Here is a 57,671-nt window from a genome sequence, read left to right as displayed (position 1 = left end):
ATTCTGCGCACGTTAGGGGCTCGAGCCGCATTATTAACGCGTTCAATTACGTATGAGTTTGTAGTGTTAGGTGCGCTTGCGGGGGTGATTGCCACCATTGCTATGGAGCTATCGATTTTCATGCTGCAAACCCAAGTGTTCAACATGGAGGCTAGCTTTCATTGGCGCTTCTGGATACTTGGGCCACTGGTTGGTGCTGGAGTTGTAGCGCTACTGGGTTGGTCGGTTTGCTGGCGGTTATTGCGGCAACAAACCGGTAATTTAATTCGCCAACTTACTTAATTAACGTTTACAGAGCGCGCTTATTTGTAAGCTAAGCGCATAAAAACCGCGGTGCTGAAAAATCAGCTACCGCGGTTTTTTTCTGAGCCCTAATTAGTGGCTGCAGTTAGTGGCTGTAGATTTTAGCTAATGCAGGTTCAAGTTCTGGGTATTCGAATTTGAATCCTTCTGCCAGCAGGCGTTCCGGAATAACCGCTTGGCCGGTAAGCAAAAGATCGGACATTTCGCCAAAGGCCATGCGCATCACAAATGCGGGAACTCGGAAGATAGCTGGACGATGCAAAACCTTAGCTAAGGTTTTCGAGAAGGTTTCATTATTTACTGGGTTTGGTGCGGTAAGGTTGTAGGCACCGGCACAATTTTGTTTATGCAGTAAAAAATCAATGGCCGCTACCATATCGTGAATATGAATCCACGACATCATTTGCTGGCCATCGCCAATTGGGCCACCTAGGCCAAATTTAAAGGGCGGTGCCATACGTTTTAGAGCACCACCAGAACTAGCTACCACAATGCCCGTTCGTAATAAACACACCCGAGTTTCTGGCGAGGCAGCTTCGTTCGCGAGTTGCTCCCATTGTTTACACAGCTGATGGCTGAATTCATCATGTGGTGTACCTTCAGTTTCTGATACTTTCTTAGTGCTTTGGCGGCCATAAAAGCCCACAGCTGAGCCTGAGATAAATACTTCGGGAGGCCGTTCAGAGTTTTGAATTAATGCCGCAAGTTGCTCGGTAATCCGAAACCTACTCTTTTGAATGCGTTCTTTTTGTTTCTCACTCCAGCGTTTATCTGCAATCGGCTCGCCAGCAAGGTTTAGCACAGCATCAAAATTATTTAGGTTATCAAGCTCAGATAAGCTAGCTATAACGCGTACACTTTTACCGAGTTTCTTACTGGCTTTTTCCGGGCTTCGTGAAAGGGCGGTAATTTCGTGTTGTTCGCCATATTTACGAATAAAGGCAGAGCCTACTAAGCCAGTAGCGCCGGTGATTAGAATTTTCATACGGTTTCTCCTCCTACGTTAAGCGTAGGTTATGTTTTGTTACTACCCTTCATTCTGGCTAGATTGTTATTTTCAATTTTAAAAGCATACAGTGGCTTATTGCCGCATGAATGGGTTTAACGTATCGTATTCAGTATAGGTTAATAATATTGTTATAAGTGCATAATTTATGCCTAAAAAACTATTTAAGGTAATGATCTGATTACCACTACGGAGAACGTACAATGACAGACCACAACCAAGGCCTTTTAACCAGCAGCCGCTTTTTTTTAGTAGCCGCCGCAATAATGGTTATTTTAGCTAGCATAAAGGCGGCTAGCGTGATTGTGGTTCCGTTCTTATTAGCATTATTTATCGCAATTATTTTTCAACCGGTAATTTTTTGGTTTCGTAAAAAAGGCTTGCCGCCAATTCTAGCGATAAGCGCCATATTCGTTATTATTTTAGTGCTAGGCTCGGGGTTTGCCGGTTTAGTGTTGAATTCGGTAAATGAATTTACCACTAACATGCCGCAATATCGGGGTAAATTAACCGAACAGTTTCAAAGTTTGGTAGAAATAGCAGCACGTTTTAATCTTCATTTAGATGCGCAAGTGTTGCAGAGTCACCTCGATCCATCTCGTTTATTATCGATGTCGGTGAATTTACTCTCTGGGCTTGGCAACATGATGACGAATATTTTTATTATTCTTTTGATTGTAGTGTTTATGCTAAGTGAAGCGGCGTTAATGCCGAAAAAAATCGCGCTGGCATTTCCTAGCCCAGAGAAAAAACTGCTGCAAATGAGCCATTTATTATTGGCGATAAACAAATATCTCGCGTTAAAAACCCTAATTAGTTTTATTACCGGTGCCTTGGTGGGGGTTGGTTTATGGCTAATGGGCGTAGATCATTTTATTCTGTGGGCGGTTATCGCGTTTCTATTTAACTATATCCCCAACATCGGCTCAATTATTGCAGCGATACCCGCTATATTGATGGCGCTGATTCAATTTAATCCAGCTATGGCAGGCTTTGTAGCGCTATTGTTCTTGGCTGTGAATGTGGTGATGGGTAACTTCGTGGAACCCAGAATGATGGGGCGCGGCCTTGGTTTATCTACTTTGGTGGTGTTTCTATCGTTGATCTTCTGGGGTTGGTTATTGGGCCCTGTAGGAATGCTGCTCTCGGTACCACTCACCATGGGCGTAAAAATTGGTTTTAATGAAAGCCCAAGTACCCGCTGGTTGGCTATCTTGCTTTCTGGCGATGAAGTGCGGCACCTTGATGAAGAAGATGTTGAGCCTCGAGTTGAAACGCAAAAATCAGATACAAAAAAAGCGCCAAAGAGAGCATCTAAAGGCGCTTGATAGAAGTGAAGAAACGGCTACTTCCCAGTAGCCGTTTTCATTTCTCGCACAAACCCGCCTAATTTCTCGAGCATGCTGGGTGTGTGGTCGAGGTTATCCGCAATAATCCGTACAATTGCCGAGCCACTAATGGCACCTGCGGCACCGGCTGCAATAGCGGCTTGCACGTGCTCTGGCTTGGCGATACCGAACCCGAGCAGCGGTGGCGCACCACCGGCATCACGCAATGCTTGAATAAGCTCAGCAGCAGGTGCTGCAGAAGCTTGATTATCACCGGTTACACCCGAACGGCTTAACAAATAGATATAACCTTCACTAGCCGCTGCAACTTTCGCAAGGGTAGTTGGGGAAGCATCGGGTGGCGCAATAAATATGGGCTGAATACCAGCACCATGTGCTGCTGCAATAAAACTTGCGCCTTCTTTAACAGGCACATCAGCAACTAACACTGAATCAACGCCCGCGGCTGCCGCTTGCGCGTAGAATGCATCGGCGCCGTTCGCGACTACTAAGTTGCAATACACCAATAAACCAATTGGGATTTCTGGGTAATCGGCGCGAACGCGGGCAATTAAATCAAAACATTGTTGTTTAGTTACATGGTGCTTTAATGCGCGAATATTCGCTGCTTGAATAACCGGGCCATCGGCAACCGGATCAGAAAAGGGTAAGCCTAATTCAAGCGCATCGGCACCGTTTTCAATAAGTGTACGAATAATTTGTTCGCTGGTGGCTAAATCAGGATCTGCGAGCGTTACGAAAGGCACAAACGCACCTTGATTGCGTTCGGCTAATGCTTCGAACATCTTGCTATAGCGTTGTTGTTCTTGGCTCACGTTCTTTGAATTCATAGTTCACCTCCTTGTGCCTGCATTGCGAGTATTTTCCGCACGTGATCGATATCTTTATCGCCACGGCCAGATAAGTTCACTAACAAGATTTCTGGTTTGGTGCTGGTTTGTGCACGTTTAATCGCATAGGCCAAGGCATGTGCTGGCTCCAAGGCTGGAATAATACCTTCAGCACTGGACAGAATTTTAAACGCATCAAGGGCTTCTTGGTCGGTTACGCTGGTGTATTGCGCGCGGCCGATAGAATGCAAATGTGCGTGCTGAGGGCCCACGCCCGGGTAATCTAGGCCGGCGGAAACAGAGTAGCTCTCTTCAATTTGACCATCACTATCTTGCATCAAAAATGAGCGGCACCCGTGCAATACGCCTGGCTTACCCGCACTTAAGGTAGCACCGTGTTCACCACTATCAATACCGTGGCCAGCAGGCTCCACGCCAGTTAAACGAACACTTGGTTCATCAATAAATTCAGCAAACATACCAATGGCGTTCGAGCCACCACCTACACAGGCAATTACTTCATCCGGCAAACGGCCTTCCTGAGCAAGAATTTGTTCCTTCGCTTCAGCGCCAATCATACGGTGGAATTCACGCACAATGGTTGGGAATGGGTGTGGTCCAGCGGCGGTGCCCAAAAGATAATGAGTGTTCGGGTAGCTCGCTGTCCAATCGCGCATAGCTTCGTTTACGGCATCTTTTAAGGTACCGCTACCGGCATCTACCGGGATAACTTTTGCACCCATCAATTCCATACGAAACACGTTGGGTTGCTGGCGCTCGGCATCTTTACGGCCCATGTAAATAATACATTCGAGCCCAAGTAAGGCGCAGGCTAGTGCGGTTGCGGTGCCGTGTTGGCCGGCACCCGTTTCAGCGATAATCCGAGTTTTACCCATGCGCTTTGCCAACAATGCTTGGCCTAATACTTGGTTGGTTTTATGGGCGCCACCGTGGAGTAAATCTTCCCGTTTTAGATAGATTTTTACCGGTGAACCTTTGGTTAAATTCTGGCACAAGGTTAACGGCGTAGGGCGGCCTAAATAGGTGCTTAGCAGGTTTTTAAACTCAGCCTGAAATTCAGGGTCATTTTGCGCATCAATAAAAGCGCGTTCCAACTGATCTAGTGCCGGAAGCAAAATCTCTGGCACGAATTGGCCACCGAAATCCCCAAAATAGGGGCTTAAAACTTGTTCTGAACTCATCGTCATAACCTCGTTAATATAACCGAATCGTGCGAAATGCTTGTTGCAACCATGCCGGATCTTTGTGGCCCGGTTGGCGCTCTAATCCTGAATTGATATCTAAACCACGGCAGCTTTGTGCTGCCGCCATTGCTATATTTTCTCTGTTTAAACCGCCGGCGAGTTGAATTTTCTGCCGTTGCTCTTGAGCGGCCGGTAACAGTTGCCAATCGAAGGTTTGGCCGCTACCACCGCGGCCATGATCGAACACTATGCGGGCAACCTCCGGCAAAAATGCGCTAGTGTTCAATGCAGGTTGCTGCTCTTGCACACTATGGGCTTGCCAAATTTCAATCAATTTGTTGTGGGTGTTGGCGTGTTCTTTAAACAATTTAGCCAGCTCAGTAATTAATTGATCGTTAACAACATCATGCAACTGTACCGCGCTTAGATTCAAATGAATGGCGATTTGAGCTATGGCTCCTGCGGCCTCGATGGTTCCGATACTGGCATAATCATCAACGCTAAACACACCCACAAAGTTTAAGCCGGTTACTTGGGTGATGGGCTCAGCCTGTAATTGATTAACTACGCGAGGCGAACGTTTTGCAAAAATTAATCCTGCGTAAACGGCACCGGCACTGCGCGCAGCAATTGCCTGCGCTTCGCTAGTGATACCGCACACTTTATGCTCACCATAAATCAACGTTCGGCAGGCCATATCAATATCATCTTGAGCGGTTAACGCACCGCCTACTAAGAAGCCATCAACATACGGGCTAATGCTACGTATTTGCGAATTCTGCTCAATACCTGATTCGGCAATGAGTAGGGCATTTTTCGGAGCTATAGCCGCTAGTTCTTGGCTACGGTTTAAATCTACAGAAAGATCGCGCAAATTGCGGTGGTTAATACCAATTACACGCGCTTGAAGCGCTGCCGCTCGGTGCATTTCTTCTGCATCGCTTACTTCCGTAAGAATATGTAAACCGAGCTGGTTCGCGCGGGCGGCTAAAATGCGATATTCATCATCGGATAAAACCGAAAGCATAAGCAATATAGCATCGGCACCAAAATAGCGGGCTAAATCCACTTGGTAAGTGCTAAATATAAAATCTTTGCACAATACCGGTGTGTTTACCTGTGCGCTCACCGCTTGTAAATAAGCGAAATCACCTTGAAAGTAATCGGGTTCAGTAAGCACAGATATAGCCGCCGCATAACTGGCGTAAACGCGTGCAATGGCTACGGGGTCGAAATGCTGCCGAATTAGCCCTTTCGAGGGCGAAGCTTTCTTGCACTCTAAAATAAATTGCGCGCCGGGCTCGGCTAAAGCAGCGGTGAAATCACGCACAGGCCTTAAGCTGGCAAGGGCGCTTGCAGCAATTTCGGCTTCAGGGTAATACTCGCGCATTGCCTCTAACCGTTGTTGCCGCTTGGCCACAATTTCTTGTAGCACAGTAGGCGTATCGGAATGAACAACAAAACTCATACTTTAAATTCCTCCTGCATGCGCTGCAAATGCTCACCCGCCTTGCCGCTAGCTAGATGATCTAACACATCATTAGTAGCACTTTTTAGGCTATCTGCTTTGCCGGTAAGGTAACGCACTGCGGCTGCATTCATGGCAATTGCATTGGCATGTTCAGCTTTACCTTGGCCATTAAATACATCTTTTAGCATGCGTGCATTCTGGTTAGCATCGCCGCCTTTGAGGCTGGCTAAGCCAGCTTCAGTAACGCCAAAATCCGCTGGGTTAAGTTCATATTCACGCAACTCATCGCCATTAATCTCAACCACTTTAGTAGGGCCATGCAGGGCTATTTCATCGAGCCCGCTACCATTCACTACCATTGCTCGCTGGCAGCCTAAAAGTTGCAGGGTTTCTGCCATTGGTAAGCACAAATCTGGCGTATAAACACCTAAAAGCTGAGCTTGTGGGCGAGCTGGGTTTAAAAGTGGCCCGAGCAAGTTAAACAAGGTTCGTGTTTTCAGTTCCTGGCGCACCGGCATGGCGTAGCGAATTCCGGGGTGATAATGCGGGGCAAACAAAAAGCAAAAACCAAACTCATCGAGCAGCACTTTGTTTTCATCGGGCGATAGATCCAGCGGCACACCAAGCGATTCTAAAACATCAGCAGAACCTGAGCGGGAAGAAACACTACGATTGCCGTGTTTCGCAACTTTTAGCCCCATACTTGCGGAAACTAAAGCGGCAGCTGTGGAAATGTTAATTGTGTTGCTGCCATCACCACCAGTACCGCAGGTATCGGCCACCGCATAAGAAAGTGCTGGGAATTTTTTGCTACCGTTTAATAAAGCTCTTGCTGCACCCGCTATCTCGGCTGGTGTTTCGCCACGTATTTTCAAAGCAATAAGCATAGCCGCAATTTGATTCTGCGTAAGCTGGCCAGCAATCAAATGCTGAAATAGTTTGGTAGTTTCATCCATCGACAACACTTCGCCGTTAATCACTTTAACTAGTTCAAGCATTTGCTTTCTCCTGCATTAAAAATTCAATACTTTGCTGCAATAACTGCACGCCATCGGTTGTCATGATTGATTCTGGGTGAAACTGGAACCCAATACTACGTTGTTTAGGGTGATAAAAGGCCATTGGAATATTATTTACCGTGGCAATTACTTGTGCTTCCTTTGGTACTTCAGTGGCCATTAATGAGTGATATCTGGCCACCGGCAGCGGATTTGATAAGCCAGCGAAGATAAGGTGCTCACTACAATCAATATGGCTAGTTTTGCCATGCACGGTTTCGAAACAACGATCAACAACACCACCTGCTTGCTGAATAAGTGCTTGGAAGCCCAAACAAATACCGAGCATGGGGTAAACCCCGTTGGCGTGCTGAATAATAGGAATAAGATTGCCAGCATCGCTTGGGTGGCCGGGGCCAGGTGATAAACATAATAGCACGGGGCCGGCGGCGGCCTGCTCTGCTAAGCGGGCGGCAATGAAATCAGTGCTTACGGTATTGCGGTAAACATCCAAACCAAAGCCCATCTGTGCTAACTCATCAACTAAGTTATACGTGAAGCTATCGAGGTTATCGATGAAGATAATATGGCCTTTAGATGCCTTAGCTTCTACTACTGGGGTTGCTAGTTCGGCGCTCATGGGTTTACCTCGGCAGCAGTTGAAAGTGCATGATTGGCATTAAGAATGGCTTGTAGCACCGCGCCTGCTTTTTGTTCTGTTTCCGCAACTTCGGCATCGGCATCGGAATCAAACACAACACCGGCACCGGCTTGCACAATAGCTTTGCCATTTTTTACATAGGCAGAGCGAATTACAATACAGGTATCCATATCACCAGCGCCGTTTAGATACCCCACGGCACCACCATAACTGCCTCGGCGACAACCTTCGGCGCCACGAATCAGGCTGGCAGCACTAATTTTTGGTGCGCCAACCAAAGTCCCCATGTTCATGCATGCGCGATACGCATCGAGGGCATCGAGATCATCGCGCAAAGTAGCTACAACACGCGATACGAGGTGCATTACGTGGGAATAACGATCTACTTTGAGTAAATCAGCAACATAGCGGCTACCGGTGCGTGCTATACGTGCCAAATCGTTTCGAGCTAAATCAACCAACATCATGTGTTCGGCAAGCTCTTTTTGATCTTGACGCAGCGCGAGTTCGATACGTGAATCTTGGTCTGGCTTGATGTTGCCAGCAGCATCACGAGCTCGGCTGCGGGTGCCAGCGATAGGGTAAAGCTCTACCTGCCGATTACTAGCGGTAAACTTTAACGCCGATTCTGGCGATGCACCAAATAGTTCAAACTCAGCGGTGCGCATATAAAACATATAGGGGCTTGGGTTATTTTTTTTCAGTTCCGCGTAGCTATTCAAAGCATTTGTACACGGGAGAGTGAAATTGCGCGATGGCACCACTTGGAAAATATCGCCGGCGGCGATGTGCTTTTTCATATCAAGCACGATGGCTTTGAATTCTTCTCGTTTCGGCTGGCTCGTTACATTGGCAAAATCGAGTTTTACGCTATTTCTATTTTTCTCTGCAGTTCGCGTTGTTGCTGGTGAAAACAAATCAGAACCACTACTAAATGGAGCCTGCATGCGGCTCATTAACTCGCCCAAGCGTTGGCAAAGCTGTTGGTGCCGAGCTTCTGCGTTATCTCCGCTTGCAAGTATGCCGAGTAGCTCCGTTTGCTGGGCTGCGTGGTCCATGATGAGCAGTGTTTCGGCTAAGTAAAATTGATAATCTGGGCAATCGTTTATGCCTTCGGTTACTTCTGGGAGTTGTTCAAAAGTGGCTAATAAATCATAGGCAAATACACCAGCTAAAAATATAGCGAAAGGGTGCGGCTGCAACGATGTTAATTTTTGTTGCAAGGTGCGCAGTGGCAATGTGTTTGCGGGTGCGGCTAAACGCTCTTTCTCAGTTAAGTTGCTCGCCGGTAACGCAAATTCGAATACACAATATTTATTGCTAGCTTCTGATGCATTTAAGAACTCTTTAAGCTCGCCCCGTAACCAACTTAGAATGCATTCTCCGTTCTCACTTAAGGCGGTTACCGTTACCTGTTGGCCTTGGCAAACAAGTTTCAGCGAGGCATCGATCATAAACAAGCTTTTAAGATTTTGGCGAGAATCGATTTCTGCCGATTCCAAAAGAATGTGTTCACCGCCGCTGTGTGCAAGGCGCTTCAATACATCAACAGGATCGGCTTGATACTGAGTAGCCACAGAAATAGGAAATAGGTTTCCCGGTTTCTGTAATTCTTGTATTGGCGTGCTGGTTGTTACGTTCCCAAGCATGATGGTTTGGCATCCCTTTTTATGTTTAATAATTGCGTGTGTGGTTAACGCGTTTACGTGTTCGTGTTAGTGCTTCTATAACCCATTCAGCGGGATGCTAAAACAGCAAAACCCGCTTCATAAGCGGGTTTTGAATGAATTTCTGTTTTCTAATTTGCTTTATAACAAGCGCACAGACGCATCCACTACCCGCGAAGGAAGTGCCACCACCAATGATGTTGTACAGATGCGAATTGTTTCATGATGTGCGTTTCTCTAAAAAAGCTTTACAACTTAACTAAAGTTGTACGTGAAAATTAATACACGAACGATAACGGCAGAGCTAAAATCTGTCAATAAGTTTTTCAAAAAGCATCATGATTCGTTACGGAATAGGGCTCTTCAATCATGGTTTTGTGCTGTTAAAGGGCGTATGATGGAGCTATTAAACTAGCGTAATTATCGTACAGTGCAGGTGCACAAAACAGGTGCACAAAACAGGTGCACAAAACAGGTTCAAAAGTAAGTGCACGAAAATCCGCAGTTGTGTTTGATGCGCATGCGTGTTGACGATTAGGTAAACGCTTGATGAATTTTAACCTGAGGGGTGAACATGCAAATTGATTTACATTGCCATACCACTGCCTCTGATGGTGCATTAAGTCCGGCAGAGCTTGTAATGCGTGCAGGCGTAATGCAAATAGATATATTAGCGATCACTGACCATGATTCAATTAGTGGTTTTCATGCCGCTAAAATAGCGCGTGAAGAACAAAAGCTGAAACGGCTTGAATTGATTCCTGGTGTTGAATTCAGCACTACATGGGAAGGGTTCGAGATTCATATTTTGGCGTGGCAGTTTTCTCTTGAACACCCTGCTTTAATGCGGTTGCTTAAGGAGCAGCGAGAGCGGCGACACCTGCGTTCAGAGGCTATTCATGCCAAGCTGATAAAACAGGGTATTGCCGCTGATAAATTACCAGCACCTAGGCCAGAATCATTCGCAGAGAGCGCAAATGGCAACGTAGTAACGCGGTTGCATTATGCACAAGCACTATTCAATCATGGTTACTGCAATTCCGTGCAAGATGCATTTGAAAAGTATTTAGGTAAGGGCCAATGTGCTTATGAAAAACCGCAATGGTGTTCGATGAGCGAGGCTGTAGCGGTAATCAACGCGGCAGGTGGTGTTGCCAGTATTGCGCACCCGCTAGCCTATGATTTAAGCAATAAATGGTTGCGCCGTTTAATTACCGAATTTAAAGATGCCGGTGGGCAATCCATGGAAGTGGTGAGTGGCCAGCAAAGCCCAGAACAGCGCCGATGGCTAACTGAGTTGGCGGTTGAATATGAGCTGCTGGCATCGGCAGGCTCCGATTTTCACTATCCGGGGCGTTATCGCGAACTCGGGCGTAATTTAAAAATACCAGATGAATTAACACCGGTATGGCATGATTGGCCTGAAATGCAGGGGCTGTAATGAATGCAGCCGCCTCTGATTTGAGTTGAATATTTAGTGTTAAATAAAAAGATAAAAGGAATGCAAGGATGAGCCAGTTTTTTCAAATCCATCCGGAAAACCCACAGAACCGGCTAATCGTGCAGGCGGCAGATATTATTCGCAAAGGTGGAGTAGTGGTGTATCCCACTGATTCGGGCTACGGCATTGGCTGCCAACTGCAAAATAAAGAAGCGGTTGAACGAATCTTAAATATTCGTCGGCTCGGCAGCGAACACAACTTTACGTTGATGTGCCGTGATTTATCCGAGCTATCAGTGTATGCCCGAGTAGGAAATCAAGCATTTCGGTTGATAAAAAACAATACGCCAGGCCCTTACACTTTTGTATTGATGGCAACCAAAGAAGTGCCAAAGCGATTGATGAATCCGAAGCGAAAAACTATCGGTTTGCGTGTTCCTGATAATGATATTGCGCAAGCACTGCTTACTGAGTTGAACGAACCGATAATGTCTACCACTATGATATTCCCCGATGAAGAATTTGCGGAACCCGACCCGTATGAAATTCGCCAGCGCTTGGAAAAATTGGTGGATCTAATTATCGATGGTGGCCATTTAATGGAGAAACCAACCACGGTGGTTGATTTGGTTGATGATGAAGTAGAAATCATTCGAATAGGCGAAGGTGACCCGGGCCGTTTTAGTTAAAAATAAGCGGCCAGGTTTTCGTGGATAGGATTGTGCAGATTTTTTGTTAAGCCAATACAATGGATAGATGATTATTTAGGAAGCTACATTTGGTTACTGAGCAACAATCGTTACCCCTAGGTTTTGTGCGTGGTGAACCGGTTTTTGAACAACCGGAGGATTTATACATCCCGCCAGAAGCGCTTGAACTGATGCTTGATTTGTTTTCGGGGCCGATGGATTTGTTGCTCTATCTTATCCGTAAACAAAAAATGGATATTCTCGATTTACCCATTCTGCGAATTACCGAGCAATATATGGTGTACGTAGATATGATGCGCGAATTGAAGCTTGAGTTAGCCGCCGATTATCTATTAATGGCGGCAATGCTGGCGGAAATTAAGAGCCGTATGTTGTTGCCGAAGATAGTTGCCGACGAAGACGAGGAAGATGATCCACGTGCAGAACTTGTTCGGCGGCTAAAAGAATATGAAATTGTACGCAGTGGTGCCCATGAATTGGATACTCAACCGCAGCAAGAGCGTGATTATTTTATTGCCCATGCCAACACTGATGCGCGCGATTTAGCAGGCCAAGCCCCCCCAGAAGTAGCTTTAGAAGAGTTAAGCCTAGCGCTATTTAAAGTGATGCAACTGGTTGATGTACAGGCTCACCACCAGGTGAAGCGGGAAGCCTTATCTACTCGCGAGCGCATGAGCAGTATTTTAGAAAAACTGCAGCATAAAGAAAGAATAGAGTTTTCTGAGCTATTTGTAATAAATGAAGGGCGTTCAGGGGTTGTTGTCAGTTTTTTGGCAATTTTAGAGCTGAATAAAGAGGGTTTGATCGCGCTTACTCAGGCAGAGCCTTATTCGATTATTTATGTAGTTGGTAAAGTTTCAAATTATCGGGATATTGATATTGAAACTGCGGTAGCTGAGGAATAATTGGCATGATTTCAGATAAACAACTTAAACAACTTGTAGAAGCGGCGGTATTTGCTGCTGAAGCGCCAGTTACTCTCGATCAGCTGTTGGGGGGCGTGCTCGCCGATTATCGATTAAACCGCCCTCGTATTCGGCAAGTGTTGGATGAATTAAAAGAAGATTACCGTGAACGCGGCATTGAATTAGTAGAAGTGGCCTCTGGTTATCGATTTCAAACCCGAGCTGATCTTGGGCCAGCATTGGTAAATATGTGGCCTGATCGAGCACCACGTTATTCAGCAGCGTTGTTGGAAACTTTGGCGTTAATTGCTTGGCGACAACCGGTTACGCGGGGCGAGATTGAAGCCGTACGTGGGGTTTCGGTGAGCACACAAATTATGAAAACGTTACAAGAGCGTGGTTGGGTAAAAGTAGTAGGCCATAAGGAAGTTCCTGGCAGGCCTGCACTGTATGCCACCACAAAAGCATTTTTAGATTATTTTTCGTTACAATCTGTAGCTGATTTGCCAGCTTTAGCGCAACCTCGTCCGGAGCTTGAGTTAGATTTGGAAGGCATTACAGATACCAATGACACGCGGGAGCGTGGCACAAAAGAGGAAGAAAACCAGTGAAAGACACCGAAAAGTTGCAAAAAATATTAGCGCGTTCAGGCCATGGTTCGCGGCGTGAATTGGAATCTATGATCAGTGAAGGCCGGATTCGAGTTGATGATCATGTGGCTACACTGGGTGAGCGGGTAACTGCTTCGGCAGACATTCGTATTGATGGCCACCAAGTTAAAGTGCGAAATGCCGAGGAGCAACCATGCCGAGTATTGGTGTACCACAAGCCTGAGGGTGAATTGGTAACGCGTAAAGATCCAGAAGGGCGGGCAACAGTGTATGAGCGTATGCCTTATGTAAGCACCGCGCGTTGGATAGCTGTGGGCCGCTTAGATATCAACACTTCGGGCTTGTTGTTGATGACAACCGACGGTGAATTAGCGAATCGCTTAATGCACCCGAGCTATGAAGTAGAGCGTGAGTATGCGGTACGTGTTTTCGGTGAAGTTGGTGAAGCGCAAATTCAAAAGCTTTTGAAAGGTGTAAAATTAGAAGACGGTGTGGCGAAGTTTAAAAAGATTAAGCGGCGCGGCGGCGAAGGTATGAACCAGTGGTTCCATGTGATTCTTACGGAAGGTAAAAATCGTGAAGTACGGCGCTTGTGGGAATCGCAAGGCTTTACAGTGAGCCGTTTAATGCGGGTGCGGATGGGCGATTTGGTGTTGCCGAAGGGCCTTGTTCAAGGCGGTTGGATGGAACTACAAACCGATCAGGTGAATTATTTACGCCGCTTGGTAGAGCTACCATTGATTGAATCTGCACCGGTAATTACTGATGAAGAACAACGCCGGCAATTAAAGCAGGCACGCCGCGGCAGCATTCGCCATCGGAAGGAAAATCCAGTGGGCCGCGGAGGTCGTAGATTAGCCGCGAACCCGGAAACTGCTGAAAAAGAAGCGGCTGCTAAGAGTAATACACGTTCTGATTCAATCAGCGCCCGTGGGCACTCAAGAAACGTAAAACGTGATGAAGAGCGCAACGATAGCCGCCGTGATAATCGAAAAGATAAGCACCCTGGCCAGCGCAGCGAGCCCAAAGGCAAGCAGCCAGCGCAAGGTAGCTACCGCAATAGCGATAATGAAGAAGCCGGCAAGCCGCGTAACCCTAATGGTAAATCTTCGCCACGCAGCCGTAATAGCGGCAAGGGTCAAGGTAAAGGTAAGCCACAGCGGCAGCACCAAGGCGAAGCGAAGGGAAATACAAAAGGCAGTGAGCAGGGCAAATCAGGTAGTGGGAAAAAATAGTTAGTATGAATAGCGCATTATCAGTGAATGAAACAGGTGCGATTCAGCTTCGCACCGAGTGGAGCGAAAGCCACAGTGTTTGGTTGCGGTGGCCCTATCGTGAAGAAATTTGGCCGCAGCAGCCGGGTGAGCTAGCGCCGGTGCAGCAGGAGTTTTTACTTCTGTTGCAGGAACTTGCGGATGCTCAAATTCCAGTGAATTTACAAGTGGCGGTTGGCCATACTGATGCTGTGCAAGCGCTATTAGCCAAACAAGCATTTAGCGCGGCACTTGCTATTCAGTTACACGAAGTTGCTTATGGTGATATTTGGCTGCGTGATTGCGCTCCTTTCGCCGCTAAGCAAACCAGTAAGAATGAACAAGCTTCTGCGTGGCATTTTCAGTTCGATGGTTGGGGCGGTATCGATGATCAGTTCAACGATGATATTCAAGCTCGAAATTGGTTGAGTGAGAAACTTGGCTTGCTGAAATTAGGCGCCGGTATTGCAGAAGATAAAATGGTTTTGGAAGGGGGGGCTTTGCATCATGATGGTGAAGGCACCGCTATTGCTTGTGCTGGAAGTATATTATTTCGGCCAGGTAACGATGGCTTAACTGCTGCCGAGTTTCGGCTGAAACTACAGGGTTGCTTCGGTATCGAAAAAGTTTTGATGGTGCCGGGGCGTTTAGCTGCTGATGAAACCGGCGGGCATGTTGATAACCTTGCTGCTTTTATTGCGCCCGGTGAGGTAGTTATTGCTTATACTGATGATGCTAGCCATCCAGACTATGCGACCTGCAGGCGTGTGTTTGATTTTTTCGATGATGCGGTAGATGCGCACGGTCGGGCATTTGTGATTCACAAGCTGCCGTTACCGCGCGCACCGCGTTTAAGTGCTGCAGAAGCGGTTGATATCAAACAGCGGCATGGTGTTCGGCGGCGCATAGCGGGTATGCCGCTTATGGCGAGCTACGTGAATTTTTTGCGAGTTAACGCTAACGGAGATTCAGCTAGCGGTGGTTTTGCAAGTAAATTAATTGTAATGCCGGGCTTTGGCCTACCTACCGATGATATTGCGCGGAACCTGATGGCAAAGTGGTTGCCTGAGTATCGGGTAGTAACGGTGCCAGCTCGTGCATTGTTAGTAGGCGGTGGCGGTTGGCATTGTGCAAGCTTCGTTTATTGAAGGTTATTACTATTACTTACCTAGTGAATTAGTTCGCCGGTTAAATCGTAAATACAGCTTCAAGGGGCATAAAATGAATACGTTGAAGATTAAAAATTTCGCATGGGTGAAGGCTTCCACAGTTCTAGTTTCATTCATTGCTTTGGTTACATTAATGGGTTGCGGGCAACAGCACACCGGCGCTTATGGGCCGATGAACAATGTTGATAGCATTCACGTGCAGGCCTCTGGTTCAGCGCAAGGAATTCCCGATCAAGCTTTATTGCGGTTTGTAATTGTTGAAGATGGCGATGAGCTTGGAGTGCTAAAGCAAGAAGTTGATAATACAACCAGCACGTTTTTAGATGTGCTCTCCGAACTTAACGTACCGCGTGAGAATATTAGTTCTTGGCAGGTGGAGGTTACGCCACGTTATAACTACCGTGATGGTCAGCAAGAGTTTCTCGGTTATCGGGTAAGCCGCTCAGTGAATGTGAAGCTGGATGATATTGCATCGTTCGACGTGGTGATTGATCAAGCGTTAGCCGCTGATATTGGCCGAGTTGAGCAAGTTCGTTTTCAAGTAGCCGACCCGGCTCCTCTGTATGCCTTGGCGCGAGCTGATGCTATGGCGCAGGCTTGGCAGAAAGCGGAAGAGCTTGCTGCAGCGAGTAACCGCAGTATTGCGCGGGTACAAGAGGTTATTGAGCATGGTTCAGCGCCTGCGGTTACTGAAGGCATGATGGTGATGCGAAGCTCGGCAGATTCAGTAACAGAAGTAGGGCAGCAGAGCTTATCGGTGTCTGTGAGTGTTAAGTTCATTTTAGAATAATGGCAACCACATCGGTATTCTGGGTGGCGGAAAGCCCCCAGAATGTAAATGATTAGTACTGATTATAAATAAAGAATGAATCGATACCCAAAAGCCCCCAAAGATCCGAGCGATGAGCGCGCTATTGAACATCGTGCGGTAGATTTACTCAGCCGAAGAGAGCACAGCGAATATGAGCTGCGGCGCAAGCTTGAGCACAAAGGGTTTGATGTTGATGCTATTAAGCGTGTGCTTGAACGCTTGCAAAACAGGCAATGGCAATCAAATGAACGCTTTGCCGCAAGCTTTTTTCGCCAGCGAGTAGAGCAGGGGTATGGGCCTTTACGAATTCGTATGGAAATGAGCCAAAAAGGCCTTTCTGATTTAGAAATCGAAGCTGTTTTTAATGAAAGCGCCCCCGATTGGCGTGAATTGGCAAAAGATCGTTATCAACGGCGCTTTGCTAAATCTATTGAGTTTAAATTATTAGAACCAAAAGAAAGAGCTAAGCGACAACGCTTTTTGGCGCAACGCGGATTCACCGCTGAGCAAGTATATGCGGCGATTTCAGCTGCGGAAGATGATGACGAAGTGGCTGTTTTCTGAGCCCTCTCTATGCTAATCTAACCCCCTTTATCTTCTCCTGTTCGATGCATCTAAATTACTCTAGCTGGTGCGTTTATAAGTAGCGAGATGCTTGCAAAACCATATGATAAACCCAAATAACTAACTCAAGATACGAACTCAAGGCAGGATAGTACTTATGAGCATGACAAGCGCCGAAATCCGTACGGCTTTTTTGAATTTCTTCGCTGAGCGTGGCCATCAGGTTGTGCAAAGTTCCTCGTTGATTCCGGGTAATGATGCAACCTTGTTATTTACCAATGCCGGAATGGTGCCATTCAAAGATGTATTTTTGGGTACAGATAAGCGCAGCTATACACGAGCAACCAGCTCACAACGCTGTGTTCGCGCTGGTGGTAAACACAACGATTTAGAGAACGTAGGTTATACAGCGCGCCACCATACGTTTTTTGAAATGCTCGGTAATTTTAGTTTTGGCGATTATTTTAAACGCGAGGCGATTCAATATGCGTGGTCGTTTTTAACTGAAGAGCTAAAGCTGCCAAAAGAAAAGCTTTGGGTTACGGTATTTGAAGAAGATGATGAAGCCTACGATATCTGGGCCGATGAAATGGGTGTGCCTCACGAGCGTATTAGCCGTATTGGTGCCAAAGATAACTTCTGGCAAATGGGTGATACTGGGCCATGTGGGCCGTGTTCAGAAATTTTCTATGATCATGGTGAGGAAGTATGGGGTGGGCCTCCAGGAACGCCAGAAGAAGATGGCGATCGTTATATTGAGATTTGGAACTTGGTTTTCATGCAGTTTAACCGCCAAGCCGATGGCTCTATGGAACCATTACCACAACCTTCGGTAGATACTGGAATGGGCCTTGAGCGCATTGCCGCAGTGTTACAGCATGTTCATTCGAACTATGAAACCGATACCTTTGTGGCCTTGATTAAGGCGGCTGCGGAAGCGGTTGGTACGGAAGAACTCTCGGCACAATCGCTGCGGGTTATCGCTGATCATATTCGCTCTTGTTCATTCTTAATTGCCGATGGTGTGTTGCCATCAAATGAAGGCCGGGGTTATGTGCTACGCCGTATTATTCGCCGGGCAGTGCGCCACGGTTCAAAGTTAGGTGCTAGCGGAGCCTTTTTCCATAAACTAGTAGCTGAACTTGTGAACTTAATGGGTGAAGCTTTCCCTGAGCTTACTGGTGCGCAAGAACGCATTGAAAAAGCACTTTTGCAAGAAGAGCAGCAGTTTGCTCGCACCTTACAGCGCGGTATGAGCTTGCTTGAAGAAGAAGTAGCTACCTTACCAGAAGGCGGCACATTAGCAGGTGATGTTGCGTTTAAACTCTACGATACCTATGGCTTCCCTTACGATTTAACGGCCGATATTTTGCGTGAACGCGGGTTTGCATTAGATCAAGCAGGTTTTGATAAAGCCATGGCGGAACAACGCGCTCGAGCACAACAAGCTTCGCAATTCGGCGCTGATTATAACGAACGGTTAAAATCCGAAGTAGTTTCCGAGTTTCAAGGCTATAGTGCCTATGAAAGCAACGCTACTATTGCCGAAATTTTTGTTGGCGGTGAATCAGTTGCGCAGTTGGCAACAGGTGAAGAGGGCATTGTAGTGTTAAATAGCACCCCTTTCTACGCCGAAAGTGGCGGGCAAGTGGGTGATATTGGTGTGTTAGAGGTGGCTGGTGAACCGGTGTATACGGTTACCGATACGCAATACATTGGCAAGGCGATCGGGCATCACGGTACTGCCGATATCGATTTGAAAGTAGGTGATAGTGTATTGGCGGTGGTTGATGATGAGCGCCGTTGGGCGATTCGCCGTAACCATTCGGCGACCCATTTGATACACGCGGCATTACGCAATGTTTTAGGCGAGCATGTGGCGCAGAAGGGCTCGTTAGTGAATGAGCAACGGTTGCGTTTTGATTTTGCTCACCCGCAAGCGGTTACTGCTGCTGAACTACAAGCTATTGAAGCGCAAGTAAACGAACAAATTCGATTAAACGTTGCGTTAACTACTGATATTTTACCGATTGAAGAAGCCAAAGCTCGTGGGGCTATGGCATTGTTTGGTGAGAAATATGCCGATGATGTGCGGGTAGTGCAAATGAGCGATTACTCGCTTGAGCTCTGTGGTGGAACTCATGTGGAACGCACTGGTGATATCGGTGGTTTCCGGGTGGTTGCAGAAGCTGGAATTGCGTCCGGCGTGCGCCGGATAGATGCGGTTACCGGTGCTGGCGCAGTTGCTTATAATTTGGCGCAGCAACAAAAGCTCATGGAAGCGGCAAGCTTGTTAAAGAGTGATCCTGCCGCACTCGCTGATCGTATAGAACAAATGTTAGGAAAACAGAAGTTGCTTGAGAAGGAACTAGCTGATCTGCAAAAGCAGGCATCTGCGCAAGCAGGCGCATCTTTGCTAGATGAAGCAAAAGATGTGCATGGTGCAAAAGTGATTGTAGCTGAAGTACATAACACAGAAGCAAAAGCTTTGCGTGAAATGGTAGATGATTTAAAAAACCGGCTTGGTGAAGGTATTGTTGTTTTAGGTTTACGCCAAGATGGGAAAGTAAGTTTGATTGCGGGAGTTACCAAGGGTTTAACTGCTAAAGTTAAAGCGGGCGATTTGGTTAATTTTACAGCATCGATGGTAGGTGGTAAAGGTGGCGGGCGGCCCGATATGGCGCAAGCCGGTGGTACTGAGCCAGATAACTTAGATAAAGCATTAGCAGAAACCACAACTTGGTTGCATGAAAAGTTGATTTAACGCTTTCATGGCAAGCAGGTAGTAGCAAATTAGGCAGTGATTTTTTCCGTACGTTATGAAAGTGTAAAGATTATTGATTTTCGTACGGAATCTTTGTGATTCACTACTTATTCTAATGTGCTGTGCTAAGATTTAATCAGAAGCTGTCATATGTTCTATCGATCCTTCTCTATACCGCGAAACTCCCATGTAAAAGGAATCGCGGAAAGAACAGAAGAGATCAGAAAATAGCGGCTAAATATGAAGATTGTCATATCGCGAAATGTAGGGAAGTTGATACTATGCCCAAGCTTCTGTTTTAGTGCGTCACAGTGGGTCGCACGAGAAGCTAACTTGAAAGGAGCAGATGGATGCTAATTCTAACGCGACGTGTCGGAGAGACATTAATGATCGGTGATGATGTAACGGTCACTGTCTTGGGCGTAAAGGGAAACCAAGTACGCATCGGTGTTAATGCTCCGAAAGATGTTTCAGTTCATCGTGAAGAAATATATATGCGAATTCAAGCTGAAAAAGAAGAAAATGCCGAGAACGAATAAGCATTTATTCTGGTGATTTTTCGCAGAAATTGAAAGAACAGACAAAGAATAAAGAAGCCGGCTATGCCGGCTTTTCTTTTGCAAATCTCGATAAAAGTGGCAAAATTTAGACATAATGCTTAAATATGCCGCAGTTAGTAGCGCAAAGATAAAAAAGCGTTTGACATGCTCGCTCAAATCGCTATCATTCGTGCCCACAAGTTGCGGTGAGGTGGCCGAGCGGCTGAAGGCGCTCCCCTGCTAAGGGAGTATAGGGTTTATAGCCCTATCGAGGGTTCGAATCCCTCCCTCACCGCCAGTTTTGATAAGATGATGCATAATAGAAAATTAGAAGTATGTTTTCGGACACTCCTTTAGTTTTTTGCTAGAATTCATTTCGTGACGCGCTCGTAGCTCAGCTGGATAGAGTACCTGGCTACGAACCAGGCGGTCGGAGGTTCGAATCCTCCCGAGCGCGCCAATTCAAAACTTTGCAAACAACTTGTGTACAAAGCACCATGTTCAATAGGGTCAATACGCGCTCGTAGCTCAGCTGGATAGAGTACCTGGCTACGAACCAGGCGGTCGGAGGTTCGAATCCTCCCGAGCGCGCCATTGATTCCCCTCATTACAATCCTTTATTGTTTGTCGCTATACCCCTTATCATTCTGCTGCATAGGGTTAGGCCTTTCCTTTCCCGCGTGTCCACTTTACAATTGAATAACAAACTTAAACGCAAGTCGATTAAGCATTCATTGCTGGGGCGTATTATGTCTGAATTGTTTGCCGATACATTTGAAATAATGCTTGCCGGAATGGGCGGCGTATTTGTATTTCTGATTGTATTAACCTTTGCCGTTGGGTTGCTTACTAAGCTATTTCCCGAGATTGCAGTTGCTAAAACTGATGAAACCCAATCTGCAAGCAAAAACCTACCCGAATCTGAAACGCCAAGTAAGGCATCTTCTGCAGCCAAGCTTGCTGCGGTTACCGTTGCAGTTCAAAAATATCGGCAGGCGCGAGGAAGTGCTGCAGACCCACAGGAGTAATTCATGTCTAAACCTCTTTTACTAACCGAGCTTGTTCTTCGAGATGCCCATCAATCACTTTTGGCCACTCGTTTGCGAATCGACGATATGTTACCGATCGCAGAGAAACTCGATAAAATTGGCTACTGGTCTTTAGAAACATGGGGTGGAGCAACGTTTGATTCGTGTATTCGTTACTTAGGTGAAGATCCTTGGGAACGTTTGCGAGAATTGAAAAAGGCGATGCCAAATACGCGCCAACAAATGTTACTACGCGGGCAAAACCTGCTTGGTTATCGCCATTATGCAGATGATGTGGTTAAACGATTTGTAGAGCGTGCTCGCGTTAATGGCGTGGATGTTTTCCGTATTTTTGATGCGATGAACGATGTTCGTAATTTGAAAACAGCGATAGAAGCCACGATAGCCAACGATGGCCATGCACAAGGTACTTTATCGTATACTGTAAGCCCAGTGCACACTCGTGAACGTTGGGTATCTATGGCGCTAGAAATGGAAGCGTTAGGGTGCCATTCGATTTGTATTAAAGATATGGCAGGCCTTTTACGCCCATATGAAGCGGAAGCGTTAATTACCGATTTAAAAGCTAACCTCAAGATTCCAGTTGCAATGCAATGCCATGCAACAACAGGATTAAGCACCGCAACATATCAAAAAGCGATTGATGCCGGCATAGATATGCTAGATACGGCTATTTCTTCCATGAGCATGACGTACGGGCACAGTGCAACAGAAACTCTTGTAGCTATGGTAGAAGGCACTGAACGCGATACCGGCCTCGATTTAGTAGCTTTGGAAGAGATCGCTGGGTACTTCCGCCATGTGCGAAAAAAATATGCACGCTTTGAAGGTTCTTTAAAAGGTGTTGATGCGCGTATTCTTTTGGCGCAGGTGCCAGGCGGTATGTTAACCAATATGGAAAACCAGTTACGCGAGCAAAAAGCATTGGATAAATTTGATGCCGTGTTGGAGGAAATTCCGCGGGTTCGCGAAGATCTTGGTTTTATTCCATTAGTTACGCCAACCTCACAAATTGTTGGAACACAGGCTGTTTTGAACGTACTTACTGGTGAACGGTATAAATCAGTAACCAAAGAAACGGCAGGTGTTTTAAAAGGCGAATACGGTGCTACAGCGGCTCCGGTAAATGCTGAATTACAAAAAACAGTATTGGGCGACGCTGAGCCTATTACTTGCCGGCCAGCTGATTTGCTTGAAAATGAACTAGATGATTTAACCAAAGAACTGCAAGCAAAAGCTAAGGCTGAAAAGATTCGGCTGGCGGAAGCGGAAGTGGATGATGTTCTCACTTATGCGCTTTTCCCACAAATCGGCTTGAAATTCCTAAAAAATAGAGACGACCCTAGCGCTTTTGAACCTGCTCCAGGCACTGAGAAAGAAAAACCGGTGCAGAAATCAGAAACCGGTGATAACAGTATTGAACGGTATGATGTTTGTATTTCTGGAGAATGTTTCTCTGTAGAAGTAGGGCCGGATGGAAGCTTGAAAGCTTCTGAACAAGCTCAGGCACTAAGTAAAAGCAATGAACAGCAAAGTGTATCGAAAACATCTGATAAACCAGTAAGCGGCGATACACGCCCGGTAAACGCGCCTTTATCTGGCAACCTTTGGAAATACCAAGTGAAGCCAGGCGATAAAGTGGCGGCAGGTGATGTAGTGGTTATTCTGGAAGCGATGAAGATGGAAACTGAAGTGCGTACCGAAATCGCTGGCACAGTGGCAGAAATAACAGCGCGCGAGGGTGATAGCGTAATTTCTGGTGATGTGTTGTTAACGTTGCAAGGAGCTTAAGCTTTGGAAACCTTAAATACCCTGTGGGCAACAACGGGTGTTGCATCGCTTACTATTGGTGCATTAGTGATGATCGTGGTGGGGCTAGTGCTCATCTACCTAGCCATAGTGCATAAATTCGAACCGCTGCTACTACTGCCCATAGGCTTTGGCGCAGTGCTCACGAATATTCCGTTAGCGGGTATGAATGAAGCGGGTGGTGTGTTGCACACACTCTATACTTCTGGTGTTGCCACTGGGCTTTTCCCGTTGTTGATATTTCTCGGCGTTGGCGCCATGACCGATTTTAGCGCGCTGTTGGCAAACCCAAGAATGTTGCTGCTTGGGGCGGCCGCTCAGTTTGGTATATTTGCCACTCTCATCGGTGCGGTTGCACTGAACTTAGTGCCGGGTGTTGAATTCACTATTCAGCAAGCGGCAGCTATCGCTATTATTGGCGGTGCCGATGGCCCCACTGCGATTTACTTATCCTCGCAGCTAGCTCCTGAGTTACTTGGTGCGATTGCCGTTGCTGCCTATTCGTATATGGCCTTGGTGCCCGTATTACAGCCACCAATTATGCGTTTGTTAACCACTAAAAAAGAACGCGAAATTAAAATGGTGCAGCTGAAACCGGTATCGAAGCGGGCGAAGATACTATTCCCTATTATGGTACTGATACTCACCTTTTTATTGTTGCCTACAGCTGCACCACTTATCGGAATGTTCTGTTTTGGTAACCTCATGCGTGAATCGGGTGTGGTAGATCGCTTAAGTAAAGCGGCCCAAAATGAGCTTATTAACCTAGTAACTATTTTCTTAGGGTTGGCTGTAGGTGCGCAGCTTACGGCTACTTCATTCTTAACTGTGCAAACCTTAGGTATCTTGTTGCTGGGAGCTTTTGCTTTTTGTTTAGGAACTGCTTCTGGTGTGCTGATGGCGAAATTAATGAACGTAGTGAGCAAGCAGGATATCAACCCACTCATTGGTGCTGCTGGCGTTTCTGCAGTGCCCATGGCGGCTCGGGTAGTGAATCAAGAAGGCTTGCGTGCAAACCAACATAATTTCTTGCTGATGCACGCTATGGGGCCAAATGTTGCGGGTGTGCTTGGTTCCGCCGTGGCGGCAGGGATTTTGTTAGCGTTAGCTGGCTAACTTACTTGTGAATAACGCGCTGCTTAAACGATTACAGCGCGATGATCATGCTCTGGTTCATAGGTTGGTGAGCCAGAGCATTACTGTATAAAAAGCCGCAATAACTGCGCTAATTACAATTATGTAGATATATCCCTGTTTGCCATCACGAATTCTATGCCCGCGCATTTGTAAGTACAGTGTCCAAATTACGCAAAGCAAAAGGGGGATAAGGAAAAGAAATCGAATCATAACATTACTCCGGTGGTGCTAATGAATCGGTTGCATCAGCTTCTAAATTATCGGTTTCTAAATTATCGGTTTCCAAATTATCAGCTTCCAAGCTACGCAGATCTTGTGCCGCCTGTTCAGCATGATCGAGTAGAGCTTCTAAACCACTAATCTGATCAGCAATTAAACCCACATCTCTTTCGGTTACCGCGTTCTCTAAATTTGCCGCTTTATCCGCTAACGCATTTAGGCCTAAGTTTGCCGCCGCGCCTTTTAACGAATGGAAATATCGGCGCGCATTATCATGCTGGCCGCGGCTAATAAATTCGGATACTTTTATAGCACTGCCGCGATAGCTACTAACCAAATGATCAAGCAACTTTGTATAAAGTTCAACGTTGTGGTTAATTCGGCTTAAGGCCTGTTCTAGTTGAATACCCCGCATTTGTGGATATCGATGCGGAGCCTCCGATAGCTTCGCTTCTACCGCGGGTTTTTCGCTTTGTGTGTAAGGGCCGGGAACCGCCCATTTACTAATTTGCATGAGTAACAGCGCTTCATCTATCGGCTTTGGAATGTGCCCTTGCATGCCTGCCGCCAACGATTTTTCGGCATCGCCACTCATAGCGTTTGCAGTCATTGCTAGTATCGGCAGCTGTTGATAGCTGTAGAACTGACGAATTCGTTCAGCTGCTTGATAACCATCCATGATTGGCATTTGAATATCCATTAACACAATTGCATATTGGTTATCCTGTACCATAGCAACGGCTATTTCGCCATTTTCTGCTATATCCACTACAAAACCATGGCCTGTTAGCATCTCTCGGGCAACATGCTGGTTAATTTCATTATCTTCAACCACCAACAAAGGCGCACCTTGCAATGTATCGGGAATACTCTGTGCGTGCTTCTCTGCACTCTGTTGTTTGCGGCTGCCAAACATTGCACCAGTCATTACTCTTGCGAGCGTAGCGGTGGTATAGGGCTTGGTAATAAAATCATCGGTTCCTACTTGGCGAGCTTTCTCTGCAAGCTCTTCAGCATAATAGCCGGTGGCAAGAATCATTTTCGGTTGCTGTTCAACAGGAATTTTTTGTTTAATCCGCTCAACTAAGCTCAACCCGTCCATACCCGGTAAGCGCCAATCGATCAACATAAGCTGATAAGGCTTGCCCTCAGCTACTGCCGCAATAACTTGTTTCATCGCTTGTTCGCCGCTGTGGCAGGTGTAAGCATCCATTTGATATGAGCGTAGGGTTTCTTTGAGCATTTCTCGCGTGCTGGTATTGTCGTCTACTGCGAGCACGCGAACACCGCGCAGTTGCGACATCAGCAGTTGATGATGCGAGCTATCTTGGCTTTCTTGCAATGGCAATACGAGCTCGATAAAAAAGTTAGAACCTTGGTTAGCGCTGCTGCTAACACCTATATCGCCTTGCATTAACGTAACCAAGCGGCGAGAAATGGTGAGGCCTAAACCTGTTCCACCAAACTTACGGGTAGTAGATGTATCGGCTTGGGTAAACGCTTGAAAAAGCTTTGCTGTTTGTTCTGCGGTCATTCCAAGGCCAGTATCTTTTACTTCTATCCGTAACCATACCTTATCTTCGCTACGATCGAGTAAGGTACAAGAAACGTTAATTTCACCATCATCGGTGAACTTTATGGCATTACTCACCAGATTAATTAAAACCTGTTGCAAGCGCAGTGGGTCGCCCATTAGCATAGTGGGGATATTGGCGGGTAAGTTAATAATGAACTCTAAACCTTTATCGTAAGCTTTATAAGCAAACATATCCGCGAGCGTGCCTAAAACCTCATCGAGATCAAATGGGATGCGCTCAATGGTTAATTTATTAGCTTCAATTTTTGAAAAATCGAGGATATCGTTAATAACACCAAGCAGTGCCTGTGATGATGAATCGATTACTTTTACATAGCGCTGTTGCTTATCGGTAAGTTCTGTTTTTAGAGCTAAGTTAGCCATACCCACAATAGCATTAATTGGCGTGCGAATTTCATGGCTCATATTGGCTAGAAAATCACTTTTCGCAAGGTTCGCCGTTTCTGCGGTAGCTCTCGCTTCTTCTGCTGTTTCACGAGCACGAGACATCTCTTCGGCTGCTCGTTTGCTACTAGAAATATCGTAATAACTGCCAAGAATACCAATTACTTCACCGTATTCATCGTATAGCGGTACACTTGAATGTTCTGCCCAGCGCACGTGCTGCAACGATTCATCATCGATATTCAGTTGAATGCGAACTTCTTGGTTACACGATGGAACTTGCTGCGTTAACGTTTGTTCATCACGAGCACGAAGTTCCGGATTTTGTGCCAGCAAGGGGAGATCGTTATCCGTTAAACCATGCAATTCTTGTACCGAGGAAAGGCCGAAATCGCGCAAAAAGCCAGGATTGGCACCAACGAACCGCAAATCTTTATCACGCCAATAAACGCGATTTGGCAAATCGTTAAAAACTTGCTGAAGTAACTGAGTGCTAGAGGTTGAAAAAAATTCAGGTTTTGCTGTTCCGGTATTTAAGGTGCTCTCGCGATAACCGCGCCATGTTTGCCAGCCATAAACTAACGCCATTGCTAGTAGAACAACAGCAACAATAGCGGGGATTGGAGCAGGCATCGCCAAAATAGCAACACAGCCGAGAATATTCCAAAGCCAATAGCTGTGATGCAATAAAACCCAAATTCGGGCGCGTGGTTTCGCTTTCAAACTGTATTCCTTTCGCTGCATTTTGCCAATGAATGTGGCACACTAAGGCTTATCATATCAGACAATTTCCGGGATGTTGCCTTGTCAATGAAGCAAACCATTCGTTTAGAGCAATTCGAGCAAGCAGATATACGCACTGCATTGGCAAAAATGAATCGTGGTATTGAGCGGGAAACGCTACGCATCACAAGTGAAGGGCAGCTAGCTACCACCATGCATCCGGCTGCTCTAGGTGCTACGTTAACGCACCCTTTAATTACTACCGATTATGCCGAAGCTCTGATGGAGTTCATAACGCCGGTAAGCACCTCAATTTCCACTACTTTAGCGCAATTGCGCGATGTTCACCGTTTCAGTTATCAACATATCGGCGAAGAATATTTGTGGCCGCTAAGCATGCCTTGTTACCTCAATGACACCAGCGATATTCGCCTTGCTCAATTTGGCAAATCACATGTGGGTAGAATGAAAACCGTTTATCGCCAAGGCCTAACACATCGTTATGGCGCGGTTATGCAAACGATTTCCGGGGTGCATTTTAATTGGTCGGTAAGCGATGAACTTTGGCCGTTGCTGGCTGCCGCCGATAGTAGAGAGAATAATGCTGATTATCGCTCGGAGCGATACTTTGGATTAATTCGAAACTTTAAACGCTGGGCTTGGGTAATTCCTTACCTATTCGGAGCCTCGCCGGTATTGTGTAAATCTTTTTTAAAACACAGTTCAGCGAACCTAGATTTCCATGAGTTAAGTTCAGGAATGGTGTATGTTCCGCATGCAACATCACTGCGCATGAGTGATTTAGGCTATACCAACAAAGAACAAGCTGCGTTGAATATCACCTATAACTCACTTGATGATTATGTGGCTGGCTTACGCAGAGCTGTTTTCACACGCTCGGATCAATTTGCCAATATAGGTGTGCGTAACGGCGATAATTGGCAACAGTTGAATGCCAATATTCTGCAGATTGAAAATGAATTTTATTCACCGATTCGGCCAAAACGGGTAACTGAATCGGGAGAAACGCCAACGCAAGCGCTCGAACGAGCCGGAATTCAATATATTGAAGTACGAGCTTTAGATGTGAATCCATTTTCAGATGTGGGTATAACTGCCGAGCAAATGCGATTTCTAGATTTGTTCTTATTGTTTTGTTTATTTACCGATAGCCCTGAACTGAACATTGAGTGCCAGCAAGCCACTGAGAAAAACGTTAATAAAATAGTGTTGCGTGGCCGTGAGCCTGGTTTAACCTTAACCGATGAAGTTGGTGAACTATCAGTGCAAGAACGCTTACAGCATCTTTTTGCGGAGTTGGAGAAACTGGCAACGCTTTTAGGTGAAGAATCCGCCGTGTATCAGCAGGCATTACAAGCATTCGCTCCGGCTATTGATAACCCTGAAGCTACTTTTTCTGCGCGGTTATTGCGGATGTATGAAGAAGCTAGCAAGCTATATCAACATGTTGGCATGCGCTTAGCAGTTGAGTATAGAGATGAGTTGATGAATTCTGAATTTGAGCATTATTCGGAATCTGATTTCCAGAAAATGGCGGCAGAATCGCTCGCCGCACAAGCTGAGATAGAAGCCAAGGATACGGGTAGTTTTGGTGATTTTTTAACGGCTTACTTTGAACGCGCATTGGATAAAAAAAAGCGCGCCTAAAAGGCGCGCTAACCAAACTTACCAAGGGATCTTACACATGAAAACTCTACACAATAATTCAGAACATGTGGTTAGGAAAAAGTTCCAACTCATAACAAAAAAAACTGCAATGCGAGCTTTAGTGATGTTTTCGGTGGTGGCAATCACGGCAGGTTGTGCCACTTCACCACCTCGAGATCCAGAAAATATTTGTAATATTTTTGACGAACGCCGAGATTGGTGGCGGGCTGCAAAATCAATGAATAAAGAGTGGGGTGTACCGATTCACGTGCCTATGTCGATTATGTATCAAGAAAGCTCTTTTAAGCATAACGCGGCACCGCCTCGTAAATATATTCTTGGTTTTATTCCTTGGGGCCGCATTAGTGATGCTTATGGCTATGCGCAAGCCAAAACCATGACATGGGATGATTATATTCGTGAAACCGGCAATCGCCGCGCTCGGCGCGATAATTTTGCTGATGCTATGGATTTCATTGGGTGGTTTATGGATAAATCACAACGAATTAACGGTGTTTCGAAGTGGGATGCTTACGCGCAGTATTTAAATTATCATGAGGGTTGGGGTGGCTATCAGCGCCGCACATATCTACAAAAAGAATGGTTAGTGCAAGTTTCACGGCGGGTAGATGCGCGCGCTATTACTTACGCGCAGCAGTTGAATCAATGTGAAGATAAGCTTAACCGCGGTTGGTTCCGGCGCTTGTTCTTTGGCTGATGGCTTAAGTTATGGTAAGAATTAAATAAGAAAGGCGTTCAGAGGTGAACGCCTTTCTTATTTCTGTTGAATGCTTTTAGTGCAGAAATATAAGTATTACTTGCCCAATAGTTTACGTTTCTTTTTCGGGAGCGGCTGAATGCGTACTTTTTCAATGCGATTATCAGTTACCGATACTATTTCAATAGGGTAACCGGAAATACGGATACACATTGGAAATTCAGGTATATCGCCGAACTCTTCAATAATCAGGCCGTTCAAAGTTTTTGGGCCATCAATGGGAAGCTCAATTTTAAGCTCCCGATTCAAATCACGTAAGTTCACGGTGCCTTCAACAATGAAGCTACCATCGGCTTGCTTATCCATGTGTTCGTGGCTTTGGCCACCAATGGTAGTGGTAAATTCGCCAACAATCTCTTCGAGAATATCCTCTAGTGTAACTAGCCCTTGAATATCACCGTATTCATCAACAACGAGGCCAATACGCTCTCTATTACGTTGGAATTTTACTAACTGCACGTTCAGTGGGGTGCCTTCGGGTATAAAGTAGATATCACGGGCTGTGCGCACTAACGAGGCTTTATCTGGGTCAACTTGAGTGCGGGTGAGCAAGCGCAAAACATCACGGGCGTGCAAGAAGCCAATGGCATCATCGATTTCGCCACGGTAGAGCAAAATAAGGGTGTGTTGCATATGATTCAATTGGCGAATAATGGCTGGAAGTTCATCGTTGATATCGATAGCAGCAATTTCACTACGCGGAATCATTATATCGTCAACGGTAACTTTTTCGAGATCGAGGATACTGATTAACATTTCTTGGTGGCGCGAGGGAATCAGTGAGCCAGCTTCGTGCACTACCGTTCGCAGTTCCTCTGCACTCAGCGTATCGCGGCCAGCCGATTTAGGATTAATACCTATGATGCGCATAATATTATTAGTAATGAAGTTAACCGTGGCTACTAGCGGGTAAAATATCTTCATTAGTGGTGAAAGCAACAATGAGCTTGGGTAGGCTACTTTCTCGGGGTGCAGTGCAGCAATTGTTTTCGGGGTTACTTCAGCAAATATGAGAATAACTAATGTAAGTACAACAGTTGCAATAGCAATACCATAATCACCGTACAAACGCATACCAATAATAGTGGCGATAGCTGATGCGGCGATGTTAACTAAATTGTTGCCGATTAGGATCAGGCCGATTAAGCGATCGGGACGGTCAAGCATTGCCGATACACGCTTTGCTCCTTTATCTCCACCTTGCGCTAAATGCCGCAGTTTATAGCGGTTTACCGACATCATTCCCGTTTCAGACCCAGAGAAATAACCGGAAACAATGATGAGAATAAAGAGAATTAAAAATAATGTACTGGTAGCAATGTCGTTCAAGAGAGAACCCTGTGGTTTATTATAAGACTCTTAATGTATGGATAGCCGCGATGAAGTCAAGGCTAACGCTTCATTATCATCAGTTAGCTGATAATAATATCACGGACAAACCGGCTACCAAAGTAACCAAGGATAAGTAATACGCTAGCGATAATTGTGCAATATACCGCAATACGGCCGCGTAGCCCACGCCAGTAATGAACTACAACGATGGCACCAAAACTTAAGCAGGCAGCTAATGATAAAATAGTTTTATGTAATTGGCCGCGGGCAAAAATATCATCGAGATAAAAGAACCCAACAATAATTGCAAGGGCGAGCAACACACTACCGGCAGTGAGCAAACGGAAGAAGTACTGTTCCACCGACATCAATGAAGGCATGCGTTCAGATACTGCTTTTACACTGTGGGTTTTTAGCAAACGGTTCACATATAGCAGCTGTATGCCATAGAGAGTGGCAAGGGTAAGAATACTTGAGGCTAATAATGCTAAACTGATATGTAAGGCAAAAATAGGTGTCATTTCCAGCGGCCGGCCAACATCAGCAGGAACCACGTAAAGCGCGAACAAACTCATGGCCGCAAGAACAAAAATAGAAGGGCGTAGCAGCAAACTTGCTGGGTGTTCACCACGGGCACTGTTAAAAACGCATATAAGCCAAGTGATGAGAGCCAATGTAGTAAATAGATTTATTTTTACTAACGAGGTTTCTGTTAGCACGGTGGCCAAAACGGTAAAGTGGCCAATAAGGGCTAATACCGAAATAATAAGGGTGCGACGCTGCATCTTTTGTGGCGAACTGATACGCTTGCTCAACAGAAGGCCAGCAACTAAATAGGCAACAATGCTGAATGTGGTTAATGCTGTGAGCATTGGTAATCGAATCCTTATTTCCGGTTTAAAGCGCTCTGAACGCTTTTGTTGGCATTTTCATGCTAGCAAAATAGTAAAATAAAGTAAGAGTATAGGCTTGTAAATCGGCAAACCCAACCTCATTCCGTTATAATACCCGAAACTCGGCTTACAGGAAGATAGTATGTTTGAAAACCTGAGCGATCGTTTATCGCAAAGTTTACGCAATATCAGCGGACGCGGGCGATTAACCGAAGATAATATTAAAGATACATTACGCGAAGTACGTATGGCGCTGCTTGAAGCAGATGTTGCGCTGCCAGTAGTGAAAGAATTTATTGCGAAGGTAAAAGAGCGAGCACTTGGCGTTGAGGTAAATAAAAACCTTAATCCAGGGCAGGTTTTCGTGAAAATCGTTCAGGCTGAACTAGAAGCCGCGATGGGCGAAGCCAATACGCCATTAAACTTAGCTACGCAGCCGCCAGCGGTAATGATGATGGCGGGCTTACAAGGTGCAGGTAAAACCACCAGTGTGGGTAAACTTGCGCGCTTCTTGAAAGAAAAGCAGAAGAAAAAAGTATTAGTAGTAAGCGCCGATGTTTATCGCCCAGCGGCTATTGCTCAGTTAGAACGTTTAGCAGCCGATGTTGATGTTGAGTTCTTTCCATCTAATGTTGATCAAAAGCCGGTTGATATCGCGAACGCTGCTATTGATTACGCCCGCAAAAAATTCATTGATGTAGTGCTGGTGGATACCGCCGGCCGGTTAGCCATTGATGAAGCTATGATGGCTGAAATCAAAGCCTTACATGCGGCGATAAACCCAATTGAAACCCTGTTTGTTGTTGATGCAATGACCGGGCAAGATGCGGCAAATACCGCCAAGGCCTTTGGTGAAGCGCTGCCTTTAACGGGCGTGATTCTAACTAAGGTTGATGGTGATGCCCGTGGTGGTGCAGCACTTTCAATTCGCCATATTACCGGGCAGCCAATTAAGTTCCTCGGCGTGGGTGAAAAAAATGATGCGCTAGAACCATTTCACCCCGATCGGGTAGCCTCACGTATTCTCGGTATGGGCGATATGCTCTCGCTTATTGAAGAAGTTGAATCGAGAGTTGATCGGGAAAAAGCCGAGAAAGTTGCCAAAAAGGTAATGAAAAGCGGTAAATTCAGCCTTGAAGATTTTCGTGAGCAGCTGCAGCAAATGCGCAGTATGGGCGGAATGATGGGCTTAATGGATAAACTTCCTGGCATGGGCCAAATGGCAGGGAAAATGCAAGGGCAAATGGACGATAAAGTAACCATTCGTATGGAAGCTATTATTAGTTCGATGACACCGAAAGAGCGCGAACATCCGGATTTGATCAAAGGCTCGAGAAAACGCCGAATCGCCGCTGGCTCTGGTGTGCAGGTGCAAGAAGTAAATAAATTGCTGAAACAATTCTTACAAATGCAAAAAATGATGAAAAAAATGAAAGGCGGCGGGATGGCGAAAATGATGCGGCAAATGGGTGGCAAGATGCCACCAGGAATGTTCCCTGGCCGCTAAGAATCTTCCCAAACCCTCAGTTTTACTTGCGTTTACGCGAAAAATACGTAGAATAATGCAGCCCCCCAACCTAGTGTTGGGTGGGTTTCTTTAACCTTTGAAAACATTGAAAAAGATAGGATAACGGTAATGGTAACCATTCGATTACAACGGGGTGGCGCTAAAAAGCGTCCATTCTACCAAATGGTAGTTACCGACAGCCGAAACGCCCGTGATGGACGTTTCATTGAGAATGTCGGTTTCTTTAACCCGGTAGCTCGTGGCCAGGAAGAAAAAGTACGTGTAGATCTAAACCGTGTTGAACACTGGGTAGGTCAAGGCGCACAACTTTCTGAGCGCGTAGCCAAGTTGATCAAAGACGCGCGTAAAGCTGCGTAATCAACAAACCGGTACACAACTGAATATGAGTGAATCTCAAGCAATGGCAGAACAGCAAACTCAAGATAATGAGAACGTAGTAGTAGGCACCATTGGTGCAGTTTACGGAATCAAAGGATGGGTGCGCATCAATGCTTACACTGAGAATCAAGAAGGCATATTCGATTACAGCCCGTGGCTAATTGGCCACAATGGGCAGTGGTGCGAGATCGAAGTGAGCCAATGGCGTTGGCATAACAAAGATCTGGTAGCACGTTTGGCGGATATTCAAGATCGGAACACTGCGCAGCAGTTTACCGGGTTGGAGATCGCCGTTCCGGTAGCAAAATTACCGGAGCTTGCAGAAGATGAATTTTATTGGCGTGATCTTGTAGGGCTACGTGTTGTAAATACTGAAAATTACGATATGGGTACTGTGAGTCATCTGTTATCTACCGTTGCGAATGATGTATTGGTAGTAACAGCCAACAATAACGATGCGTTTGGTAAACGTGAACGCCTAATTCCGTTTCTGCAATCACAATACATTGTGAAGGTTGATGCAGAAGAAGGCCGGATAACGGTAGATTGGCCAGCTGATTTCTAATGGCTGCGAGTTTGCATGTGGGAGTTGTATCTCTCTTTCCGGAAATGTTTAGTGCGATTACTGAATACGGCGTAACTCGGCGGGCGGTACAAGAAGGTTTACTTTCAGTAACCCCTTGGAATCCTCGAGATTATGCAACAGATCGCCATCGCACCGTGGATGATCGCCCTTATGGCGGTGGGCCCGGAATGCTGATGATGGTTGCTCCGCTTCGTGCCGCAATACGCGATGCAAAAGCAGGAGTTCAGCAACAAGCTGGCGTGGAACCAAAAGTGATTTACTTATCGCCGCAAGGCCGCAAGTTAGATCAGCAAGGTGTTCGCGAACTCTCTCAACATAAAGCGTTAGTGTTAGTTGCGGGTCGTTATGAAGGTATAGATGAACGTGTAATTGAAGCCGATATTGATGAAGAGTGGTCGATTGGGGATTTTGTTCTCAGTGGTGGCGAACTCCCAGCAATGGTGATGATTGATACGTTAGCGCGCGAAGTGCCAGGTGTTTTGGGGCATCAAAATTCAGCAACGGAAGATTCTTTCGCTGATGGATTATTAGATTGCCCACATTATACGCGGCCTGAAGTTTTGAACGGCAAGCAGGTTCCGTCGGTGTTACTTAGCGGTAACCACGAAGAAATAAGGCGGTGGCGGTTGCAACAAGCCCTAGGGCGAACGTGGCAGCGGCGACCAGAACTCTTAAATAACCTAGCTCTGACTGACGAGCAGCAGAAACTGCTAAATGCATTTATCGAAAGTATCGATTCGCAGCAGCAGGATTAGCTCGGGTAGTATAATCTAGGCGGAGAAAATCATGGCTAAAGTAAGCAAGACTATTATTAAGTTGCTTGAAGATGAGCAGCTGAAGCAAGATCTCCCGGCATTCGCTCCGGGTGACACTGTTGTCGTCAATGTAAAGGTTAAAGAAGGTGAGCGTGAGCGTGTACAGGCCTTTGAAGGCGTTGTAATCCGTATCCGTAACCGTGGTTTACACAGTGCATTTACAGTTCGTAAAATTTCGAACGGTGAAGGCGTTGAGCGTACTTTCCAAACGCATAGCCCACTTATCGCGGGTATCACCGTGAAACGTCGTGGTGCTGTTCGCCGTGCGAAACTGTACTATCTACGTGAGCGTAGCGGTAAATCTGCTCGTATCAAAGAAAAGCTTGGTTAAGCTTCTCTTCGAGCATAAAAAAGGCCCTCCGGGGCCTTTTTTTGTGCCTATTTTCGGGACTTAACGTGAGGGGCTTCCGTGGTGTGAGGGCTTACCACCTCGAACCGCTCGAGCACATCCATGTGACGCTATGATCCGCGCCATCCTTGGCGCGGACATTTCGAAGTGGCAAGCCCTCACACCACTCGCGCCCTTCACGTTCAGTCCCTGAAGCTCCACACGGAATGCCTTCCGTGCTGTAGGGGCTTACACCACCGAACCGCTCGAGAACATTCATGTGGCGCTATGATCCACGCCATCCTTGGCGCGGACATTTCGAAGTGGCAAGCCCTCACACCACTCGGGCCCCTCACGTTCAGTCCCTGAAGCTCCACACGGAATGCCTTCCGTGCTGTAGGGGCTTACACCACCGAACCGCTCGAGCACATCCATGCGGCGCTACGATCCGGGTTTTAGTTCCAATTGGTAACGGTTACTGGAATCTCGCCACCGGTCATTGTTAGCTCGATGGAAACTACGCCGCCGCTGTTGGCCATATCAGCCAAGGTGTCACAATCAACGTCGTCAGCACATAGAAAGTTATGAGGTGGAAGTGAATAAACACCCTCCTCAATAAAGACAAAAGCATCATGGATTAAGGTTACGGATTCATAATTATAGATGGTACCAATGGCATCTTGCTCTTCTCGCAATACTTCCAAAATCCGATACTCAGCACTAAAACCATCGGCCGGCGGATCGGCTAATTCAACGATTTCCACCAATAGTTCATACTCAGTACCAAATTCGTACTCAAAGTCTACTAGCAATGCAATTGTGCCCTGAATTCCACCGGATTCATTTATTAAATATGGAGAGCAAATAGTTCTGAATTCATTTGTGGGCGGACAAAGTGGCGGGTTGCTGCCAATCGTAACGGTGAGTCTTTCATTGTCGTTATCGCTTGAATTGCAACCTACAAGCGCGAGTATCAATAAGAGGCAGAGAAGGTATCTATTATCCATAATAGTTTCACTTTAGTTTCCAAATAGTAACGTCACTCTACGTGTATCTAACTGATAAGTGAATTATTAAATAAATGCCCGGCTATTATTTGAAGCTATGAGCTGAACGTCGTACGTGGACAATATTCAAAAGCGAAGGTGGAGGGCGCGAGTGTGGTAAGGGTTTGCCATCTCGAAATGTCCGCGCCAAGGATGGCGCGGATCATAGCGTCACATGGATGTGCTCGAGCGTTTCGAGATGGCAAACCCTTACTGCACGGAAGCCCTTCACCGAAGCATTTGAATATTGCGTGCCGCACTCTGCGTATTGCGTGCCGCATGGGCGCGCGGTAGTATCGTGGGATACTGAGGAGAAGTGGTGTGGATAGTAGGTTACAGCGGTTACGTGAAGAGATAGATGCGGCGGATTCGGAGTTGGTGGCATTGTTGGCGCGCCGGATGGATATTTCGCGGCAGATCGGAGAAGTTAAGCATGATCTTGGGCAGCCTTTGTATGTTCCGGAGCGTGAGGCTGCGTTAATTGCGGCGCGGCGCGAAGAGGCCGAAGTGCAAGGTATGAGCGGTGATGTGATTGAGGATGTGTTGCGCCGGGTAATGCGTGAATCGTATCAACGCCAGAAACATCAGGGCTTTCGGCGCACCGGCGATGGCCAGCGCAACATTGTTGTTGTGGGTGGTAAAGGGCAGCTCGGGTCGCTCTTTGCGCGGTGGTTTGCGCTTTCCGATTATCCCGTAGTGGTGATTGATAAAGATAATTTAGATGAACTTGCAGATGCGGTTGAGTATGCAGCGCTGGTGCTTATTTCGGTGCCGGTATCACTCACTACTAACGTGATAGAAGCCTTACCGGAGCTACCGAGTGATTGTGTGCTCGCTGATTTAACTTCGGTGAAGCGTGAGCCTTTAGCTGCAATGCTAGTGAAGCATTCAGGGCCCGTGCTTGGGTTGCATCCAATGTTTGGCCCTTCAGTACCGACACTGGCAAAACAAACGATTTTGGTGGCGCCTGGCCGCGATGCCACAGCGGCACAGTGGCTCCTGCGCCAGTTTGAAATTTGGGGCACCACCATTCATGAACTCTCAGCCGAGCAACACGATAAAGCGATGTCTGTTATTCAGGTAATGCGGCATTTATCTACATTTGTATATGGCTATCATTTGGCTCATGAAGATATTGATTTAGATGAGTTATTGAATCTAAGCTCGCCGATATACCGTTTAGAGTTGTTAATGGTGGGCCGTTTGTTTGCCCAGAGCCCAGAGCTGTATGCCGATATTATTTTAAATGATCAAGATCAGCACCGAATGATTCGCCGCTACTTGCAGCGTTTTACTAAGCTTTTAGATGTTATTGAAACAGAAGGGCGCGAAGGCTTTATTCGTGAGTTTCGCGGTGTTGCCCGCTGGTTTGGCCCGCATGCTGGGCAATTCCTGAAAGAATCGGTAAGTTTGTTGCAGCACGCCGATGATGCAAAACGATAGCTACATCGTGGTAACTAAATCAGCTTATGCGTTTCTAAAAGCTGCGCTAAAGCATCGGGTGCTACGGGTTTATGTAAGGTTTCATTCATTCCCGCATCACGGCAATTATCTAAATGAGTGGAACTTTGGTGGCCAGTAAGGGCGATGATGGGTGTGTTGCTGAAGGCAGAATCTTTGCGCAGCTCAATGCATACTTCAGCGCCGGTAAGATCATCCATTTCGTAATCGAGAATGATTAATTGCGGTTGTTTATCTTTGGCGAGTGCTATGGCATCGGTGCCGTTACTCGCGCAAATAATTTCTAGTGAGTAACTGGCGAGCATTGCTTTTAATACTTCTAAACTGATGAAATCATCATCGGCAATTAATATGGTATTCATAATACATCTTTTGTTGAAAGCTTAAGGCGCAGGTTGCCATGCTGAAGCCGCTAGTGTCAATGTTAGCCGAGCCACCAGAAAATCCAGAACAAATTAAGCGATAATAGAATAAAGCCATAGCCGCCATGCAGTTGCTTCGGTGGGGTAATGTTTGAGTTTGTAATGGTTTTCTTGCCGGTAATCATCGGGCCAATAAAGTTCTTGCGCATCACCAGATATACGAAAATAGCGACGATGTGCAAGGCAATCAAAATCAGAATAAAATCAAACGCCTGCTTATGATATGAGGTGAGAGCGCGAACTACGTCGTTATTTACGGTATTGGCTAACGGGCCGCGAAAGAATATGGCATCATCGGTAAATAGGCCGCTAATCGCTTGCGCGAGTAATAGCACGAGCATCAGCACTACAATAAGGCCACCACCTGGGTTGTGGGTTAAGTGCTCTTTGCTGAAGGGGCTTTTTAGGTAGCCCCACACCGCTTTTGGGCCACGCAAAAATTGGCTAAAACGGGCTGGAGAACTGCCAAAAATACCCCATAAAATGCGGGTAATAATGAGTGCGAGCATAATTAAACCGAGCTTATGATGAACATCGATAAACTCTATAATATTGCCATTAAACTCCAGGTAATCGAGATTTCCGCCGGTGTACCACAGGCCAGCGAGAACAACTACGAGCAGCCAATGAAAGCCACGCACAAAACCATCCCAAAGCTTAATAACCATATTGCCTAAGCCTTTTATTAATCAGCGCGATAACCTTCATGGCATTGTTGGCAAGTACGAGCCGTGGCCATGAATTTAGGGCGAATACTGCGTAAATCACCGCTTTGTGAAGCTGTGGCTAGTTCGTGCGCGGCTTTATTGAATGCTTCCGATTTTTCGCTGAAATCACCCCAGTTTTCCCAAATACTAGGCAGCGCATCACTGTTCTCAGTAACTCCGTGGCCAGCGCCAGAAAAACCATCGAATGGAATGTAGCTCAGGTGTTTCAGAGCTTCAGCACGTTTTTGGAAAGATTCTGCATCAAACTCAATTTCGCCGCGAACCATTCCGGCCATATGGCCAAAGTTTTCGCGAATAAGTGAAAACGCACTCTGCCGATATTTAACCGCATCTTCGGCATCAGCAAATGCATCTGCGGTGGCTGGGGCGCTGTATTGTAATGCTGTTACGGTGATAACCGCTGTGGCGGCAACTGCTAATATCGAGGTAAAGCGCATAATAACTACTCCTTGGTAAAAACATTTGATTAATACCCGCATTTAGCATCGTATTTTGCACAAACGTATATTATTTATTAGGCCATGCTATGGCGAGCCACTCACAAACCTAACAATTAAAATAACATTTCTGCCGAATATATCTAGCTTAACTATCTAATATGGCAATTAAATGGCGTTTTCATCTCCTTAACATAGCAGTTCATCTAGCGGTGCATTGTGCCGGTGGTGGATAAAGGTTTTAATGGTAGTAATAAATAGAAAAATTTCGCCAAAGTGTTTTGGCGTTGGCAAAATAAAAACAAACAGGGGATACCCATGAAGCAACTTCCAATCAAGCGAACGGCCATTTTAGTTGGCTCGGGTTTGCTTGCAGCTGGATTAACCTGGACAAGTGTGGCCGACCAAACCACACCCGTTCAAGGGTTATATCAGCACAACCCGAATCTGATTGCGTTCACCAATGCAACACTTGTTACCGAGCCTGGCGAGCGTTTGGAAAACGCCACTCTAGTAATGGAAAACGGAATTATTCGTTCCATTGAGCGCAATAACCGCGCCCCAAATGGAGCTCGAGTGATTGATGCTTCTGGGTACACGTTATACCCAGGCTTTGTTGATGCATACTCTAATTATGGTGTTGAACAACCAGGCCAGCCCGCACCTCGTGGCCGCAGTGGCACACCGATTTACAGTAATGAGCGGCAAGGCGGTAATGCATCGAATTCAGCTATTCACGCTGAAAAAAGTTGGGTAGATACATTCAAACCGAACGCTGACCAAGCTAAAAGCTACGTAGCGCAGGGTTTTACCACAGTTCAGAGTGCGCGTTTAGATGGTATCTTCCGCGGCCGCGCAACTACCGTATCGCTTGCAGATACGATTGCTAATAACGCAATTTATCAAGCTAATGGCCAACATTTTGCTTCGTTCGATAAAGGCAGCTCAACGCAACAATACCCAGCCTCGCTAATGGGGAGTATTGCGTTAATTCGACAAACTCTATCGGATAGCCGTTGGTATACAGAAGCCGCTGGCTTGCGTGCGAGTAACGGCCAAGTAGAATTTAATGCGGCCTTAGCTGCGTTGGCAGGGCTGAAAGAACAAGGCTTGTTATTTCATGCCAACGATGAACAAAGTTTGTTGCGGGCTCATCGCGTATTAAACACCTTTGAGGTGCCGGTTACTTACATTGGTTCTGGCTTTGAATATGCCCGCCTAAACGATGTTAAAGAAACCAATGCTCGATTAATTTTGCCGTTAAATTTCCCAGCAGCTCCGCAACTTGGTGAGCAATATGCTGAGTTAGATGTTTCACTCGCCGATTTGCGGCATTGGGAACGGGCGCCAAGTAACCCAGCAGTGCTGGCTGAAGCGGGTGTTGAGTTTGCCTTTACTTTGCACGGTATAGATAAAACAGCTGATTTTTGGCCAAATATTCGTAAAGCAGTGGCGCATGGCTTGAGTAGTGATAACGCCTTGGCCGCGTTAACTACTGTTCCTGCTCAGATCGCAGGTGTTGCTAACCAAAGTGGTAAGTTAGCCGCCGGCTATCGCGGTGATATCGTAGTAAGCCGCGGCGATCTATTTGCCGATGGTGAAATTGTTTCAGTATGGCTGCAAGGTGAAGAGACTAAGCTGCAATCAATGCATCCAGTTGATTTCGCAGGCGAGTGGCAGTTACAAGCCTTTGGTACCGAGTTTACTTTGAAGGTATCCGGAAATGGCGGTTCGAACGCTGATTTAAGTTTGGGCGATGCTAGTGTTCGCGTTGCCAACCTAAGTTCAGCTGATGAACAGTTGCGTTTCAGCGCAAACCTAAATGATTTAGGCATGCCTGGGGTTTATCGTTTCGCGTTATCACAAGCTTCTTTGAATAGCTTACAAGGCTCAGTTCAGGACGCTGCAGGGCAAACTCATCCCCTTAGCGCACAAGCTGTAGCGGCTGAAACCGAAACAGAAACTCAAACAGCAGCTACAGATACGCAACCTGCTGAAGTTATTGGCCAGCTTACTTATCCTAACGTTGCTTTTGGCCGCACAAGCCAACCAGAACAGCAAAATTTGCACATTCGTAACGCTACGGTGTGGACGGCTGATGATCAAGGTGTACTAGAAAACACTGATATTATCGTTCGTAACGGTTTAATTCATCGGGTTGGCAAAGATTTATCAACTCCGCGTGGTTACACTGTAATTGATGCCACAGGCATGCACATTACACCGGGTATTATTGATGAGCATTCGCACATTGCGATATCTCAGGGTGTAAACGAAGGCACTGAAGCAATTACTGCTGAAGTTCGTATTGGTGATGTAGTTAACCCTGATGACATTCACATTTATCGTTCATTAGCGGGTGGCGCTACCATTGCTCATTTGCTGCATGGTTCGGCTAACCCAATTGGCGGGCAGGGGCAGACAATTAAACTTCGTTGGGGTGAAAATGCTGAAGGCCTGAAGTTCCGCGAAACGCCCCCTACGATTAAATTCGCTTTAGGCGAAAACGTGAAGCAGAGCAACTGGGGTGGCGCGAACACTATTCGTTATCCACAAACGCGCATGGGTGTTGCACAAATCATGCAAGATGCTTTTCAGCAGGCACGCGAATATGAACAAGCGAAGGCAGATTACAATAGCTTGAGCCGAGCTGAAAAACGCCGCACTGCACCACCACGAATTGATTATCGTTTGGAATCAGTTCTGCAAGTAATTAACAGTGAACGCCACACTCATGTGCATTCTTATGTTGCTTCAGAAGTGTTGGCACTCATGGACGTAGTTGAGCAGCAAGGTTTCAAAATTCACACCTTCACGCATATTTTAGAAGGTTATAAAGTGGCCAAAGAAATCGCGGCACATGGTGCTGGTGCTTCCGGTTTCGCCGATTGGTGGGCATTCAAAATCGAAGCATTCGATGCGATTCCACACAATATGTGCTTAATGATGGAGCAAGGTGTTCTTACTAGCATCAATTCTGATAGTAACGATTTGCAGCGTAGGTTGAACACCGAAGCTGCAAAATCAGTTCGTTACTGCGGCATGAGCGAAAATGATGCTCTGAAAATGATTACCTTATATCCAGCGATGCAGTTAGAAATCGATGAATATGTAGGTAGCATTACCGCAGGCAAACATGCTGATTTGGTGTTTTGGAATGCTCACCCATTATCGGCTTATGCGCAAGTTCAAGAAACTTGGATCGAAGGCCGTAAGTACTTTGATAGAGCCGATGATTTAGCCGCTCGTGAAGCTGTTGAATTGGAGCGTCAGGCGTTGATTCAGAAAGTATTAGGAGCGGGCCCTGAAGCATACGAGGGAACTCGCAATGGCTATCGTCAGCAACAGCCTACGTGGCATTGCGAAGATAATCATGATGTTTGGTTAGATTGGTTTGGTGATCATCATCATGGCCACAGCCACGAGCTTGGAGGCGCACAATAATGAAAAAATTAATTTTATCGCTAGCTATAGGTTTAGCCATTAGTAGCGCAGCGATTGCCAACAATGTGGTACCAGGAAGCAACCAAAGCCAACCCGTGTTGTTGCAAGGCGGCACTGTGCATACGGTTAGCAATGGTGTGTTAGAAGGTGCCGATATTATTTTTGCGGATGGCAAAATTATCGAAATTGGTATGAATCTCAGTGCGCCAGAGGGTGCACGAGTTCTGAATATCTCAGGGCAGCACGTATACCCGGGCTTTATCGCCCTTGATACCACGCTTGGCTTGGTAGAAATGGGAGCGGTTCGCGCCACAGTAGATACCAATGAAGTAGGGAACTTTACTCCTGAGGTGCAAGCACATCATGCGTTTAATGCTGATTCAGATGTTACCCCAACGATTCGCTATACCGGCATTACGCACGCTCAAATCGTTCCGCAAGGCTCTTTAGTTCGCGGCCAATCTAGCTTGTTAAAGTTAGATAGCTGGAACTGGCAAGATGGCCTTGAGCAAGGGGATTTGGGCATTCACCTTACTTGGCCGCGCGTGGGATTGAACAACGCTTGGTGGGAACGCCGTTCGGCAGCGGAACAGCAAAAAGCGCAATCGGAACAGCGCAGTGAGCTAAGCGACATAATGGAAACCGCCAAGGTTTATCATGAGGCTCGAGATCGTGGTGTGCAAACACGTATCGATCGCCGTTGGGAAGCTATGCGTGGTTTGTTTACTAAAGAGAAAAAGCTATTTGTACATGCCGATGATCGCCGCCAAATAGAGCAAGCACTGGCGTTTAATGAGCGCCATGGCTTCGATTTGGTGATTATGGGCGGCCGTGATTCCTGGATGGTAGCTGATAAGCTTGCAGCGGCGAATGTGCCGGTTGTTTTCGGCTCTGCCTATGGCTTACCGGCGCGGGTTGATGAAGCCTATGATACTGCGTTTACAACGCCTGCTCGCCTAGCGGAAGCTGGTGTAGAGTTCGCGATCGCCTACCCAGGGTTCTGGGATGTGCGTAACCTCGCTTTTGCGGCAGGCAATGCAGTAGCCTTCGGTTTAGATTATGATCAAGCGGTAGCTTCGATTACTTATGGCCCGGCAAAAATCATGGGTGTTGAAGATCGTTTAGGCACTATTGATGTTGGCAAACAAGCAACATTAGTGGTTTCTACAGGCGATGCGCTTGATCAGTTAGGTCAGGAAATTAACTTTATGTTTATTGATGGCCGTGAAGTGAACCTGAGTAACAAGCAGAAACAGCTTTATGAAAAATATCAGCAGCGAATCGTAACAGATTAATTTCTTCGAGATATCTTAAGCAAGATGTATCTCACTGAATGATATTTAATATCGAAAAAAAAGTGCCAATGAAAATTGGCACTTTTTTTGTTTAATTTGTTTCTATTTGTTTTTGTAGTGGCTGTGCTAACCTTGCAAAGATGGCATGAACAATAGGATTAAAACCATGAGTTTGTACACCGAATACGCCAATGATGGCAAGCATTTCATTATTCATATTAAGGGGAAATTTGATTTTGGTTTAGTGCAGGAATTTCGGCAATCCTATGATGGGTTAAGTGATCGCGTTACTACAGTTGTGATTGAGCTTCGAGAAACCGATTACATCGATAGTTCGGCTTTGGGAATGCTGTTAAATATGCGCAAATCACTCGGTGCAGGTAGCCGCAACATTCATTTGATTAATTGTCGCCCTGAAATTCGGCAAATCCTCGATATTTCCCGTTTTGATAAACTCTTCATCATTGATTAGCCCAAAGTGCGCGTTCTAATTGTAGGTGGAAATAAAGATAGCCAACAAGAACTAGCATTGATGGTTCAACGTTTCGGCTACGAAGCAAATAGTGTTTCTTGTGGTGAAGATGCACTTGCTGCTTATACGCCATTTTCTCCTGATGTTGTGCTACTTGATATAGCAACCAATGATGTGGTGATTGATGTTTTGGTGGCAAAGCTTAAAGCGCTAGCGGGCGCAATTTATTTGCCAATTCTTTTTCTAGCGAGCGCTGATAATGAATCATTACTTCTCGAATGCTTGCAGGTGGGCGGTGATGATTTCCTAACAAAACCATTCGATTCAATTATTTTCCAAGCAAAAATGCGGGCTCATATTCGCACCCGCGAGCTAAGCCAATCGGTGGCTGAAAAAAACAAGAGCTTGGCATGGCATAGTGAGCATATGCACCAAGAACATCGAATTGTGCAGAACATGTTTTCAAATGCTTTGAATCGAAGCCTGCAGAATTTCAGTAATGTTGAAACCTACTTGCTACCACATACCCGATTCAATGGTGATTTATACCTGTTGGCTCGAGGGCCATTGGGAAATCTATATCTTCTGCTTGGTGATTTCACCGGCCATGGTTTGCCGGCCGCGATTGGCACATTGCCAGCATCACAAACCTTTTTCGCAATGGCGGAGTTGGGCTCGCCTGTTGGTCAAATTGCGGCTGAGATAAACCGGCAATTACAGCAGTTACTTCCTGAAAATATGTTCTGTTGTGCAACACTGCTCGAGCTTTCGGCATCAGGTGAGCGCATTAGTTGGTGGAGCGGTGGCATGCCGCCGGCAATGTTAATTTCAGAAGATAATGAAATTAAAGAGTATTTGCAGCCTCAGCATATGCCTTTGGGAATTCTTCCTGATTTGGAATTTGAAAGTGGAATTACCATTACGCGAGCAGCTCCTGGAGATCGCTTATTACTCTATTCCGATGGTGCCGTTGAAATTGGTGTACAAAATGGTAAAGCCCTCGGTTATGACCGTTTCAAACAGATGGGTAAGGATTGCCAATGGCAGTTATCGGAGCTCGCACAAGCTTTAGATTCGGCTATTCAAGAGGTTGGAACCGATGATGATCTTTCTATGGTGTTGCTTCGCTGCTTGCCCACAGGTTTAGCCAGGAAAGAAAAAGATGATGAGCGTTCAAAGATGCCTTTTCATTTATCGGTTAAGCTTGGCCCGGAAGAAATTCGTGGTGTTGATCCGGTTGCCACAATTTTACGCGGGCTTTCTCAAATCGAAGGCTTTCGAGAGTTCAAAGCGGCTCTGTATACGGTGCTGGCGGAAGCTTATAACAACGCAGTGGACCATGGCCTATTGCGGTTAGCTTCGTCGGCTAAGAGCTCTCTTGATGGCTTTGATACTTACTATATAGAGCGCAGTAGGCGTTTGATTAGGCTGCAGCGTGGTTTTGTTGAGATTGTTATTAATTATGTGCCGAAAGATGCATGCTTTTACATAAAAATTTGCGATTCGGGGCCGGGCTTCAAAGCAGGAAACAGTGAACTTACTGAATATTCATTTGGCCGCGGATTAATGTTGATGAAAGAGCTCACACGCGATTTAGTTTGGAGTGATGGTGGCCGCTGCGTTGAATTCACCTTTTCACTGCGTTAACAGCTACGGTAACAGTTACCGTAACTGCTGCGTTAGTTACCAGGTTAGGCAAGAGCGGCGGGATTATTAGGCGTTAGCCACCGCTCAGCTTAACTTTGTAACCTTGCTGCTGCAGATATTGCATGCAATTATCGCGCTGATCACCCTGAATTTCGATATTAAAATCTTTTACTGTACCGCCAACACTGCAGCGGGCTTTTAGTGCTTTTGCGATCGGCTTTAACTCGCCAGAGGTTAGCCCTAATCCTTCAATCACGGTAACGCCTTTCCCTTTCCGCCCTTTAGTTTCACGGCGAATGCGCACGATACCATCAGTTTCAGGTGCCGTTTCTTCTGGTTTTGGTTCTTCGATACGGCCTTGTTCGGTACTGTAAACAAGCCGCGAAAGCTGATCGCGCATATAAACTCCGATAGTACGAATTTTGATGTGTGATAATAAAACTTGTGTTAGCTGCAGCTGATGTTTGACACATGGCATAGATACTGACAATCTTAGTTCATTATAGAATATAAGCCTAGCCAAACTCAAAGATGCAACTATGAAACTACAGCAGCTCCGTTATATCGTTGAAGTGCTCAACAACAATCTAAATGTATCTGCAACCGCAGAAGCTTTATATACATCGCAGCCTGGAATAAGCAAGCAAGTGCGTATGCTGGAAGATGAGCTAGGCGTGCAGATTTTTGGCCGAAGTGGCAAACACCTAACGCATGTAACTGCAGTGGGTGAAGAAGTTATACAAATTGCTCGGGAAGTATTATCGCGGGTAGAAGGGATTAAAGCTGCCGCATCACAATATAATCGCCCGGATCAAGGAACCTTGAATATTGCTACCACGCACACGCAAGCGCGCTATGCGTTGCCGAAAGTTATTCAAGGCTTCATTGATAAATACCCAGATGTTTCACTGCATATGCACCAGGGTTCGCCAGAACAAATTAGTGAGTTTGCCGCAAAGGGCAAAGCCGATTTTGCCATAGCCACCGAAGCACTGCATTTGTATCAAGATCTCATCATGCTGCCGTGTTATCGCTGGAACCGCTCTATCTTAGTGCCACCGAATCATCCATTAGCAAGTAAGGTAGATGTAAGCATTCAAGATATTGCCGAGTTTTCGCTGGTTACCTATGTGCACGGTTTTACTGGCCGTTCGCGTTTAGATCAGGCATTCAGTGAAGCTGGCTTGGTGCCAAAAATAGTGTTTACTGCAACCGATGCCGATGTGATTAAAACTTATGTGCGAATGGGCTTGGGTATTGGCGTAATTGCCACTATGGCGTATGAAAAGGAAAAAGATAGTGATTTGGTGGCGATTCCGGCCGATCACCTATTTGCTCCCAGCACTACCAAAATTGGCTTTCGAAAAGGCGTGTTTATTCGTAGCTATATGTATGATTTTATCGAGCGATTTGCCCCTCACCTCACGCGTTCAGTTATCGATGAGGCAATACGGTTGCGCGAGCATACAGCGATAGAACAAATGTTCAAGGATATTGATTTACCTACTTACTAACGCGAATATAATTACGCGAAAATACTGAAGCGAAAATATTGAAGCGAAAATAAGACATAAAAAACCCAGCAATGCTGGGTTTTTTTAGATACACGCGAACTAATACTTATTTGTTAACACTCAATTATGTTAACCGCTAAGCCACCGCGCGCGGTTTCTTTATACTTGCTTTTCATATCGTTGCCAGTATCCCACATGGTTTTAATTACCTTGTCTAAGGATACTTTATGATCGCCGCTACCACGCATAGCTAAACGCGCTGCGTTAATGGCTTTCACCGCGCCCATGGCGTTGCGCTCGATGCAGGGCACTTGCACTAGGCCACCTACCGGATCGCACGTAAGCCCTAAGTTGTGTTCCATGCCAATTTCAGCGGCGTTTTCAACTTTAATGATATCGCCACCCATCAATTCCGCAAGTGCTCCGGCAGCCATTGAACAAGCAACACCTACCTCGCCTTGGCAACCCACTTCAGCACCGGAAATAGAAGCGTTTTTCTTGTAGAGAATTCCGATCGCTGCCGAGGTTAATAGAAACCGAGTAATAGCATCTTCATCAAGCGGTTGAATAAATTTATCGGCATATTTCATTACGGCGGGAATGATACCCGCAGCGCCGTTCGTGGGGGCAGTAACCACTCGGCCACCTGCAGCATTTTCTTCATTCACAGCAAGCGCGAAAAGGCTTACCCAATCCATTGCTTGCATAGGGTCTGCCGATTTCTCAGTTTTCAACGTCTGATATAAAATCGGTGCTCGGCGGCGTACTTTCAACCCACCCGGCAAGATACCCTCGGTTGCTTTACCGTTGTTGATGCACTCATCCATTACCTGCCAAATATGCACAAGGCCATCGCAAATTTCTTTTTTACTGCGAAACACCATTTCGTTTTGCATCATCAATGAACTAATGCGTAAACCATGATCTTTGCACTGCTGTAATAATTCCGCTGCGCTGTTGAACGGGTAGGGAATTGGTTTGCTACTTTGCTCAATGGCTTCTTCAAGGCTTTCATCAAAATCGGCATCGCGAACTATGAAGCCACCACCAATGGAGTAGTAGAGATCTTTAAATAACACTTCCGAGCCCTTGAGCACACGAAGCTCCATAGCATTGGCATGTTTTGGCATGGTTTTGCGGCGATGAAAAACAATAGCGCCTTGGCGCGGGAAGGGCACTTCGTGCTCACCGAGTAGCTTTATTTTTTGGGTTTTATCCACTTCGGCAAGAAAATCATCCACTTTAGTAGTATCTACTTTCTCTGGTGATTCACCAACTAGCCCAAGTATCACTGCTTTACCGGTTCCGTGCCCTTTGCCGGTTTGGCCCAAAGAGCCAAACAGTTCAACTTCAACGCCGGTAATTTGATCAAAACCAAACTTCTCTTGTACTTGCAGCAAGAATTCGCGCGCAGCCCGCATAGGGCCCACAGTATGTGAGCTAGAAGGGCCAATGCCAACTTTATAAATGTCGAACACGCTAATCATAGTTTTAAGTACTCCAATTCTTCAGAATGTGCGTAGTGTGGGGATAAATTCAATATTTCGCAAGCCCCTCCACACTGGTCGGGACATCGGTATGTTTAATGGTATCGGCTATAACCCATGGAAAGGCAAGTAAAGGTGCCGGTTTTCTGGGTGCAATTGATCTGCAAGGCGCCGAATAATGGCTGCGGTAGCACCCCATATAAGTTGCCCATCAATCGGAATAAACACTAATTCGTGATACGGCAGTTGTTCGATTCGCTTGCTTTTGATTTGTTTGGTGTAGTGGGTTCGGTGATCTAACATTCGCTGTAACGGAACTCTTACAACTTCAGAAACTTCGTTCGGATCTGGGCGTAACACCGCATCGGCAGCAATGAAGCCGATATACGGATGGATCATAAACCGGCTGAGCACCGGCTGGCTTGGCAATTTGCCAAGAATCTCTACTTGTTCAGGTAATACGCCAAGCTCTTCTTCAAGTTCGCGCAAAGCGGTATGAAGGAGGGAGATATCGGTAAGATCTTGGCGGCCACCGGCAAAACATATTTGCTGGGCATGGTTGCGCAAATTTTCGGAACGGCGAGTGAGAATTAGATCTAACCCATACGGACGTTCTTGCAATGCAACCAAAACCGCGGATTGATGTAGATCGATACTCGGCCAATCAATATTGGGTTGCGGGTAAAGTAAAAATTGCTGTAAAAACTGCTGGCGATTCATATCAATTACTCGCTGTGCCTATGTTTGGGTTGCCGGTAGTTTCGTTAGCACGAGCTGCAATGAGTTCTTCTGTGGCGCCAAGATTGGTTAGTATCGGTAAAATCTGCGCTACTTTATCGAGCGTTTCTTGATATTCAGCGTCGGCATTAGAATCAATCACAATACCGCCACCAGCCCAGCAGAATATTTGTTTCTCAGTATCGTTTTTGTTTGTGCAACAAAGTGTGCGAATGGTGATGCTGGTATCGCTGTGCCCATGCAAACTAAAGTAACCAATAGAGCCGCAGTAAACCGAGCGCCGATGTGGTTCCAGTTCTTCAATGATTTGCATTGCTCTAATTTTGGGCGCGCCAGTAATAGAGCCGCCAGGAAAGGCTGCGGCTAACAATGATAGAGGAGTATGCCCGGCCGCTAATTTGCCGCGTATAGTGCTTACTAAATGATGCACGGCGTTGAAGCTTTCAATTTTAAATAGTTCCGGCACCGATACGCTGCCGGCGGCACACACTCGGCTTAAATCATTGCGCAGTAAATCAACGATCATCAAATTCTCGGCACGATCTTTAGCCGACTTTACCAAAGCATCGGCGGCCGATTTATCCTCTTCAGAGTTCGTTGAACGTGGCCGCGTACCTTTAATCGGCCGTGTTTCTACTGTGCCATCACTGTGGGTTTGTAAGAAGCGTTCCGGTGAAAGGCTTAGCACCACACCACCAGGAATATTCAACCAAGCAGAAAATGGAGCTTGGTTCGCTTTTCGCAATGCAAGGTAAGCTTGCCAAGGATTGCCAATAAACTCGGCACTAAAACGCTGAGCAAGATTAATTTGATAACAATCGCCCGCACGCAAATATTCATGCACAAGGTTAATGCGCTGAGTGTATTCAGTAGCACTCATATTGCTTTGCCATGGTGTAGTTAGACGGAAATTTGCGTTTGTTTCTGGCGTTATTGTGGTTGCAGGTGCCGCCCAATATTCTTCGGGTGCAAGGTTTAAGCCAGTGGGATGTATGGCCACTACTCGTCGGCATTTATGATCGATAACGAGTGCATTAAGATACAAACCTACCGCGATATCGGGAATGGTTATATCGGCCTTGGCAATTTCGGGAATAGCTTCCAGCGTGCGGCCCAAATCGTATCCAAATAGCCCCGCAATCCCGCCTTGGAAAGGTAAATCAGTGAATTCATTCGGAAGAATAGCGGCAGGGTTCTGAGCCAACCATTGCTCAAGTTCAGCGAACGGTTGGCCGGCACTTTGTTCATTGCCCACAAAGGTTTTGTTCGGTTGCCGCAAGAGAATATCGTAACGGCTATCTGGGTGTTTAGCCCCAGCCGAATCAAGCAACATTGCCCATGGCTCATGAGCAAAAGGTGCGAAAATTGCACAGGTATCGTGCCACTTATCGTAGTTTAAAGCGGTAGCTGTGAGTTGCTGATGCAAAACGGACAACGTAAATTCTCCTAAAACCTTACCAATGCCTAAAAAACACCCAATCCAAACCTATCTAGAGCTGCTAGAAACTGGCAGCGTAGGGCAGAACAGAGTATCATAAGTGACGATTTTCAGCACCGTATTCAATAGCCTGAACGAGGTTTGGCATGGCGACAATTCGACAGCAAGATTTTATCGACAGCATTGAAGATGCTCTCCAATTTATTTCTTATTACCACCCGCTAGATTTTGTTAATGCCCTTGCAGAAGCTTATGAAAAAGAGCAAAGCGAAGCGGCAAAAAATGCAATTGCACAAATGTTAGTGAATTCGCGGATGTCGGCACAAGGGCATCGGCCACTTTGCCAAGATACCGGCATTGTTACCTGCTTTGTGAAAGTAGGTATGGATGTGCAGTGGGATAAAACTGATTTAACCGTACAACAAATGGTGGATGAAGGCACTCGGCGGGCGTATTTGAACCCAGAGAATCCATTGCGGGCATCAATCGTTGCCGATCCTGCTGGTGCGCGTAAGAACACCAAAGATAATACACCTGCGGTTGTGCATATTGATATGGTAGCGGGTGGCGAAGTTGAAGTGATGATCGCCGCTAAAGGTGGCGGGTCGGAAAACAAAACCAAAATGGCGATGCTGAATCCTAGCGATTCAGTGGCTGATTGGGTGGTAGAAACTTTACCGAAAATGGGAGCGGGCTGGTGCCCTCCGGGAATGTTAGGCATCGGTATTGGCGGCACCGCGGAAAAATCAGCGGTGTTAGCAAAAGAAAGCTTAATGGAACCGGTAGATATTCAAGAGCTAATAGCTCGAGGCCCGGAAACTGCGGAAGAAGAATTGCGCTTAGAAATTTATAACCGGGTGAACGCACTGGGTATTGGCGCTCAGGGCTTGGGTGGTTTAACTACGGTAGTTGATGTGAAGATTAATTCACTGCCTACTCATGCCGCTTCAAAGCCGGTAACCATGATTCCGAACTGTGCTGCTACCCGCCATGTGCATTTTCATCTGGATGGCTCAGGGCCAGCTGATTTACAGCCCCCGAAATTAGAAGATTGGCCAGATATCACCTTTGAAGTAGGTGATAACGCTCGCCGCGTAAACCTTGATACCCTTACCGCTGCTGATGTGCGGGAATGGAAAATGGGTGAAACCGTGCTGCTTTCAGGCAAATTGCTCACCGGCCGCGATGCTGCTCACAAACGTATTAAAGATATGCTTGATAACGGTGAAGAGCTGCCTGTTGATTTCAAAAATAAGTTTATTTATTACGTGGGGCCGGTTGATCCTGTGGGTAAGGAAGTGGTTGGCCCAGCAGGCCCAACAACCGCAACCCGTATGGATAAATTCACCGATACTATGCTTGAAAAAACGGGCATCATCGGCATGATTGGTAAAGCAGAGCGGGGCCAAAAAACCGTAGAAAGCATTGCCAAACATAAAGCTGTTTATTTAATGGCGGTTGGTGGCGCGGCGTACTTGGTAGCGAAAGCGATTAAAAAAGCCGATGTGGTAGCCTTTGCTGATTTAGGTATGGAAGCCATTTATGAATTTGAAGTGGAAGATATGCCAGTAACGGTAGCGGTTGATAGTAATGGTGATAACGCACACACCTCTGGCCCGGCAATTTGGAAAGTTAAAATTGCGGAAATGGAGAAGTAAGCATTGTTGCAAACTGAGGTGTTGCTCTGGATAGCCGCAGCGGTTGCAAGTGGCCTATTTATCGGCTGGCTTTTCACCTTATTGGTGTTACGCCGGGCTCTAGCTCGAGAACAACTCGAGTTAGAGCGGCAACGCCTTGCTAACCAACAGTTGCAAGAACGTTTTGAGCAAGAGCAGAAAGAAGCGCAACATTGGTATACCGAGTTAGAAAAAGCAAAGGTAGGGGCGCAGCAAGAGCAGGCGCATTTACAAGAAAAATTAGCATTGTTACAAAAGAGCGAAGAACGCCTGCAAAAAGAATTTGAGAATTTAGCTAATCGAATTTTTGAACAAAAAACTGCCGCACTAGAAGCCCGCCAAGAGAAATCACTTGCCGGCACATTGAGCCCGCTGCAAAAACAGCTCGAAGGCTTCCGCCAACAAATTGCCCAGCAGTTTAGTGATGAAACTAAACAACGTAGTAGCTTACAACAAGAAATTCTTAGCCTTCGCCAATTAAATCAACAAATGTCGGCAGAAGCTGAAGCGCTTACTCGTGCATTGAAAGGCGATAGCCGGCAGCAAGGAGCGTGGGGTGAAGTAGTTCTAGAACGTATTTTGCAGCAATCAGGCTTACGTGAAGGGCATGAATACACCACACAAACGCAGCATAGAAATGATGATGGTAAACGTTATCGGCCCGATGTAATTGTGCATTTACCCCAAGATAAAGATGTGATTATCGATTCGAAAGTATCATTGGCGGCATACGAGCGTTATTTTAATGCCGATGATGATCAGATTCGCGCGCAAGCGCTTGATGAGCATGTTACATCACTTCGAAATCACATTCGTGATCTGGGCAAGAAAAGCTATCAGCAACTGGAAGGGGTTCGCACTCTTGATTATGTGTTGTTGTTTGTGCCAATCGAACCAGCATTTTTATTAGCTGTAGATAGAGAGCCTAATCTTATTCGGCAAGCGCTCGAACATCACATTATGTTGGTAAGCCCAACTAACCTGTTAGTAGCACTACGAACGGTTAACAACATCTGGCAATATGAGCAGCAAAACCAAAATGCGCAGAAAATTGCCCAAGATGCCGGCAAGCTCTATGATAAATTTGTTGGCTTTGTTGAAGATCTGCAAAAAGTAGGTAACTCGTTGGATACTAGCCGAAAACATTTCGAGGGCGCTATGAGTAAACTATCGAGCGGGAAAGGCAATTTGGTTAGCCGCGTAGAAAAATTTCGCGAGCTAGGCGTTCAGCCGAGCAAAAAAATAGACCGCAACCTACTCGAAGATACAGAAGACGGCAAACCCTCTAAATAAACCATACTTAGGTTCACACTTGAGCTTAATTTCAGGTTAAATCAACTCGGCCAATAATTGATGTGTTTTTTGCACTGCAAAATCTACTAATACTGAAGAGTTATTCGCTCTTGCTGAACGCACAAATCCTGCCCAAATGAACGTATTTCGATATTTAAGTGGAATGCACAGATAGCGAACGTGTTGTTTATTATGAGCTATGCATAAATCAATTTGAAAGCCGCTTCCTTGTGCTTCAACGAATAACGATTGTGCAAATAGATCCCGTTGGTTTGGCAAATACCATTGCATAAACTGACGCAGGTTGAATTCTGTTTGCGCGCTTAGCTGCTCACCGTGCAACGATGCTGCGCGCTCACTCCAAAACACCCGATCAAGTTCAGGAAGAAACAATACAAAGCCGTGTAAGCGTGCGGGCAAGGCATCATTAATTCCACTATGCTTGTGGTTTCCAGGCGCAGGTGATGGTTCTTGCAGAACGCATTCGCGTGCCGAATTTTCTAATTGAGAAACAAAATGATAATCGATAGTGCAGGCCATAATTTACCTCCATGTAAAATTGGCAGCCTTAAATTTGTAATGATTATGCGAAAAATTTTTACAATATGGGAGCGGGAAAATTAGAGATCAGCTATCGCTGACAGGTTTAATGAAACGCGGTATATAAAAGAGCGCAAGCAATACCCATTTAGAATGTTAAGCCAACAGTGAGCATTACACCAGAAACACCAAACAAAGTGAGTTCAGCAAAACTGCGCTGATATTGCGCGCCCAGCATAGGTAATATGGCTGGAGCAATACCTAACTGGTTAAATGGGATTTTATCTTCGTATTCGCCCCGGTAGCCATGAATAAAACCGGCGGTTAATTTCCCATAGGTTTGAACATCACCGTAGCGTATTAGGTTTTGCCGAACACCTCCGTATGCGTACAAGCTTTTTTGCCCGAAAGAATTACGAAACCAAGCTGCACCCGCCAAAGGCCGAGCATAGTTAAAGGCATCGTTGTAACGCTGATAGCGACTAGAAGGGAGCCGTTTGCCGTAAATCTCAATACCAATTAAGTTTTGATCATTGTTATGCTCAGGCTTTGGGTTGAAGTGCGTAGTCCAAAGCGATGTTTGCACTTGAACACGAAAATCCTCAAGCTCGGAAGCTTGCGCATTGGCAAGTGTTAAATTTCCTATTAATAATCCATAAATTCCATATTGAACGATGCGCATATACCACCTTTATTACTAACATCTAAGAAGATCATACCGGTAAACCAAGAATCAGCAAGGATATTCTTGTAAGGATTGTGTTCAGATGTTGTCGGCAGAGCAACTAGGAATTACACTGAGTTATTGAAATAACAATAATAATGCTAATAGCAAAAACGGTAAGGGCTCGCTAAGAGCCTGAAAAAGAGAGCATGCGATTAAAACATATAAAGCTTGCGGGCTTTAAATCCTTTGTGGATCCAACCAAAGTTGCCTTCCCGGAACAGATGACCTGTATCGTTGGGCCGAATGGGTGTGGAAAATCAAACGTAATTGATGCGGTGCGCTGGGTATTAGGCGAGAGCTCGGCAAAAAACCTTCGTGGCGATGCCATGACAGATGTAATCTTCAATGGCTCGCAGGCACGTAAACCGGTATCGCAAGCAAGTGTTGAGTTGGTATTCGATAATACATCTGGGCGTGTGCAGGGGGAATTTGCTAGCTTCAATGAAATTTCGGTGAAGCGCATTGTTACTCGCGAAAGCCAATCGCTATATATGCTTAACGGCAGTAAATGCCGGCGCCGAGATATTACCGATTTGTTTTTGGGTACTGGCCTTGGCCCTCGCAGCTACGCAATTATTGAGCAGGGCATGATTTCTCGGCTAATTGAATCGCGGCCGCAAGAATTACGCGTATTTATTGAAGAAGCCGCAGGTATCTCGCGCTATAAAGAACGCCGTAAAGAAACTGAAAGCCGTATGTTACGAACCCGAGATAACCTAGATCGTTTAGCCGATGTGCGTGAAGAGCTTGGGCAACAACTGGCAAAATTGCAACGCCAAGCAGCTGCAGCGAAACGTTACCAAACGTTAAAAGCAGAAGAGCGCGATTTAAAAGCACAGTTACAGGCAATGCGCTGGAATCAATATCAACAACAATGTGATCGCCTTGAGCAGCAAGTGCAGCAAGAAGAAGCTGAACTACAACGCTGGGTAGCCGAGCAACGCGGAAGTGAACGCGGCCAAATTGAATTACGCGAGCAAGAATCTGATTTAAAACAGCAAGTAGATGCAGCTCAACAACAATTCTTTCAGGTAAATACCGATATTGCCAAATTAGAGCAGCAAATTCAGCATACTCGGCAAATGCATTCGCAAAAACAACGGCAGTTAGAAGCCTTGAACCTGCAGCAACAGCAATTAAATGAGCAAACAAATGCCGATGAAGATGATCTCGCCAGCCTTACTGAGCAAGAATCAGAATTACAAATAGAATTAGAACAAGCGGCCGAAGCTCTGCAAATGGCTGAAGTAACGCGTGAAGATGCCGAAATTGCTCAGCAAACCTGGCAAGATAAATGGCAAACGTGGAAAGATAAGGTTAATCAAAACCAGCAGAGCCTATCGTTGGCGAAAGCCGATTTACATTCGGCTGAGCAATTATCGGAACGTATAAAAGTGCGCATGCACTCTGTTGAGCTTGAATTAAAAGAACTGCCAGCCTTGGATAGTAACGAAACAAGCATCCTTGATACTGAGATTAAAAGTGCAGAACAGGCGTTACTGAAAGCGGAAACTTCGCTGTTAGCAGCTGAAACAGAACGTGAGCATGAACAAACGAATATAAAAGCACTGGCTGCACAGATTAGTGAACAGCAGCAGCAAAAACAACAACAACAAGGGCGTATTGCCTCGCTACAGCAACTTTTAGAAAGCCGCAGCCAAGCATCAGGTTCCGATGATGTATGGTTACAGAAGCAAGAAACCTTGGGTTTGTTGCGCGAGGTGTTGCAGCTCCCTGAGCAGTGGTTACTAGCGGCAGAAACTGCGCTGTTGCCGTGGTTGAGTTTGCCGTTAGTGAACGCTGCTTTACCAGCGAACCTGCAAAA

The 57,671-nt window shown here is 46.1% G+C and carries 50 protein-coding genes, 3 tRNA genes and 1 pseudogene (2 of these 54 cut by a window edge); 34 read left to right on the top strand and 20 right to left on the bottom strand.

Annotated features, from left to right (window positions below):
- On the top strand, positions 1-282 hold the 3' end of the coding sequence (locus A28LD_RS10780) for an ABC transporter permease (RefSeq protein ID WP_007421114.1). The gene continues 2,271 nt to the left of window position 1, outside the view; 282 of the gene's 2,553 nt are visible here — the last part of the coding sequence; the start codon falls outside the window, past its left edge; the stop codon is at positions 280-282.
- Positions 283-388: 106 nt separating this feature from the next.
- Here A28LD_RS10780 and A28LD_RS10775 read toward each other — a convergent pair whose 3' ends face one another.
- Positions 389-1,288, bottom strand: coding sequence for a TIGR01777 family oxidoreductase (locus tag A28LD_RS10775; RefSeq protein WP_007421113.1), 900 nt, complete (start codon positions 1,286-1,288; stop codon positions 389-391).
- Between the two features lie 224 nt (positions 1,289-1,512).
- Here A28LD_RS10775 and A28LD_RS10770 point away from each other — a divergent pair, with 224 nt between their 5' ends.
- A complete protein-coding gene (locus A28LD_RS10770) occupies positions 1,513-2,637 on the top strand; it encodes an AI-2E family transporter (protein WP_007421112.1) in 1,125 nt (374 codons plus the stop codon).
- A 17-nt stretch (positions 2,638-2,654) separates the two neighbouring features.
- On the opposite strand, the gene trpA is transcribed toward A28LD_RS10770, so the two are convergent.
- Genes trpA through A28LD_RS10740 form a run of 6 tightly spaced genes read right to left on the bottom strand, consistent with a single transcriptional unit; the run spans position 2,655 to position 9,472 of the window.
- Positions 2,655-3,488, bottom strand: a complete 834-nt coding sequence (gene trpA / locus A28LD_RS10765; protein WP_007421111.1) for a tryptophan synthase subunit alpha — start codon at positions 3,486-3,488, stop codon at positions 2,655-2,657.
- Positions 3,485-4,690 (bottom strand): tryptophan synthase subunit beta, encoded by a 1,206-nt coding sequence (gene trpB / locus A28LD_RS10760; protein ID WP_007421110.1) that lies wholly within the window; start codon positions 4,688-4,690, stop codon positions 3,485-3,487. The genes trpA and trpB overlap by 4 nt, the downstream gene beginning before the upstream one ends.
- A 13-nt stretch (positions 4,691-4,703) precedes the next feature.
- On the bottom strand, positions 4,704-6,161 hold the full coding sequence (trpCF, locus tag A28LD_RS10755; protein ID WP_007421109.1) for a bifunctional indole-3-glycerol-phosphate synthase TrpC/phosphoribosylanthranilate isomerase TrpF: 1,458 nt from the start codon (positions 6,159-6,161) through the stop codon (positions 4,704-4,706).
- Positions 6,158-7,162, bottom strand: coding sequence for an anthranilate phosphoribosyltransferase (trpD, locus tag A28LD_RS10750; protein ID WP_007421108.1), 1,005 nt, complete (start codon positions 7,160-7,162; stop codon positions 6,158-6,160). Before trpD ends, trpCF begins: the two co-directional genes overlap by 4 nt.
- Complete coding sequence (locus A28LD_RS10745; RefSeq protein ID WP_007421107.1) at positions 7,155-7,802, bottom strand: glutamine amidotransferase-related protein; 648 nt, start codon at positions 7,800-7,802, stop codon at positions 7,155-7,157. Before A28LD_RS10745 ends, trpD begins: the two co-directional genes overlap by 8 nt.
- A complete protein-coding gene (locus A28LD_RS10740; protein WP_007421106.1) occupies positions 7,799-9,472 on the bottom strand; it encodes an anthranilate synthase component 1 in 1,674 nt (557 codons plus the stop codon). Before A28LD_RS10740 ends, A28LD_RS10745 begins: the two co-directional genes overlap by 4 nt.
- A 592-nt stretch (positions 9,473-10,064) precedes the next feature.
- Between A28LD_RS10740 and A28LD_RS10735 the strand changes: the two genes are divergently transcribed.
- The 16 genes and pseudogenes from A28LD_RS10735 to A28LD_RS10660 all read left to right on the top strand — a co-directional run bounded on the left by A28LD_RS10735 (position 10,065) and on the right by A28LD_RS10660 (position 24,231).
- Positions 10,065-10,931, top strand: a complete 867-nt coding sequence (locus A28LD_RS10735; RefSeq protein ID WP_007421105.1) for a PHP domain-containing protein — start codon at positions 10,065-10,067, stop codon at positions 10,929-10,931.
- Between the two features lie 68 nt (positions 10,932-10,999).
- Complete coding sequence (locus A28LD_RS10730; protein WP_007421104.1) at positions 11,000-11,620, top strand: L-threonylcarbamoyladenylate synthase; 621 nt, start codon at positions 11,000-11,002, stop codon at positions 11,618-11,620.
- A gap of 89 nt (positions 11,621-11,709) precedes the next feature.
- Positions 11,710-12,546, top strand: a complete 837-nt coding sequence (locus A28LD_RS10725; protein ID WP_007421103.1) for a segregation and condensation protein A — start codon at positions 11,710-11,712, stop codon at positions 12,544-12,546.
- A 5-nt stretch (positions 12,547-12,551) separates the two neighbouring features.
- A complete protein-coding gene (scpB, locus tag A28LD_RS10720; protein ID WP_007421102.1) occupies positions 12,552-13,157 on the top strand; it encodes an SMC-Scp complex subunit ScpB in 606 nt (201 codons plus the stop codon).
- Positions 13,154-13,999: pseudogene (gene rluB / locus A28LD_RS10715) on the top strand (23S rRNA pseudouridine(2605) synthase RluB); the annotation flags it as partial. The gene scpB and the pseudogene rluB, both read left to right, overlap by 4 nt.
- Positions 14,000-14,397: 398 nt before the next feature.
- Positions 14,398-15,558 carry an agmatine deiminase family protein gene (locus A28LD_RS10710; protein WP_007421100.1) on the top strand — a complete coding sequence of 387 codons (1,161 nt, stop codon included), beginning with the start codon at positions 14,398-14,400 and terminating at the stop codon, positions 15,556-15,558.
- Positions 15,559-15,631: 73 nt separating this feature from the next.
- The gene (locus A28LD_RS12055) at positions 15,632-16,369 is read left to right on the top strand and encodes an SIMPL domain-containing protein (protein WP_139043582.1); all 738 of its coding nucleotides are present in this window, start codon (positions 15,632-15,634) and stop codon (positions 16,367-16,369) included.
- A gap of 75 nt (positions 16,370-16,444) precedes the next feature.
- Entirely contained in the window at positions 16,445-16,954 is a 510-nt protein-coding gene (locus A28LD_RS10700; RefSeq protein WP_007421098.1) for a regulatory protein RecX, read from the top strand.
- A 157-nt stretch (positions 16,955-17,111) separates the two neighbouring features.
- Positions 17,112-19,718, top strand: coding sequence for an alanine--tRNA ligase (gene alaS, locus A28LD_RS10695; protein WP_007421097.1), 2,607 nt, complete (start codon positions 17,112-17,114; stop codon positions 19,716-19,718).
- Between the two features lie 350 nt (positions 19,719-20,068).
- Positions 20,069-20,257 carry a carbon storage regulator CsrA gene (gene csrA, locus A28LD_RS10690; RefSeq protein ID WP_007421096.1) on the top strand — a complete coding sequence of 63 codons (189 nt, stop codon included), beginning with the start codon at positions 20,069-20,071 and terminating at the stop codon, positions 20,255-20,257.
- A 205-nt stretch (positions 20,258-20,462) separates the two neighbouring features.
- A tRNA-Ser gene (locus tag A28LD_RS10685) sits at positions 20,463-20,555 on the top strand.
- An 85-nt stretch (positions 20,556-20,640) separates the two neighbouring features.
- Positions 20,641-20,717, top strand: a tRNA-Arg gene (locus A28LD_RS10680).
- 57 nt (positions 20,718-20,774) lie between these two features.
- A tRNA-Arg gene (locus A28LD_RS10675) sits at positions 20,775-20,851 on the top strand.
- Positions 20,852-21,006: 155 nt separating this feature from the next.
- Positions 21,007-21,285, top strand: coding sequence for an OadG family protein (locus A28LD_RS10670; protein ID WP_007421095.1), 279 nt, complete (start codon positions 21,007-21,009; stop codon positions 21,283-21,285).
- A 3-nt stretch (positions 21,286-21,288) separates the two neighbouring features.
- Entirely contained in the window at positions 21,289-23,097 is a 1,809-nt protein-coding gene (gene oadA / locus A28LD_RS10665; RefSeq protein ID WP_007421094.1) for a sodium-extruding oxaloacetate decarboxylase subunit alpha, read from the top strand.
- A gap of 3 nt (positions 23,098-23,100) precedes the next feature.
- Positions 23,101-24,231 (top strand): sodium ion-translocating decarboxylase subunit beta, encoded by a 1,131-nt coding sequence (locus A28LD_RS10660; protein WP_007421093.1) that lies wholly within the window; start codon positions 23,101-23,103, stop codon positions 24,229-24,231.
- A gap of 235 nt (positions 24,232-24,466) precedes the next feature.
- On the opposite strand, the gene A28LD_RS10655 is transcribed toward A28LD_RS10660, so the two are convergent.
- Positions 24,467-27,175: a response regulator gene (locus tag A28LD_RS10655; protein WP_007421091.1), complete on the bottom strand. Its 2,709-nt coding sequence runs from the start codon at positions 27,173-27,175 to the stop codon at positions 24,467-24,469.
- 87 nt (positions 27,176-27,262) lie between these two features.
- Here A28LD_RS10655 and gshA point away from each other — a divergent pair, with 87 nt between their 5' ends.
- Both gshA and A28LD_RS10645 read left to right on the top strand, forming a co-directional pair.
- Positions 27,263-28,843: a glutamate--cysteine ligase gene (gene gshA, locus A28LD_RS10650; RefSeq protein WP_007421090.1), complete on the top strand. Its 1,581-nt coding sequence runs from the start codon at positions 27,263-27,265 to the stop codon at positions 28,841-28,843.
- Between the two features lie 109 nt (positions 28,844-28,952).
- Positions 28,953-29,561: a transglycosylase SLT domain-containing protein gene (locus A28LD_RS10645; RefSeq protein ID WP_050795172.1), complete on the top strand. Its 609-nt coding sequence runs from the start codon at positions 28,953-28,955 to the stop codon at positions 29,559-29,561.
- Positions 29,562-29,657: 96 nt separating this feature from the next.
- On the opposite strand, the gene A28LD_RS10640 is transcribed toward A28LD_RS10645, so the two are convergent.
- Together A28LD_RS10640 and A28LD_RS10635 are read right to left on the bottom strand one after the other, a co-directional pair.
- Positions 29,658-30,950, bottom strand: coding sequence for an HlyC/CorC family transporter (locus A28LD_RS10640; protein ID WP_007421088.1), 1,293 nt, complete (start codon positions 30,948-30,950; stop codon positions 29,658-29,660).
- 83 nt (positions 30,951-31,033) lie between these two features.
- On the bottom strand, positions 31,034-31,825 hold the full coding sequence (locus A28LD_RS10635; protein ID WP_007421087.1) for a cytochrome C assembly family protein: 792 nt from the start codon (positions 31,823-31,825) through the stop codon (positions 31,034-31,036).
- A 163-nt stretch (positions 31,826-31,988) separates the two neighbouring features.
- Between A28LD_RS10635 and ffh the strand changes: the two genes are divergently transcribed.
- The 5 genes from ffh (at position 31,989) to rplS (ending at position 35,484) form a co-directional block, all read left to right on the top strand.
- The gene (gene ffh, locus A28LD_RS10630; RefSeq protein ID WP_007421086.1) at positions 31,989-33,353 is read left to right on the top strand and encodes a signal recognition particle protein; all 1,365 of its coding nucleotides are present in this window, start codon (positions 31,989-31,991) and stop codon (positions 33,351-33,353) included.
- Positions 33,354-33,482: 129 nt separating this feature from the next.
- Positions 33,483-33,731, top strand: a complete 249-nt coding sequence (gene rpsP / locus A28LD_RS10625; protein WP_007421085.1) for a 30S ribosomal protein S16 — start codon at positions 33,483-33,485, stop codon at positions 33,729-33,731.
- 25 nt (positions 33,732-33,756) lie between these two features.
- A complete protein-coding gene (gene rimM, locus A28LD_RS10620; protein ID WP_050795171.1) occupies positions 33,757-34,317 on the top strand; it encodes a ribosome maturation factor RimM in 561 nt (186 codons plus the stop codon).
- Entirely contained in the window at positions 34,317-35,093 is a 777-nt protein-coding gene (gene trmD / locus A28LD_RS10615; protein ID WP_007421083.1) for a tRNA (guanosine(37)-N1)-methyltransferase TrmD, read from the top strand. Before rimM ends, trmD begins: the two co-directional genes overlap by 1 nt.
- A gap of 31 nt (positions 35,094-35,124) precedes the next feature.
- The gene (gene rplS / locus A28LD_RS10610; protein ID WP_007421082.1) at positions 35,125-35,484 is read left to right on the top strand and encodes a 50S ribosomal protein L19; all 360 of its coding nucleotides are present in this window, start codon (positions 35,125-35,127) and stop codon (positions 35,482-35,484) included.
- Positions 35,485-35,936: 452 nt separating this feature from the next.
- Here the strand turns inward: rplS and A28LD_RS10605 are convergent, their stop codons facing one another.
- The gene (locus A28LD_RS10605) at positions 35,937-36,488 is read right to left on the bottom strand and encodes a DUF4377 domain-containing protein (RefSeq protein WP_007421080.1); all 552 of its coding nucleotides are present in this window, start codon (positions 36,486-36,488) and stop codon (positions 35,937-35,939) included.
- A gap of 360 nt (positions 36,489-36,848) precedes the next feature.
- On the opposite strand from A28LD_RS10605, the gene tyrA reads away from it, so the two are divergent.
- Complete coding sequence (gene tyrA, locus A28LD_RS10600; RefSeq protein WP_007421079.1) at positions 36,849-37,970, top strand: bifunctional chorismate mutase/prephenate dehydrogenase; 1,122 nt, start codon at positions 36,849-36,851, stop codon at positions 37,968-37,970.
- Positions 37,971-37,984: 14 nt separating this feature from the next.
- Here tyrA and A28LD_RS10595 read toward each other — a convergent pair whose 3' ends face one another.
- From A28LD_RS10595 to A28LD_RS10585, 3 genes are all read right to left on the bottom strand, one after another.
- Positions 37,985-38,350 (bottom strand): response regulator, encoded by a 366-nt coding sequence (locus A28LD_RS10595; RefSeq protein ID WP_007421078.1) that lies wholly within the window; start codon positions 38,348-38,350, stop codon positions 37,985-37,987.
- Between the two features lie 62 nt (positions 38,351-38,412).
- Complete coding sequence (locus A28LD_RS10590; protein WP_007421077.1) at positions 38,413-39,078, bottom strand: cytochrome b/b6 domain-containing protein; 666 nt, start codon at positions 39,076-39,078, stop codon at positions 38,413-38,415.
- Between the two features lie 17 nt (positions 39,079-39,095).
- Positions 39,096-39,575 (bottom strand): c-type cytochrome, encoded by a 480-nt coding sequence (locus A28LD_RS10585; protein WP_007421076.1) that lies wholly within the window; start codon positions 39,573-39,575, stop codon positions 39,096-39,098.
- A 318-nt stretch (positions 39,576-39,893) separates the two neighbouring features.
- Here A28LD_RS10585 and A28LD_RS10580 point away from each other — a divergent pair, with 318 nt between their 5' ends.
- From A28LD_RS10580 to A28LD_RS10565, 4 genes are all read left to right on the top strand, one after another.
- Positions 39,894-43,019 carry an amidohydrolase family protein gene (locus A28LD_RS10580; protein WP_007421075.1) on the top strand — a complete coding sequence of 1,042 codons (3,126 nt, stop codon included), beginning with the start codon at positions 39,894-39,896 and terminating at the stop codon, positions 43,017-43,019.
- Positions 43,019-44,314: an amidohydrolase family protein gene (locus A28LD_RS10575; protein ID WP_007421074.1), complete on the top strand. Its 1,296-nt coding sequence runs from the start codon at positions 43,019-43,021 to the stop codon at positions 44,312-44,314. Before A28LD_RS10580 ends, A28LD_RS10575 begins: the two co-directional genes overlap by 1 nt.
- Before the next feature lie 166 nt (positions 44,315-44,480).
- Positions 44,481-44,786, top strand: coding sequence for an STAS domain-containing protein (locus tag A28LD_RS10570; RefSeq protein WP_007421073.1), 306 nt, complete (start codon positions 44,481-44,483; stop codon positions 44,784-44,786).
- 6 nt (positions 44,787-44,792) lie between these two features.
- Positions 44,793-46,433, top strand: coding sequence for a SpoIIE family protein phosphatase (locus tag A28LD_RS10565; protein WP_007421072.1), 1,641 nt, complete (start codon positions 44,793-44,795; stop codon positions 46,431-46,433).
- A 73-nt stretch (positions 46,434-46,506) separates the two neighbouring features.
- Here A28LD_RS10565 and yciH read toward each other — a convergent pair whose 3' ends face one another.
- Positions 46,507-46,833: a stress response translation initiation inhibitor YciH gene (gene yciH, locus A28LD_RS10560; protein ID WP_007421071.1), complete on the bottom strand. Its 327-nt coding sequence runs from the start codon at positions 46,831-46,833 to the stop codon at positions 46,507-46,509.
- A gap of 139 nt (positions 46,834-46,972) precedes the next feature.
- Here yciH and cysB point away from each other — a divergent pair, with 139 nt between their 5' ends.
- Complete coding sequence (cysB, locus tag A28LD_RS10555; RefSeq protein WP_007421070.1) at positions 46,973-47,947, top strand: HTH-type transcriptional regulator CysB; 975 nt, start codon at positions 46,973-46,975, stop codon at positions 47,945-47,947.
- A gap of 113 nt (positions 47,948-48,060) precedes the next feature.
- Here cysB and A28LD_RS10550 read toward each other — a convergent pair whose 3' ends face one another.
- From A28LD_RS10550 to pabB, 3 genes are all read right to left on the bottom strand, one after another.
- Positions 48,061-49,434: an L-serine ammonia-lyase gene (locus tag A28LD_RS10550; protein WP_007421069.1), complete on the bottom strand. Its 1,374-nt coding sequence runs from the start codon at positions 49,432-49,434 to the stop codon at positions 48,061-48,063.
- 108 nt (positions 49,435-49,542) lie between these two features.
- A complete protein-coding gene (locus A28LD_RS10545) occupies positions 49,543-50,154 on the bottom strand; it encodes a CoA pyrophosphatase (RefSeq protein WP_007421068.1) in 612 nt (203 codons plus the stop codon).
- Position 50,155: 1 nt separating this feature from the next.
- Positions 50,156-51,598 (bottom strand): aminodeoxychorismate synthase component I, encoded by a 1,443-nt coding sequence (pabB, locus tag A28LD_RS10540; protein WP_237704266.1) that lies wholly within the window; start codon positions 51,596-51,598, stop codon positions 50,156-50,158.
- Positions 51,599-51,756: 158 nt separating this feature from the next.
- On the opposite strand from pabB, the gene A28LD_RS10535 reads away from it, so the two are divergent.
- Positions 51,757-53,268 (top strand): fumarate hydratase, encoded by a 1,512-nt coding sequence (locus A28LD_RS10535; protein WP_007421066.1) that lies wholly within the window; start codon positions 51,757-51,759, stop codon positions 53,266-53,268.
- A 3-nt stretch (positions 53,269-53,271) separates the two neighbouring features.
- Positions 53,272-54,579 (top strand): DNA recombination protein RmuC, encoded by a 1,308-nt coding sequence (gene rmuC / locus A28LD_RS10530; protein ID WP_007421065.1) that lies wholly within the window; start codon positions 53,272-53,274, stop codon positions 54,577-54,579.
- Positions 54,580-54,615: 36 nt separating this feature from the next.
- On the opposite strand, the gene A28LD_RS10525 is transcribed toward rmuC, so the two are convergent.
- On the bottom strand, positions 54,616-55,119 hold the full coding sequence (locus A28LD_RS10525) for a hypothetical protein (protein ID WP_007421064.1): 504 nt from the start codon (positions 55,117-55,119) through the stop codon (positions 54,616-54,618).
- 148 nt (positions 55,120-55,267) lie between these two features.
- Positions 55,268-55,801 carry a hypothetical protein gene (locus A28LD_RS10520; RefSeq protein WP_007421063.1) on the bottom strand — a complete coding sequence of 178 codons (534 nt, stop codon included), beginning with the start codon at positions 55,799-55,801 and terminating at the stop codon, positions 55,268-55,270.
- 191 nt (positions 55,802-55,992) lie between these two features.
- Between A28LD_RS10520 and smc the strand changes: the two genes are divergently transcribed.
- A protein-coding gene (smc, locus tag A28LD_RS10515) for a chromosome segregation protein SMC (protein WP_007421062.1) crosses the window boundary here: on the top strand, positions 55,993-57,671 show its beginning. It continues 1,798 nt past the right edge of the window; 1,679 of the gene's 3,477 nt are visible here — the first part of the coding sequence; it begins with the start codon at positions 55,993-55,995; the stop codon falls past the right edge of the window.

Source organism: Idiomarina sp. A28L (assembly GCF_000218785.1).
Lineage (GTDB): Bacteria > Pseudomonadota > Gammaproteobacteria > Enterobacterales > Alteromonadaceae > Aliidiomarina.
This window is presented reverse-complemented; position numbering and strand designations above follow the sequence as displayed.

Bases quoted from the DNA above. Each gene is read 5' to 3' on its own strand.
- A28LD_RS10535 (WP_007421066.1), top strand. From the start codon at position 51,757: ATGGCGACAATTCGACAGCAAGATTTTATCGACAGCATTGAAGATGCT.
- A28LD_RS10525 (WP_007421064.1), bottom strand. From the start codon at position 55,119: ATGGCCTGCACTATCGATTATCATTTTGTTTCTCAATTAGAAAATTCG.
- A28LD_RS10740 (WP_007421106.1), bottom strand. From the start codon at position 9,472: ATGCTTGGGAACGTAACAACCAGCACGCCAATACAAGAATTACAGAAA.
- A28LD_RS10550 (WP_007421069.1), bottom strand. From the start codon at position 49,434: ATGATTAGCGTGTTCGACATTTATAAAGTTGGCATTGGCCCTTCTAGC.
- A28LD_RS10605 (WP_007421080.1), bottom strand. From the start codon at position 36,488: ATGGATAATAGATACCTTCTCTGCCTCTTATTGATACTCGCGCTTGTA.
- A28LD_RS10745 (WP_007421107.1), bottom strand. From the start codon at position 7,802: ATGAGCGCCGAACTAGCAACCCCAGTAGTAGAAGCTAAGGCATCTAAA.
- alaS (WP_007421097.1), top strand. From the start codon at position 17,112: ATGAGCATGACAAGCGCCGAAATCCGTACGGCTTTTTTGAATTTCTTC.
- A28LD_RS10570 (WP_007421073.1), top strand. From the start codon at position 44,481: ATGAGTTTGTACACCGAATACGCCAATGATGGCAAGCATTTCATTATT.
- scpB (WP_007421102.1), top strand. From the start codon at position 12,552: ATGATTTCAGATAAACAACTTAAACAACTTGTAGAAGCGGCGGTATTT.
- A28LD_RS10520 (WP_007421063.1), bottom strand. From the start codon at position 55,801: ATGCGCATCGTTCAATATGGAATTTATGGATTATTAATAGGAAATTTA.
- A28LD_RS10670 (WP_007421095.1), top strand. From the start codon at position 21,007: ATGTCTGAATTGTTTGCCGATACATTTGAAATAATGCTTGCCGGAATG.
- gshA (WP_007421090.1), top strand. From the start codon at position 27,263: ATGAAGCAAACCATTCGTTTAGAGCAATTCGAGCAAGCAGATATACGC.
- A28LD_RS10735 (WP_007421105.1), top strand. From the start codon at position 10,065: ATGCAAATTGATTTACATTGCCATACCACTGCCTCTGATGGTGCATTA.
- A28LD_RS10700 (WP_007421098.1), top strand. From the start codon at position 16,445: ATGAATCGATACCCAAAAGCCCCCAAAGATCCGAGCGATGAGCGCGCT.
- A28LD_RS10775 (WP_007421113.1), bottom strand. From the start codon at position 1,288: ATGAAAATTCTAATCACCGGCGCTACTGGCTTAGTAGGCTCTGCCTTT.
- A28LD_RS10635 (WP_007421087.1), bottom strand. From the start codon at position 31,825: ATGCTCACAGCATTAACCACATTCAGCATTGTTGCCTATTTAGTTGCT.
- A28LD_RS10585 (WP_007421076.1), bottom strand. From the start codon at position 39,575: ATGCGCTTTACCTCGATATTAGCAGTTGCCGCCACAGCGGTTATCACC.
- yciH (WP_007421071.1), bottom strand. From the start codon at position 46,833: ATGCGCGATCAGCTTTCGCGGCTTGTTTACAGTACCGAACAAGGCCGT.
- A28LD_RS10710 (WP_007421100.1), top strand. From the start codon at position 14,398: ATGAATAGCGCATTATCAGTGAATGAAACAGGTGCGATTCAGCTTCGC.
- rplS (WP_007421082.1), top strand. From the start codon at position 35,125: ATGGCTAAAGTAAGCAAGACTATTATTAAGTTGCTTGAAGATGAGCAG.
- csrA (WP_007421096.1), top strand. From the start codon at position 20,069: ATGCTAATTCTAACGCGACGTGTCGGAGAGACATTAATGATCGGTGAT.
- A28LD_RS10580 (WP_007421075.1), top strand. From the start codon at position 39,894: ATGAAGCAACTTCCAATCAAGCGAACGGCCATTTTAGTTGGCTCGGGT.
- trpA (WP_007421111.1), bottom strand. From the start codon at position 3,488: ATGAATTCAAAGAACGTGAGCCAAGAACAACAACGCTATAGCAAGATG.
- trpCF (WP_007421109.1), bottom strand. From the start codon at position 6,161: ATGAGTTTTGTTGTTCATTCCGATACGCCTACTGTGCTACAAGAAATT.
- A28LD_RS10645 (WP_050795172.1), top strand. From the start codon at position 28,953: ATGCGAGCTTTAGTGATGTTTTCGGTGGTGGCAATCACGGCAGGTTGT.
- rpsP (WP_007421085.1), top strand. From the start codon at position 33,483: ATGGTAACCATTCGATTACAACGGGGTGGCGCTAAAAAGCGTCCATTC.
- A28LD_RS10595 (WP_007421078.1), bottom strand. From the start codon at position 38,350: ATGAATACCATATTAATTGCCGATGATGATTTCATCAGTTTAGAAGTA.
- A28LD_RS10730 (WP_007421104.1), top strand. From the start codon at position 11,000: ATGAGCCAGTTTTTTCAAATCCATCCGGAAAACCCACAGAACCGGCTA.
- cysB (WP_007421070.1), top strand. From the start codon at position 46,973: ATGAAACTACAGCAGCTCCGTTATATCGTTGAAGTGCTCAACAACAAT.
- A28LD_RS12055 (WP_139043582.1), top strand. From the start codon at position 15,632: ATGAATACGTTGAAGATTAAAAATTTCGCATGGGTGAAGGCTTCCACA.
- trpD (WP_007421108.1), bottom strand. From the start codon at position 7,162: ATGCTTGAACTAGTTAAAGTGATTAACGGCGAAGTGTTGTCGATGGAT.
- A28LD_RS10770 (WP_007421112.1), top strand. From the start codon at position 1,513: ATGACAGACCACAACCAAGGCCTTTTAACCAGCAGCCGCTTTTTTTTA.
- oadA (WP_007421094.1), top strand. From the start codon at position 21,289: ATGTCTAAACCTCTTTTACTAACCGAGCTTGTTCTTCGAGATGCCCAT.
- trpB (WP_007421110.1), bottom strand. From the start codon at position 4,690: ATGAGTTCAGAACAAGTTTTAAGCCCCTATTTTGGGGATTTCGGTGGC.
- rimM (WP_050795171.1), top strand. From the start codon at position 33,757: ATGAGTGAATCTCAAGCAATGGCAGAACAGCAAACTCAAGATAATGAG.
- A28LD_RS10575 (WP_007421074.1), top strand. From the start codon at position 43,019: ATGAAAAAATTAATTTTATCGCTAGCTATAGGTTTAGCCATTAGTAGC.
- trmD (WP_007421083.1), top strand. From the start codon at position 34,317: ATGGCTGCGAGTTTGCATGTGGGAGTTGTATCTCTCTTTCCGGAAATG.
- A28LD_RS10590 (WP_007421077.1), bottom strand. From the start codon at position 39,078: ATGGTTATTAAGCTTTGGGATGGTTTTGTGCGTGGCTTTCATTGGCTG.
- A28LD_RS10545 (WP_007421068.1), bottom strand. From the start codon at position 50,154: ATGAATCGCCAGCAGTTTTTACAGCAATTTTTACTTTACCCGCAACCC.
- ffh (WP_007421086.1), top strand. From the start codon at position 31,989: ATGTTTGAAAACCTGAGCGATCGTTTATCGCAAAGTTTACGCAATATC.